Raw genomic sequence first — 55,551 nt, forward strand, 5'->3', positions numbered from 1 at the left:
CGGCACGCAGGGCTTCCGCAACGAGGCCGACCCGCGACTGGGGCAGGGCGTCTTCTACAACACCAGCGCCTCGCCGACGGTGCGCGGCACGCGCGAGCGGCTGGCGCTGGGCGGTGAGTTGAACGCGCCGATCACCCGGCAGCTGACGGCCACCGTCGCCGCGCGCCATGACCGTTATGAATTCGCCGGTCGCAGCGACGGCAGCACGACCTACAACGCCGGCCTCGAGTTCCGGCCGCTGTCCACGCTGCTGCTGCGCGCGCAGCACGCCACCAGCTTCCGCGCGCCGGACATGAATTACATCTTCGCGCAGCAGACCAAGGGCTATTACTCGTCGTCGACCGACTACTACCGCTGCGCGCAGGCCGGCCAGCCGCTGTCGCAATGCGATTTCGCCGGCGTGTCACCAGGCTTCAACTACGTGCGCACCGGCTCGTCGGACCTGAAGTCCGAGCGCGGCCGCTCCTGGGGACTGGGCGCGGTGTGGCAGCCGGCCGCGTCCTTCGATCTCTCGGTGGACCTGTGGAAGATCGCCATCCGCGACCTGGTCACCGACCTCAGCGCCGACGGCGTGCTGCGCACCGAGGCGGACTGCCGCACCGGCGTGAAAGACGCGCAGTCGCCGACCTGCCAGGACGCGGTGGCGCGCGTGCGCCGCAATCCGCTGGATGCGCTCGTGCGGCCGGGCGAAGTGGCGGAGATCCGCGTCAACCCGATCAACGCGGCCAACGAATCGACCTGGGGCGTGGACATCGGCGCGCGCTACAGCTGGACGACGGCGACCTGGGGCCGCTGGACGGCCGATGCGAAGTACACGCGGGTCAAGAGCTTCAAGTACCAGCAGTTCGCCGGCGACGACAACCGCAACCTGGTGGGCACGCCGGACTTCGGCGACTGGCCGAGCAAGCTCAACGCCAGCCTGTCCTGGCAGGTCGGCGACTGGACGCACACGCTGGCCGCGCAGCGCAACGGCCGCATCGCCCGCGAGGCGCAGGACGGCTGGCTGGGCCCGTACTGGAACGTCAACGCGAGCACCGCCTGGCAACTGGACAAGCGCACCCGCGTCAGCGTCATCGTCAACAACCTGTTCGACAGCATCCGCCGCGATCCCAGCGCGACCTGGCCGTACTACCCGGTCGGCTACTACCTGCCGCAGGGGCGGCAGGGCTGGATCGAGCTGGACTACCGCTTCGGCGGCTGAGCGCGGCGGTCCCTCGCGTCGATCCGACGGCTGGCGCGACCCCGCGCCGGCATGGCGGGCCGCTCCTCACGAGGGAGCGGCCCTTTTTCCAGGCAAGGCTGCAAAGCAAAGCAGATCTTCTTCGTTCCCTTGGCCGGTGCGCTTGCCTACATTGGGCGCTCCCCTCAACCCCCCGTGAAGAGAAGACTCCCGTGAACGCACTCCGACGCACCGTCTCGCTGCTTGCCACCGCCGCTCTGCTGGGGGGCGCCGCGCTGATGCCCCAGGCCCATGCGCAGGGCGCGGTCACGCTGCTCAATGTCTCCTACGACCCGACGCGCGAGCTGTACCAGGACTTCAACGCCGCGTTCGCCAAGTACTGGAAGGCCAAGACCGGCGAGACCGTGACGGTGAAGAACTCGCACGGCGGCTCGGGCAAGCAGGCGCGCTCGGTCATCGACGGCCTGGACGCCGACGTGGTGACGCTGGCGCTGGCCTACGACATCGACGCGCTGCACGACCACGGCAAGCTGCTGCCCGCCGACTGGCAGAAGCGCCTGCCGAGCAACGCGTCGCCGTACACCTCGACGATCGTCTTCCTGGTGCGCAAGGGCAATCCGAAGCACATCAACGACTGGCCGGACCTGGCGCGTGGCGGCATCGACGTGATCACGCCCAATCCGAAGACCTCGGGTGGCGCGCGCTGGAACTACCTGGCGGCCTGGGCCTATGCGCTGAAGCAGCCGGGCGGCAACGCCGAATCGGCCAAGGCCTTCGTCAAGCGGATCTATGCCAACACCAAGGTGCTGGATTCCGGCGCGCGCGGCTCGACGACGACCTTCGTCGAGCGCGGCATCGGCGACGTGCTGATCGCCTGGGAGAACGAGGCCTACCTGGCGGTGAAGGAGCTGGGGCCGGACAAGTTCCAGATCGTCACGCCCAGCCTGTCCATCCTGGCGGAGCCGCCGGTGTCGGTGGTGGACAAGACGGTGGACAAGAAGGGCACGCGCAAGGTGGCGCAGGCCTACCTGGAGTACCTGTACTCGCCGGAGGGCCAGGAGATCGCCGCGAAGAACTACTACCGTCCGCGTGACCCGAAGGTCGCCGCCAAGTACGCCAAGCAGTTCGCGCCGGTGAAGCTGGTGACGATCGACGAGGTCTTCGGCGGCTGGCGCAATGCCCAGAAGACCCACTTCGACGACGGCGGCGTCTTCGACCAGATCAACGAGAAGCGCTGATCCGGCGCCTCGAGCAAGAACACCTGTTTGTCTCCTCGGTCGGTCTCGGGCGCCGCGCAAGCGGCGTCACAGGCAATCAGACCGTTCGCTCTGTGCGAGCAGCCCCGCTGGCGATGGCCGGTGGGGCTTTTTTTGTCCTGACGTTCTCGTAGCTACCCCATGAACATTCGTGAATGGGGAACGGCCCTTGCTAGCGGGAGACTCCGGAGCGCCGCGTCATCGCTGCGGCGCCCGCGCCTTCGCATCGTTGAAGGAGTTTTCGCGCCGGCAAGGTTCGATGCCGAGACCGCACATAAGGTCTGTGGAACGTCTTCGACACCGGCGCCGACCGCCGGCACACCTGGCAGTACAGATGACCATCAACAATCTTCGCAATCTCTTCCGGACGAATCGCACGCCCTCTGCGGAATCCAGTAGCTCGCCAGCGCAACGCCAAGAGACGGCTCCCGAGGCACGAGCCTCGCAGAACGCGCCAGCATCGCCTTACGGTATTCCGACCGGGCGGCGCCATCAGGCTGCGGCCACGGCTGAAGATGGACGCAGGCATCGAGTGCAGATCGGCAATCCCACGCCACGCAGCGATGCAGCACGCCACGCTGGGGCGGCAGCTGGCGCGACCGTGGCTGGCCCTGGGCGCATGCCAAACCGTGAAGTGATGGAAGGCGCGTTGCGCCTATTGGGTGGGACAGACCGCTCCAACATCACAGGCATGAGCCATCGAGAGGTGCTCCACGTGACCAATCACGTCCACCAGATCGCCATGCTGCCCGCATCTCGCCTCGACCCACGGGTCGTCGAAGCTGCGCAGCGAGGCAGCGGCAGCGCGGAACAACTGGTGCGCAACCTGTTGGCGTTGGTGACGTCAGACTCGCCGGTATTGCCGCGAAGCCAGAGATCCGAAACACGTCCTGGCGATCAGTTGTTGGCCTCGGCCCCCGCAAATCAGCCTGATCGGGCGACCAACCGCCCCAGCCATACAAACATGCCCAGCCCGAACGTCCAGGCCAATGCCGACCGTCGCACAGCGATGTTGCATGACGCCATGGACATGCTCACCGGCATGCACGACATCGACTTGACGGCCGTGGCGGGCCGCAACACGCAAAACCTGGTCGATCATCTGCAGGACATCCACTCGCCTCCCCCCCCGCCCGTCGGTCTGAATGCGCAAGTGGCAAAGGCCGCGGCCCGAGCGAACGGCGACCCCGAGCAGTTGGTGCTCAACCTGCTGCGTCTTGTGACCAGGAAGGAACCGGTGTTGTCCTTGCGAGCGACCTCATCGGCTCAGCCGCCGACGTTGCCGAGCGCAGAAGTCATTGGTGATGCCGTCGTGCTGGTCGCGCGCGGCACAGGCATGCCGCAGGCCACCGAGCAAAACCGGCGCGATGTGGCCGGCCATCTGCGGGACATCGTGACGCAGCCTTTCTCGTCATTGCATGCAGGCGTGCGGCAGGCGGCACAACGGTGGCACGACAACCCGGAACAGCTGGCCAGCAGTCTGCTGACCCTTGTGACCGCGAACCCGCCGGTACTGTCGAACAACCCGAGCCCTTCAACACAGACCGCAGACCGGCGCTCCCCGGCAGCCGACCAAGGCGAGCGCAGGAACGGAGCGCAGACCGTACAGGGCTCAAACCACGCCCGTTCGCGTGCCCGTCATCTGGACAATGGCTCGGCGACTCCGGCACACCGTGGCCCATTCGACGTGGGGCACTATCCGACCGAGCTGATGGGCGATCCGCAAAACCCGAACAACGACCACGCCCGAATCTTTTCGCGTCCGAACAACCCACGCGGGCCACGAACCTGAGTTCAGGAAGCATTGCGCCCAGACGCCCAGACCTGGACCTTGCCTCGTTGATTGGCCGGAGGGCCGGCCTGACGCTCCGCGCTCGAAGACACGCCGGGAGTGACCAACTACCGCTCCGCGGCTCCGGCGTGGGGGATGGCGGACGAGCGCCGCGGGTGATCCCCGTATGCTGCCCGCCGTGAACCCCCTTGCCTCGAACTGCGGCCGTCTCGTCGCGTCGCTTCCGTTGGCCGCCTCGCTCTTGGGCGGGGCGTCCGCGCACGCGCAGGGGGATGCCGTGGCGGTGGCGGCGGTCGCGCCGCCAGTGGTCGCCAAGATCACCTGGCTCGCCTCCGACCACGCGCCGCAGATGACCGGGGCGAGCGCGAGTGGCGTCACCGGCCACGTGATCACCTACCTCGACAGGCGCTGGCCCGGCGTCCGGCACGAGATCGTCTTCGCCAACGCCAAGCGCAGCTGGCAGATGATCGAGAACGGCGACGAGGTGTGCCGCGCCAACGTGGTCCGCACGCCGGAGCGTGAGCGGGCCGCCTACTTCATCAACACGCAGCTCACGCCGCCACCGCAACTGATCGTGCGACGCGAGCTGCTCAAGCGACTGCCGCGCAACGGCGCCGGCGAGGTGGTGCTGCCGCGCCTGCTCGCCGACACCTCGATGCGGGGCGCGCTGATCGACGGCCGCAGCTATGGGCCGGTGCTCGACGACGCACTCGCCGCACGGCCGGCCGACAGCGCCGTCTCGCTGTACTCGCCCAAGGACTTCGGCGCGCGCCTGCTGCAGATGATCAGCCTCGGGCGCGCGGACTATTCAGTCGAACTCGACATGGCGCTGGTCATGGCCGGACATCCGGCGGACCTCGTCAGCGTCCCCATCCAGGGCGCCAGCGAGCTGGTGATGGCGGGCATCGCCTGTCCCCGCACCCCTTGGGGCCTGGCCGCGATCCGGGGCATCGACAAGGCCTATGGACGTCCCGAAGGCGCCGCCAGCCTGCGCAAGGGCCTGATGCATTGGCTCACGCCGGAAACCAAGGCCCACTACGCGGCCCGCTTCGACGCGTTCTATCGCGAACGCGCCAAGCCCTCTCGCATCGATCCCTGACGCCGCCCATCAGGCCTGGTGCTCGACGCGGTTGCGTCCGCCGTCCTTCGCGCGATACAGCGCTTGATCGGCGCGGCCAAGCAGCTCATCCACCCGCAGGTCCTCGGGGCGAAGGGCCGTCACGCCGAAGCTCGCCGTCAGCGACGCCGGCGGCAGGCCCGGCTGCAGGGCCATGCCGCTGGTCTCGATGTGATGGCGCAGCCGCTCGACCAACTGCATCGCATGCTCCAGCGAGGTCTGCGGCAGCAGCAGCGCGAACTCCTCCCCGCCGAGCCGTCCCAGCAGGTCCTGCTTGCGCACGACCTGCGCGCACAGCTGCACCAGGCGGCACAGCGCCGCGTCGCCGCGCGCGTGGCCCAGCGTGTCGTTGATGCGCTTGAAGTGGTCGACGTCCATCATCACCAGCGCCATCTCCAGCCCGTAGCGCCGGCTGCGCGCCACCTCCGCCTCCGCGTGGTCCAGGAAGCAGCGCCGGTTGGCCGCGCCGGTCAGCGCATCGGTCGTCGCCAGCCGCTGCAGCTCGAGCTCCAGCCGCTTGCGGTCGGTGAAGTCGACCAGCGTGCTGAGCACCGAGGGCTCGCCGTCGTACACGACCGGCACCATCGACAGCAGCATCCACAGCTCGCCGCCGTCGGCCGCGAGCAGGCAGACCTCCTCGCCCTGCAGACGGCCTTCCTCCTTGAACTTGAGCTGCATGCGCTCGCGATCGCCCGGGTCGCGGTAGAAGCTGATCGCCGGCTTGCCGACGAGCTCATCCAGCGTCCGTCCCGCGATCACAGCCGACGGGCCATTCGCATACACGATCAGCGCATCGCGCTCGCGCGTCACCACCATCGGGATCGGCGCGTGGTCCAGCACGGCGCGCAGGCGCTCCTCGCTGTCGGCGAGCTCGCGGGTGCGCTGCGTCACGCGGCGCTCCAGGCTGGCGTTGAGCTCCTGCAGCTCCGCCACCAGTCGCGCGTTGTCCACCGCGTTCACCACGTTGGCGCAGAGCAGCTCCAGGAAACTCACCCGCGCCTCGGTGAACACGCCGGCCGCGGCCGCGTTCTCCAGGTAGAGCGCGCCCACCGTCTGCCCCTGCTTGAGCAGCGGCAGCGCCAGCACCGAACGCGGCGGCGCGGCATGGCGCTGGAAGTAGTCCTCCATCGTCGCCAGGCCCCGCGCGTCGACGATCAGCTCGCGTCGCCCGTCGCCGAGCACCCGACCCATGAGCGCCAGCGGCAGCTGCGCGCCGGCGCGTTCCAGCGGCAACTGTTCCAACAGGTGCAGCCGCGGCTGCTCGCCCAGGGTCGCCTCGGCCTGCAGCACCCAGCGCGACGCGCCCGCCGTGCCGCTGGCCAGCACGATCGCCGCGCGCTGGGCGCCGGCGTTCTCGGCGACGACCTCCAGCAGGCGGCGCAGCAGGCGCGGCAGGTCCGGCTGGCTGCTGATAGCCTGCACCGCCTTGGTCAGCGTGCTGAGGTCGGCGGCATCGGCGCGGATCTCCGTGCCCTCGGTGGCGGCACCGGCCGACCGGCCCGGCGCATCGGACAGGGGCGCGAGCGCCAGTGCCTCGCCAGCGAGCGCGATCACGCCCCAGTCCTTCCACGCCAGCTGCAGGCGCTGACGCGCCCGGTCGGCCTGCGCTGGATCGCGCTCGCGCCACCAGTCGACCTGCGCGCGCAGCACGGCCGCGACATCGAGCGGCGTGCCTTGCGGCCCCTCCGCCGCTGCCAGCGCCCGGTCCAGGGCCGCGGCGATCTGCTCGTCCGGTTCGCCCGCCAGCATCGCCTGCTGCGCCCGCAGCAGCGCCACGCGATCGGCCAGGTGTCCCGGTCCCGCGTCCTGCCAGCGCTGCAGGCGCCGCAGCGCGTCGTCCTCGAGCGCCTGGTCGCGCGTCCCGCCGGCCAGCGCGACGCGCTGCGCCGCCCAGGCCGCGATGAACAGCAGCAGCGACTGCGCGTGCATGCCGCGGCCGGCCGCGAACAGGCCGCGGGCCTCGAGCGCCAGCCGCAGCGCGGGCTCCGGCCGGTCCGCCACGAAGTGCAGCACCGCCTGCCAGCCGTGCAGGAACATCAGCCCGGTCTGGTCCTGACGCTCGCCATAGGTACGCGCGAACGCCTCCAGGCCGTCGAAGCCGTCCTCGGGCAGCCGCGGCTGCTGCAGCGTCCGCACCAGCGCGAGCAGCGCGTCCTCGTAGTCCGCCGCGACCGGCTGGCGCATCGCGCGCAGGCGCCGGCCGTGCGTCACCAGCTGCTCCTCCAGCGCCGGCAGCGGCATGCCGGCCAGGAAGGCATGCGCGTCGTGCACGTACAGGCCCAGGCCCGCATGGCGCAGGTTGCCGAATTCCAGCCCGTTGCGATGCGTCTGCATCAGGCCGTCCATGCTCACGCGCAGGCCCTGCACCCAGTGGCTGAGGAAGGCATGGAAGGAGAAGCCCGCATGCGCGTAGACCTGCATCCAGCCGTGCCGGCTCACCAGCTCGGTCGACATGCGGCCCAGGTCATGCGCGAAGCGGTAGTCGCCAAGGAACTCCGCGCACATCAGCCCGAGCACCGAATACGCCGACAGCGCCTGCGGCACATGGCCGTGGTCCACCATCAGGCGGACCTGGAACAGCGTCAGCAAGGGCAGCAGCGCGGGCCGCACGATGTAGGCGGCGGCGGTCATCTTGGCGGCGATCGAGATCAGCAGCAGGCGCTGCTCGTCGCGCATCGGCGCGCGCGCGGCCAGCGTGTCCAGCCCGATCGCAGCGATCTCGCGCTGCAATCCGGCCAGCAATTCCATGACCTGCGCCATCGGGTCGGGCCCGGCGGCGCGCGGCAGCTCCGCGCCCAGCAGCAGGAACAGCTCCAGTCCCAGGTCGACGGTCTCGGCCAGCCGCCCCTGCGCGTAGAAGGCCTCCATGCGGACTTCCAGCAGCCGCGCTCGCTGCGCGTTGTCGACGGCATCGGCGAGCGCCGATTCGAGCAGCGCATCCATCCGCGACGGCCGGCCCGCGAGGTAGGCCATGCGCGCCGCGTGATGCAGCCAGGCGGCGCGCTGCGGCGCCAGGGGCGCCAGTTCGAGTGCGAGCTCCGCGTAGTCGGCGGCGGGCTCGAAGGCCGCGGCGTCCATCGCCTGGAACGAGGCCTGCGCGTTGAACGCGGCCAGCGCCTGGCGCTCCGCTTCGTGCGCCGGCTCGCACAGCAGCAGGCGCGACGCATTCAGGTGATGCAGGACCGTGTAGGGCAGCGGCAGCTCGGCATGGGCGGCGAGGTGGCTGTCGCGCAGCAGCCGGCCGATGCGCAGTTGCAGCGCCGGCCGCTGGTCGGCCGCGATGCGCTGCAGCGCCGCCTCCTGCACGCGGTCATGGGCGAAGGCGTAGCGCACGCCCTCGCTGGCCTGTCCCTGCAGCTGCGGGGCGTAGCGGTACAGCGCGCTGGCGGGCACCAGCAGCTGCGCCTGCAGCGCCGGCAGCAGGTCGGTGGCCAGGGCGTCGGCGGGCACGTCCAGCGCGGTGGCCAGGCCGTCCAGGCCGAAGTTCGCGCCCAGCAGCGCCGCCACGCTCAGCGCCTGGCGCGTCGCATCGGGCAGGCGCTCGAGCTGCTGCAGCATCAGCGCGACGACGTTGTCCGCCGTGCGCGTCGCCGCGATGCGTTCGAGCGCATGGTCCCAGCGCTGCGTCGCGGCGTCGTAGTGGATCAGGCCGCGCCGCACCAGGTCCTCGAGCAGGCGGCGCAGGAAGAACGGATTGCCGGCGGTGCGGGTCTGGCACAGGCGCGCGAGTTCATCCAGGCCGGCATCCTCGACCTCGGGATCGCGACGCAGGCTGTCCGCGAGCAGGCGCCGCGTGTCGTCCAGGCCCAGCGGTCCGACGCGCAAGGGCGTGAAGCGCTCGCCGAGCTGCTGGCGGAGTTCCGTCAGCTCCTGCGCGATCGGATGGCCGGGCGGAGTCTCGTTGTCCCGGTAGGCGATGACGAACAGCGTGTGGCGCAGCGTCGCGTCGTTCAGGCATTCGCGCAGCAGCCGGCGCGACGCGCGATCGGCCCATTGCCAGTCATCGAGGAACAGCGTCTGCGGCTCGCCCTCGCGCGCGAGCGCCGCGAAACCCTGGCTGATGCTGCGCAGGAAGCGGTTCTCCGCCTCCGCCGGGCCCACCGGCACCAGCGGCGCGTCCGGCGTCAGCAGCGGCGCCATCTCCGGCAGCGCCTGCGCGAGCAGCGCGGCATTCGCGCCCAGGCGCTCCCGCAGGCGGTCGCGCCAGCTCGATTGATGTTCAGCGGGCAGCGACAGCACCTGCGCCGCGCGCTGCTGCAGCAGGTGCAGCAGCGGACCGTAGGGCCGGTCCTGGCCGTACTGGTTGAACTTGGCGGCGGCGAAGTGGCCGCGCTGAGCCAGCAGGCTGCGCTGCGCGGCCAGCACCAGCGCGGTCTTGCCGATGCCGGAGAAGCCTGCCACGGCCACCAGCCCCGGCCCGCCGGCCAGGCCCGACGCGGCCTCGTCGAAGGCCTGCCCGAGCTGCGCCTGCGCCGACTCGCGACCGTAGAGCCGGCCACTGGGCTGGAAGCGCACGGCGGCATCGCCATGGCCGGGTTCGAAGCCGGGCAGGTCGCGGCCCTGAGCCAGCGCCGCCTGGCAGAGCTGCAGGTCCTGGCGCAGGGCCTGATGGCTCTGGTAGCGGCTTTCCGGCTCCTTGTGCAGGCAGTGGGCGACGACCTGCGCCAGCGGCGCGAAGACCTGGTGATTGCGGCTGGTCGCCATCGGCGCGGCGAGCGCCAGGTGCGCATGCACCGCCCGCGCCGGATCGTCGACGCTGAAGGGCGGCGCGCCGGTCAGCGCCTCCAGCAGCGTGGCGCCGAGGCTGTAGAAGTCCGCGCGGTAGTCGACATCGCGGCTCATCCGGCCGGTCAACTCGGGCGCCAGCGTCGCCAGCGAAGCCTCGATCAGCTCGGCGCGCTGGACCAGCGGCCGTTCGCGCTCGATCTCGGCGGCCAAGCCGAGGTCCGCGATCAGCGTCCGGCCGGCCTCGCGGCCCGCGCCGGGCAGCAGCAGCACCTGGCCCGGACCGAGGTTGCGATGGATCAGCCCCTGGCCATGCAGGTGCTGCAGCGCCTCCACCAGATCCAGCGCGATCCGGATCAGCGCGTCGTTGTCCAGCGTGCCGCGCCGCAGGCGCTGCCGCAGCGTCTCGCCTTCCAGTTCGGGCAGCAGCAGCGCGGGACGCTGGTCATGCTCGACCAGTGCGCGCGGTCGCAGCACGAAGGCGGGATCCAGGCGCTGGGCCAGCTCGTATTCGCGGCGCAGCCGGGCGATGGCGGCCGCGTCCGGCCGGGCGTCGCGCAGGCGCTTGAGCAGCGCTCGCCCGCCCCGGCCGTCGCCGACCTGGAGGACCTCGCTCCGCCGACCCTGATGGATCGTCCGCTCCGCCTGCCAGGCCTCTGGATCGGCCGCCTCCCACGCTCGTCTGTCCGTCATCCCGTCCGCTCTCGGTTGTCGACGGACTGTAACGGGAGACCAGCCCGGCACCGCGTCGCGGCGACGCCAGTACCGCGACGAATGCGGCCGGAAGCGGAAGAAAGCGACAGATCGGCGCGCGGCGCGGCGTCAGCTGCCGTACTTGATCGAGCAGCCGTAGGGCTTGGTGCTGGCGTGCGTGATCTTCTTGCCGGCGGCCAGCTCGCCCAGCGCGGTCTTCACGTAGGGATCCGCCTTGGGGATGTCGTCGACCTTGGCGGTGGCGATGCTGTCGATGCCGCCCTTGTAGACCAGCACGCCCTGCGGGTTGACGATGAACAGGTGGGGCGAGGTCTGCGCGCCGTAGCTCTTGCCGATCTGGCCGCTCGGGTCCAGCAGCACCTGCGTCGGCGCGGCGCCGCGGTCCTTGTTCAGCTTGAGCGCGGTCGGCCCGTCCACATGGCCCTGCTGGCCCGGCGCCGACGAGATCACCTGCAGCCACACGACGCCTTGCGCCGTCGCCTCCTTCTGCAGCGCCGGAATGTTGCCGCTGCCGTAGTGCTTCTTCACGAAGGGGCAATCGTGGTTGGTCCACTCCAGCACGACGGTCTTGCCCTTGTAGCTGTCGAGCGAGACGGTCTTGCCTTCGGCCGTCGTCGCGGTGAACGCGGGCGCGGGCTGGTCCAGCTGGGCCTGGGCGCGGGCCAGGCCGCCGGTGGCCAGCAGCACCGTCGTCACGGCGCCGGCCAGCACGGTGCGGCGCGACAGCAGGCCACGCAGGAAGGAGGTCTTGGAGGTCATCGAGCGGGTCATGTTGCAGTCTCCAGGGATGAAATCGAAACCGGGGGCGATGGGGACGGTCCGGGGGATCGTTCGGGGAAGCGCGCTCAGGCGGCACCGCCGCGCAGCGCGGTGGTGACGATGCCCGGCGTGAGCAGTTGCGGCAGCACCTGGGCGTCGCTGCCCGTGCCGGCCGGATAGAACAGGTAGAGCGGCACGCCGCTGCGATCGTGCTGCTTCAGCAGCTCGGTGATGCGTGGATCCTGGCGCGTCCAGTCGCCCTTCAGGTAGGTCACGCCTTCACGCACGAAGGCCTCGCGCACCTCGTCGGTGGACAGGGCCACGCGCTCGTTGACCAGGCAGGTGATGCACCACGACGCGGTCAGGTTCACGAACACCGGCTTGCCCTGCGCGCGCAACTGGGCCAGGCGTTCCGGCGAATACGGCTCGTGATCGGCGCTCGCCGACGGACCGCTCGTGCTGCCCGAGCCGCCGGCGCGTGCGACGTCCTCGCCGGCCACCGTGCCGAGCGTCGGCACCAGCGCCGCCGCGGCGACGACGGCAGCCAAGGCGGCGCCCGCGCCCGTCCACTGCCAGCGCGGCGTCGCGTGACGGCTCACCGTGCGGATCCACGCGGCCAGCGCCAGCAGACCCATGCCGGCCAGCGCCACCAGCACGCCCATCGGTCCGGCCTGCTGCGCGATCACCCACACCAACCAGATCGCGGCGGCAAACATCGGGAAGGCGAGCGCCTGCTTGAGCAGGTCCATCCACGGCCCAGGCCGAGGCATGCGGCGCTGCAGCGCCGGCCACCAGGCCAGCGCGAGGTAGGGCAGCGCGAGCCCCAGGCCGAGCGCGAGGAACACCGCCATCAGCTCCACGGCCGGCTGCGCCAGCGCATAGGCCATGGCCGCGCCCATGAAGGGCGCGGTGCACGGCGTCGCGACGACGGTTGCCAGCACGCCGGTGAAGAAGCTGCCGGTGAAACCCGGCTTCTCCGCGAGGCCTTGTCCGACGCCGGCGAAACCAGCGCCGATCGACAGCAGCCCCGCCAGCGACAGGCCGAGCACGAACATCAGCCACGCGAGCAGCAGCACGAACAGCGGTGACTGGAACTGGAAGCCCCAGCCCACGCCCGTGCCGGCGCCGCGTAGTGCCAGCAGCATCGCGCCGAGCGCGGCGAACGCGACCAGCACGCCGGCGGTATACGCCAGCCCCTGGCGGCGATGCGTCGAAGCACTGCCGTGCAGAAAGCCCAACGCCTTGATGGCCAGCACCGGAAACACGCACGGCATCAGGTTGAGGATCAGGCCGCCGATCAGCGCCAGACCCATCGCGGCCCACAGGCCGAGACCATCGGCCTCAACGGCACCAGTCGCACCAGTGGCGGCGCCTGGGGTCGTCGTCGTTGTCGCGGCGGGCGACTTCGCGGTACTGGCCGTATTGGCCGGCGCGGTCCCGCCGCCCGCGTCCAGGCTGCCAGAGACAGGCAGGCTGACCGCCCAGGCCTGGCCGTCGATCAGCAGCAAGCCGTCCAGCGGCTTGCCGGCTGAGGCCGGCTCGTCGCCGACCGGCATGCGCAGCCGCCACTGCTGGCCGTCGCGATCCAGTTGGGGCTTCGCCGCATGCTGGATGCGTCCCCAGGCCTCCGGCAGGAACAGCGCCTGACGGACCTCTCTGGCTGAGGCGCCGCCCGCACCCGCGGCCGGCCAGCTCACGATCAGGTCCCGGCCTTCGAGCCGCGCGGCGGCGGCAAAGGGCGCCGGGCCAGGAAGCGCGGCACGTGCAGCGACGAGCGAGCCTTTCTCGGGCGAGGGCTTGGGGCCGGTCCCCACCGGCAGGGAGAGCGACAGCGTCGCCTGTTGCGGAATGCATTCCTCGCGGCAGACCAGCCAGGTGGCGTCGGCGCCGATCGTCGCGGTGGAGCCGGGGGGCAGGCCTTGCGGCAAGCGGATCTCGGTCAGGAGGACCACCCGGTCTTCGTAGCCGTAGTTGGTGATGGGCCCGACGTCGAAGCGCTTGGGGGCGGGCCAGAGGATGTCGCTGGCGGTGGCGCCCTGGGGCAGCTTCCATTCGATGCTGGTGGGCTGGCCGGAGTCGCCGGGGTTTTTCCAGTAGGTGTGCCAGTGGGGTGCGATCTTCTGCTCGAGCGCCAGCAGCAGGGTCTGGCCGGGCGCGACCTGGGTGCTGTCGCTGATCAACCGGACCTGGACTTCATCGGTGGCGGCGCGATCCGAGGGTGGCGCAGCGAGCGACGCGCTCGTGAAAGTCGCGAGGGTGATCGCTGCGAATGCTGGCGCGATGGCGAGTCGGAAAAGACGCATGGGCGCGATGCTAGGGAATGGGGCCGACCCTCACAAGGCGTCGGCTTCCTTGTTTCCTTACTCCCTGGATTCGAAGAATCCGGTGTCCCCGTGATCCTGGATTCGCTCGATCCGTGACGCCCCGAGTCATCCTCTCGACCACGACCGCGGACCACGAGCGTGGCTGGGGCCGGAACAGGGCTTGGGGGTCCAGGAGGGATCCCCCATGCCCTGTGGAGAGCCCGCGCTTGGCGAAACGCAGGAGAGGCCCCTGGGCGACGGCGCAAAAAAACGAGGAGAGCCTGACAAGCCCTGACAGCCGCAACCTGACGCCGGGCTGCGCAGACGCTCCAAAAATCAGAGGGTTAGAAAAAACAGGCAAGACGGGCAAAACAGGGCGGCCCCTATCGGCGCCGCCCGATCGAGCCACCGATCAGCCGTTCGGAATCAACCGTTCGGAATGTCCGGCTCGACCAACTGGGTGAGCAGTGCCAGCGACTCCTGCCATCCCAGATGGCAGGCCTGCGACGGGATCACGTCCGGAATGCCTTCCTGGGTGATCTGCATCTCGGTCCCGCAGAAGACCTGCGACAGCTCCACCGTGGTGGTCATTTCCCCCGGCAGATTGGTGTCGTCGAACTTGCTGGTGTAGCGGAGCCGCTTGCCGGGCTGCAGCTCCAGGTAGTTCCCGCCAAAGGTGTGGGTCGCTCCGGCCGAGAGGTTGGTGAAGGACATGCGCCAGCTGCCGCCGACCTTCGGCTCCATGTGGTGCATGGTGCCGGTAAAGCCATGCGGCGGCAGCCATTTGCACATCGCCGCCGGGTCGGTGAACGCGCGATAGACGCGTTCCGGCGGCGCCTTCAGGACGCGGTGCAGGCGGAGGGTGAAGGGCATGGGTGTCTCCTGGATTCGTGCACGAATGGGAGACGGACCATAGCCCTGGATCGTGTCCGGCGCGAGACTCCTCGCCCCTGACAGGGATTCCTCGGGACCTCAGCGCGGGGTGTCGGTGCGGGGTCTTGGCGCGCGGATCAGCGCGTCGCGTCGCCCGACCACACCCGCATGATCCGGTAGGGCGGCTTGCCTTCGTCCCGCCCGCCGGTGAAGGCCGGCGTCTTGTACAGCTGGTTCACCGAGATGTAGAGCCAGGACGAGTCGCCCACATGGACGCTGTCGGGCCAGTCCAGCCGTGCGTCGCGCACCAGCGGGACGAGCTTGCCGTCGGTACCGAGGCGGTCGATGCCGCCCTCGTTGACGTTGGTGAAGAAGTGGCGTCCGCTCGCGTCGGTCGCGGCACCGTCGGAGACCGGTTTCGGGCCGACGCGGCGGATCGCGGCGGCGGTCTCGGCGTCCGGGACGCCGGTGCGCAGCAGCCGCGCCGGCACCGAGTACCAGCTGCGACCGTTCATCGCGCCGAAGAACAGCGTCTCGCGATCGGCCGAGAGCGTGATCGGATTGACCGCGACATTCGCCGGCTTGCCCTGGAACTGAATCGGCCGTCCGCCGATGATCATCCGCGCCTGCGGCTCGGCCTGCAGCGCGGCGTGACCGCCGAAACGACGGGCTCGACCGGTCGTGATCTCGACGGCGATCAGGCCCGGGTTGGCGATGTCGGCCAGATAGACCCAGCCCGCGCGGTCGTCGACGACCAGGTCCTGCACGAAGCTGCCTTTGGGCGCGATCTCCGGCGGCAGCTCGATGCGCTGGACCTGTCGGCCCGATTCGGCCTCGAAGGCCCAGAGCCGGGTCTTTCCGAGGTTCAGGCCCATGTCGACGATCCAGATGCGGCCGAGGCCGTCGCCGATGATGCCCAGCGGCGTGTCGATGCGATCGTCGCTGGCGGTCGACGTGCCACGCTGGAGCTCGGTGGACGGCCAGGGCTTGAAGCTGTCCCGGCCGGTGATCTCGATCAACTGCGCCGCGGCGGGCGCGCCCAGCGGATGCACGGTGGCGAACAGCCGGCCGGCGGGCCCGGGCGCCACGTTGCCGGGACGGATCGGGAGTTCGGCGACGACTTCGAGCTCGCCGGGGGTCGCCGCGTGGGCAGACAGGGCGGGGACGGCAGCGAGCGCAAAAGTCAGCGCGCCGGCCAGCGCGAGCGCGGCGCGATGGATCGAATGGGAGCGGGCGGATGGCTTCGAAGGATGGCGGTTCATGGAGTCCTCGTTCAGACGATCGGTGGAGACGGGACGCAGTGTTCCGCCGGGCCGACTTTCAATGAACGGGTCAACCGTTGAACCTATTTCAAGCCTCGTTTGAAGCTGGCCTCCCGATCAGACCGAGAACGACCACTCCAGGATGCTGGCCCGCGCCGGTCGGCGCTCGCGTGCGGCGCGGGCCCGGGCGGCCTCGACCCAGCGCTTGGCCAGCGGGAAGGGGCCGAAGCCCGATTCGCTGTTGATGTGGCCCACCAGACCGATGTTGCTGTAGCTGCTGCCCCAGCGCGTCGCCCAGCGCAGCGCGCTGGAAGCGCTCATCCAGGGGTCGTTCTGGCTCGCGATCAGCGCCGTCGGCCGGCCCAGCCGCTGGTGCGGCAGGCTCTCCGCCAGGCCGAACTTGTCGGGCTCGGCGGGGGCGACCAGCAGCGCCTCGCGCACCGGCGAATCGGGATGGCGCTGCAGGTGATGCGCCAGCGCCAGGCAGCCGAAGCTGTGCGCCACGGCGATCCATTCGCCGGGGCCGGCGCTGTCGATCCGCGCGTGGATGCGGTCCGACCAGCGCTCCAGGTCGGGCTGGCTGAAGTCCCGCTGCCGCACCCGGTGGGCATCGCGGTACTGCTGCTCGAGCCAGCTCTGCCAGTGCGCCGGCCCGCTGTCGTGCAGGCCGGGGATGATCAGCAGCCGCGGCTCGGCGCTGCCGTTGTGCTGCGCGGAGCGGTGAGGGTAGAGCGCCATGGCGGTCTCCTGCGGGGTCGGCGCGTCAGAGGGTCGCGATCGACACCTCGGTGGACTTCACCAGCGCGACGACTTCCTTGCCGACCGTCAGCTGGAGTTCCTTGACCGAGCGCGTCGTGATCACCGAGGTGACGATCAGTCCACCGGCGGTCTGCACGTCGACCTCGGACACGACCGGTCCTTCGACGATCTCCTTGATGGTGCCGCGGAACTGGTTGCGGACATTGATGGCGGTGATGGTCATGCGAGGGGCTCCTGAGAAGGTGACGATCAGCTTAGGCAGCGCCCTTCATTTGCCGAACGAAGCGCTTTGCCCATGGACATGCGGCCGGCGCATAAGCCGGCCCCCCGGGGATCCCCGCCGCTGCCTGTCACGAGGCGCCATGCACAATCCGCGATCCCTTGCCGGCGCACCGCCGGCGCATCGTCCGACACGGGTTCCTGTCATGACCACTTCCTTCGCACGCGGCATCGCCGCGCTGTCGCTGCTCGCCGCCTGCTGCGGCCCCGCCTTCGGCTTCGGCGCCGTCGGTCACAACGCGGTCGGCGACATCGCCGCCCAGCTGATCAAGGGCCATCGCGCCGAAGCCGAGGTCCAGCGCATCCTCGGACCGGTCTCGCTGCGCGACATCGCCGTCTGGGACGACTGCGTGAAGGGCATCGACACGGGCAACGACTTCAAGTACGCCGTGACCGGCCGCTTTCCCGAGTGCGCGGTCTTCGAGAACAACGCCGAGGAAGAGGCCCGGATGCGTGACTACGTGAAGCGCAATTTCGAACAATGCGGACCCAAGCCGGGCGAGGAGTCCTGCAACAAGCAGTACCACTACGCCAACGTCGCGATCCAGCGAGGCCGTTATGTGCCGGGCGCGATCGGGACCAGCTACCACGACATCGTGCCGGCGCTGAAGGCCGCGATCCTCGTGCTCAGGACCGGCCGGCAGACGCCGCCGATGGACTTCAACGAGCGCGAGGCGCTGGCGCTGGTGGTTCACGCGCTGGGCGACATGCATCAGCCGCTGCACATGGGCTCGCTCTACCTGGACGCCGACGGCAAGCCCTATGACCCGGACCGGCAGGGCGCGGATGCGCTGACGCACACGGTCGGCGGCAATGCGATCACGATGCCGCGTCCGGACGGCACGCCGGGCGGCAACCTGCACAGCTACTGGGACGGCCTGCCGGGGCGCCTGAGCGCCGAGCAACTGGCCGCGATGCCGGCGCTCGCCAAGGCCGTGCCGCCGACCACCGGGAATCCGGACGACTGGCCGGTGCTGTGGGCGAGTGAATCGCTGCTCGGCGCGAGGGAGGCTTTCGAGGGCATGAGTTTCGGCGCCCGTCAGCAGAGCTTGCGCGGCCCCCGCTGGATGGGCACACCGCCGGCCGGTTATGAAGCCCGCAGCCTGGAACAGACCCGAGAGAACGTCATCAAGGGCGGCGCGCGCCTGGCGCAGCTGCTGCGGTCGATCTGGCCGGACAAGCCTTGAGCCGTTGAACCCGGCATCGTCGCCAGCGCCCCGCTGTCGCGGGGCTTTTTTTCGTCCTGACGGACGATCCGGTCTTGAGGACGGGCCTGTGCACAAGCCTGGGGATGGCGCTTGAACAACTCGGCGCTTGTCCACAGCGGCGTAGCCGCTCCGGAAGTTGTTGTCTCGCCATCCCGCCGTTGCCCCGGGTCCGGCCCACACCGTTGCGCTGGTCGCAAGTCCTTGTCGGACCAGGAGAAACGGTGGTTGTCCACAGAAACCCGCCAACACCTACCAATACGACCAAAGAGATATTCAACACAAGAAGATAAGAAAACCGGGCGTGTCACACTGTCGGGATGTCTGCTTTTCCTGCTTCCCTTTTCACCGCTTCGGCCGGCTTCGAGTCCGCCTGCCAGATCGACGCGCTGCCCCCCGGCCACCGCTCGCGCGGCCTGCACGGCCACAGCTACCTGGCCACCATCCGCGCCGAGCTTCCCGCCGGCTGGGCCCCGTTTCCCGGCGCCGAAGTCAGCGCACTGCGCGACTGCCTCGAACGCTGCATCGCCCCGCTGGACCATGGGCTGCTGAACACGCACATCCCGCAGCCGACCGACGAGAACATCGCCCGCTGGATCCGCCAGCGCCTCGAATCCGAATTCCAGGTCCCCGGCATCACCCAAGTCGGCATCCAGAGCACCTCGAACTCGGGCGTGGACCTCGACGCCAACGGCCATGCCCATGTCTGGCGCCGCTATCGCTTCCAGGCCGCCCACCAACTGCCCAATGTCCCGATTGGCCACAAGTGCGGCCGCATGCATGGTCATGGCTTCGAGCTGATCCTGCACGCCAACCAGGACCTCGGCGAGCGCGACCTGAGCATCGACTACGACCACCTCGACGAGCTCTGGGCGCCGTTCCATGCGCAGCTGAACTACCGGTGCCTCAACGAGATCGAGGGCCTGTCCAACCCGACCAGCGAGCTGATCTCGTCCTGGCTCTGGGCGCGGCTCAAGCCGCAGTTGCCGGAACTGAGCTGGGTGACGGTGTACGAGACCGGCTCCAGCGGCGCCAACTTCGACGGCGAGCGCTACCGGATCTGGAAGGAATTCACCCTCGACAGCGCGGTGCAGCTCAACCGGGCGCCGGCGGACCATCCGCTGGCCGGCATCCACGGCCACACCTTCACGCTGCGACTGCACCTGAGCGCCGCGCTGGACCAGGTCTTCGGCTGGGCGATGGACTTCAGCGACGTGAAGCTGCTGTTCGATCCCATCTTCAAGGCCATGGACCACCATCCGCTGCATGAGCTGGCCGGATTGCCAGACGCCGATACCGCCAGCCTGGCCGCGTGGGTGCTGCGCCAGGCCAAGGCCCAGTTGCCGCCGCTGGAGCGCGTCGACCTCTACGAGACCCGCGGCAGCGGCGTCATCGTCAGCCACGGTCCGTTCGAGGAGCTGATCCCGGTATGACCTACGCCGTCAAGGAAATGTTCTACACGCTGCAAGGCGAGGGCGCCCAGGCCGGCCGCGCGGCCGTGTTCTGCCGCTTCGCCGGCTGCAACCTGTGGTCCGGCCGCGAGCAGGACCGGGAGAAAGCCGTCTGCAGCTTCTGCGACACCGACTTCGTCGGCACCGATGGGCAGGGTGGCGGGAAGTTCGCTTCCGCCGATGCGCTCGCGGAGGCGATCGACGCCCAGTGGCCCAAGGACGCCGACGGTCGCAAGACCGGCACGCCTTACGTCGTCTGCACCGGCGGCGAACCGCTGCTGCAGCTCGACGCGCCGCTCATCACCGCGCTGAAGGCCTTCGGATTCGAAATCGCCGTCGAGACCAACGGCACCCAGCCCGCGCCCGAGGGACTGGACTGGATCTGCGTCAGTCCCAAAGCGGACGCCGACCTCGTGCTGACCCGGGGCAACGAGCTGAAGCTGGTTTATCCACAGCCTCTGGCCTTGCCCGAGCGCTTCGCCGACCTGGACTTCGACCACTTCTTCCTGCAGCCGATGGACTCGATCCTGCAGAAGCAGAACACCCGCGACGCCGTCGCGTATTGCATGGCGCATCCGCAGTGGAAGCTGTCGATCCAGATGCACAAGGTGGTCGGGATCGATTGACGCGATGCCAGGAACGGGCGGCAGTTGTCCCCAGTTCGGCGCTCGCTAGCGCATCCGGGAGCGGGCTGTAAAGCCAACAATGCTGTGGAAAACTTTCTGGCAACCGGGGGCTTCTCCACAGCCGGAGGGGGTCCGCCCGGTCTTGTTGTTGGTTCATGCAACGCCAAACCGGCCCTCCACGCACAGGGTTTGGATGCAGACAAGTCGTTGGTTCAAAAGAGAAATCTCGACTTGTCCACAGAAATTCCGGCCCTCTACTAAGACGACCAGAGAGATATATAAAACCTTGATGTTGAAAAGAGAGGCAGGAAATTTCGTCCCGGCGTTGCTGTGGGGCGCTTCCTGCGCACAGGCCGCTTGAGCGGGCGACGCCGGACTTGCACACTGCCGACCCATGGACATTGCCGACCTGCAACGACGGCTGCGCGAATTCGCCGCGGCCCGCGACTGGGACCCCTACCTCACGCCGAAGAACCTGGCCATGGCGCTGGTGGTGGAGTCGGCTGAGCTCGTCGAGATCTTCCAGTGGAAGACGGCCGAGGAATCGCAGCAGCTGTCGCCCGACGAGCATCGCCACCTCGGCGAGGAAGTGGCCGATGTGCTGATGTACCTGCTGCAGATCGCGGACCGCGCCGGCATCGACGTGCAGGCGGCGGTCGACCGCAAGATCGCGATGAACGCGAAGAAGTACCCCGCACCGACCGCATGAAACGCACGATCGCCGTCATCGACTTCGAGACCACCGGCCATTCGCCGCAGGGTGGGGGACGCGCCACCGAGATCGGCGTGGTGCTGCTGCGCGACGGCGAGATCGTCGGCCAGTACCAGAGCCTGATGAACACCGGCGCCTGGATCCCGCCGATGATCGAGCGCCTCACCGGCATCAGCAACGAGATGCTCGAGGATGCCCCTGACGCGGCCCGCGTCATGCGCGAAGTCGCCGAGTTCACCGCCGGTTGTGGCTTCGTCGCGCACAACGCGGGTTTCGATCGCGGCTTCTGGCTGCACGAACTGGACCGCGCGGAAGCCGCGCCCCGCATCGCGCCGGAATTCGCGTGTACCGTGAAGCTGGCTCGGCGGCTTTATCCGGAGTCGCCGAACTGCAAGCTCGGCACGCTGGCCAAATTCCACAGCTTGCCCGATAACGGCCGCGCGCACCGCGCGCTCGCCGATGCGATGACCACCGCCCAGCTGGTGCAGCGCATGCAGCGCGACATCGGCACCGAACTTGCCGAGTTCCTCGGCGAGTTGTCCGTCGAGCACGAACTGCTGCTGCGCTTGCAGGCGGTCGCGCGGCCGCAATGGCACAAGGCGGCCACCGGTTTCGCGCGCGATTTCCGTCGGCATCTGCAGGCGTCGCTGGTCTGAAGTTCGGATGTGGTGACGTTCGGGCGCGTCCTCCTGGCGATGCCGTGTGCGGCGATCAAAGGTCAGCAAAACATTTGCTGTCAAGGTGCCCGTTTCGCCGCATTGGCTGGGACAATCCCGCCCTTTCCTGAATTGCGTTTGTTCTCAAGGTATGTCGAGTATTCAGATTCGCCCGGCCACGCTGCGTGATGCCAAGGCCATCGCCCAGATCCAGGTGAGTTCCGCTCAGGACGCGTACAAGGCGTTCTGGCCCGACACCGCCCTCAACGGGTTGTCCGTCGCCCAGCGCCAGGCCTACTGGCGCGAGGCCATCAACATGTGCGAGCCGCAGGTGCTGGTCGCGCACCTGGACAACGAGGTCATGGGCTTCGTCGGCTTCGACCGTTCGCGCGACAAGGGCACGCCGTCGACGACGGGCGAGATCTGGGCCATGTACGCGGCGCCGTCCCACTGGGACAAGGGCGTCGGCCAGGCGCTGGTCGAGGCGGCGCAGGAAGGTCTCCAGGAAGAGGGCTGCACCCGCGTCACGCTCTGGACCTACAAGAACAACGAGCGCGCGATGCGCTTCTTCGAGATCGCCGGCTTCCGCGCCGAGTCGGACAGCGTCAAGGCGGTGGACGTCGAGGGCAAGCCGCTGGAACAGCTGCGCCTGCAGCGCTCGCTGGTCTGAGCCGTGCTGGCGAAGCTGACGTCCAAGAACCAGCTCACCCTGCCGAAAAGCGTCACCGAGAAGCTCGGTCCGGTGCAGTACTTCGAGGTCCAGCTGCAGGCCGGCCAGGTGCTGTTGACGCCGGTGCGCATCCAGCGCGGCGATGCGGTGCGGGCCAAGCTGGCGGAACTCGAGCTCGGTGACGAGGTGGTCGCTCAGGCGATCGCCTTCGCGACCAAGGCCGCCAGGCCCGCTGCGAAAGCGGCGGCAAAAGTGGCGACGAAAAAGCCGGCGAGAACTGCGAAGTCCCCGGCCGCGAAACAGGCCGCTGGCAAGAAGACCCGCAAGTCCGCATGAGCCGTCGATCGAAGCCGGCGGCGCCGGTGCTCGTCGTCATCGATCCCGCCCTGATCCTGCACGCCTTGCTGAGGTCCGGCGGCGAATCGCTGGGTCTGCGTCGCGCCTGGCAGCAGGGCGTGCTGCGCCCGCTGGTCAGTCCCGGGCTCGCATCGACACTGATGCGCGCGCTGGCCTATCCCAAGCTGCGCCTGTCCGCGGCGCAGCAGCAGGAACTGCTGGCCGATTTCCTGCCGTATGCGCAGGTCGTGAAGCCGCAGCGGCAAGCGCGTCTGGCTGGTATGCCGGAGGACGCCCAGGCCCTCGTCGAACTGGCGCTGCAAGGCGAAGCGTCACTGCTGCTCAGCGACGATGCGGTGCTCGCGGAATGGTCTGCGAACAGTCGAAGCCAGGCCGCGCGGCAACTCTGCACGGTCCAGCCGATGTCCGCATGGTTCCAGGTGTTGCCCCCCTCCCAACGCGACCGGCTGCTTTGCTAGATTCCGCGGTCGCATATGGCCAGCTTCCAAGACCGCATCCCTGCCAACATGTGGCGCGTGGTGTTCTATGAACGCCGCGGCAATCGCGTCCACCTCGACCGCACCGGCCCCTGGCTGCCGGAAAAGACCCTCGCCCGCAACTGGGCCCACTGGTTCATCGAGCGCGGTTATCACGTCGCGCTGCAGGACCAGAACGGCGGCCTGGAGAAGCTGCACGTCGGACTGCCCGGCTGAGGCCCGCCGCCCTCGGGCCGCCTCTCACGCCGCCGCGCGGAATCCCTGACGCTCGAGCGCCCAGCCGTCGGTCGGCGCGGCGTGGCTCTGCACGCGAATGTTGCTCAGCTGCTTCTTCGCGGCACGCTGCACCAGTTGTTCGGCTTGCTCAGGGGTCAGTTGTTGCGCGAAGTGCGTCCAGCGCTTCTGCAGCAGCGGATCGCGCCACGCGTCTTCCAGGGCCCAGCGGATCTCCATCGGATCGGTGAGCGACTGGCAGCGCAGCACGCGCGGCACCAGCGCCAGCACGAACTTCGAGAAATCCGCGCGCTGCTGCGTGGCCATCAGCGCCTCCAGGCGCGTCAGCCTCTGGCTCCAGCCGGGCGTCGCCAATTGGCGCGTCACCAGCGCTTGCAGCGCCTGGACGGGGTTGAAGAGGCGCAGCCGATTCGGCGGCAGCACCAGCATCGGCAGTTGCGCGGCCAGCTCGTGCGCCATTGGCGTGACGAAGCTCGCGAGGATCGCCATCCGTTCCCAGGCCTCGGCGTTCAGGCCGCCGGCCATCGTCATCGGGCCTTGGCGCAGGCTCTGGCCCATGGCCCAGCATTGCTGCCAGCCGCGGTCCAGTTTCGCGACGTTGGCGGCGTGGCTCATCAGCGCCAGGTTGCCAGCCGCATAACCGGCGTCGTCACGGACCCGGTCGATCGAGCGGCGCTGCGGGTGATCCGCTTCGTCGCTGAAGGGCAGGCGGCTGACCGGGCAGTGGCTGGTGTCCAGCTGCTGCAGGTAGTTGGGTGTGACCAGCAGGGTTTCGAAGCTGCGGCCGCGCTGCCAGGCATGCAGGCGCAGCGACAGCCACAGCTGCGTGTGCCGATGAGACTTCAGCGTGCGGGCGCCGAAGGTCGAGCGTCCCAGTTGCCATCCCTGCTGCAGCGGCGACTGGCGGAACAGCTGCTCGACCGGTGGCGTCAAGCCGTGATGGGCATAGTCCCAGCCCAGTTCGAAGCCGACGCGCTCATGGCTCGACGCGCCGGCTTCGTCCTTCCGGTCCTCCAGCGTGTCGGCGGCCGTCATCGGCAGGGCCAGTTGCTGGATGGTGATGTCGTCGGCATTGCGGTGGATCGTGGCGACCATGGGCTGCTCCTTGAAGACTGGGATACCGGGTGGCCTGCGGCTACTGCTTCAGGCTTGGGATCCAGTATTCAAGTTGGGTAGCTCATAGAATGAGCCACCAAGAAATCGGTCAGCAGAAAGTCGTGGCTGACCCACCTAAATCTGTCAGGAGGCCACCGCATGGATCGCACCGAGCGCTTCTACAAGATCGAGATGCTGATCCGCAGCCGCGGCTGCGTGAGCTTCGCGGAGATGCGCGAGCTGCTGGAGGTCTCGCCGGCGACGCTCAAGCGCGACTTGCAGTACCTGCGCGAGCGGATGGACGCGCCGATCGAATACGACGCCACGGAGAACGGCTATCGCTTCGGGCAGCAATGGCGGGGTCAGCGGCATGAACTGCCGGGCGTCTGGTTCAGCGAGAAGGAGCTGCACGCGCTGCTCACCATGCATCAGATGATGGCCGGCCTCGACGAGAACGGCCTGCTGAGCCGGCACCTGCAGCCGATGCTGGACAAGCTCACCGGCATGCTGGGTGGCGATGCCGCCGAGGCGCAGGAAATGACGCGGCGGATCAAGCTGATCTCGACGGCGCGGCGCCGGGTGCCGTCGGAGCATTTCGAGACCGTGGGCAGCGCGGTCGTGAAGCGCCAGCGGCTGCGGATGCGTTATCGCAAGCGGGGAGCGGGGGGCGGCTCGGTCAGCGAGCGCGTGGTGTCACCGCAGCGCCTGGTGCATTACCGCAATACCTGGTACCTGGACGCGTGGTGCCACGCCAGCGATGGGCTGAGACGGTTCGCGCTCGACGCGATGGAGGATGCGGAAGTCCTCGAAGGGCAGGCCGCGCGCAGCCTGCCGTTGAAAGAGCTCGAAGGGGAACTGGACCAGGGCTACGGGATCTTCGCGGGTGGCGATCCGCAATGGGCGACGGTGGTGTTCAGCGCGCAGATCGCCGCGTGGGTGTCGAGCGAGGAATGGCATCCGTCCCAGCGCAGCGAATGGTTGTCCGATGGACGCTGGCAGTTGGAACTGCCCTTCGTGGACGCGACGGAACTGCTGATGGACCTGCTGCGCCATGCCGGCCAGGTCGAGGTGCTGGCCCCGCCCTCGTTGCGCGAGGCCTACGCGAAGCGCCTCACCGCCGCTGCGGCTGCCCTTGCCTGAGCCCTTGCCCTCACCCCTCCCTCTCCCGCAAGCGGGAGAGGGTGCAAGAGGGTGCAAGAGGGTGCAAGAGGGTGCATGAGGGTGCATGAGGGTGCATGAGGGTGCAAGAAGCGCCGTCGGTATTACTCCCTCTCCCGCTTGCGGGAGAGGGCGGGGGTGAGGGCCAGCAGCCTCACCCCTGTCCGCGGTCTTCCTGCGCCTCTTGAGCCTCCTGCGCCTCATAGCGCGCCAGCCGCTCGCTCTTCCAATAGACGTCATCGCCTCCCTTGCCATCGAGGTTGGCGCGATTGAGAACGCGCGCCAGCACGAACAGCAGATCCGACAACCGGTTCAGGTAGTGCCGCGGCGTGGCGTTGACGGCCTCGTTCGCGGCCAGCGTGACCACCGCCCGTTCGGCGCGGCGGGCGATGGTGCGGCAGACATGCGCGATCGCGGCGCTGCGCGTGCCAGCCGGCAGGATGAATTCCGCCAGGCGGGGCAGGGCGGCGTTGTGGTCGGCCAGCGCCTGGTCGAGGTGGAGCACCGCCGCTTCCTTGAGCAGGCTGTAGCCCGGCATGCAGAGCTCGCCGCCGAGGTTGAACAGCTCATGCTGGATGGTGACCAGCAGTTCGCGCACATCGTCGGGCAGCGGCTCGGCCAGCAGCACGCCGATCTGGGAATTCAGTTCGTCCACATCGCCCATCGCCTGGATGCGCAGGTGGTCCTTGGGGACGCGGGTGCCGTCGCCGAGGCCGGTGGTGCCGTCGTCGCCGGTGCGGGTCGCGATCTGGGAAAGTCGATTGGCCATGGCGGATGCCGCGCGGGCTGCGGAAGTGCAAACCCGGCATCTTGCCGCAACTCGACCGGCAAGGCGGTCAGTTGCGGCTGCCGCTGCGATGGAAGACGGGGCGATGGTGCGACATGGCGGCGGCATGGCCATGCACGTCGTGCACGGTGTGTCTCGGGATGCCGACCGGCCGAGGCACATGCGGTGCCGGCTGACGGCCGCCGGGTTCGAGGTGGCCGCGGGCGGGCTGTCCGGGATCGATGTCCTCGTCGGCAGCGTCGCCGGGCAGGTGGCGCAGCTGATCCATCCACCAGACCCTCAGCCAATCCATGCGCAGGGTGGCCAGCACCACCAGCGCCAGCAGCAGGGCCCAGATCGTCCATAACCACAGGTGGGACATGGCGGACTCCTCATGGCGCGCGACCAGGCGCGCGATCCGTTCATGCTGTCACTGTGCGGGTCGCGGCGCAAGCGGGACGATGCAAGTGAATGCAGCGACGCGTCTTCCTAGAATCCATCGCATCGACGAGCGATGACCCGCCGGCCGATCGGTGCTGCCGATCCGGGAACGGCGGCACCAGGAGACCACGATGAACGCGCCTCGAGAACTCGGTGACGACGGCCAGGGAGACCCCGGCGCGCCGCACCAGCCGGTCTACGCCCCGCGCGCGATGCCGGCGGCGATGCTGGAGGCGCTGAAGGCGCGCTTCGGCGACCGCTGCAGCACCGCGATGGCCCTGCGCGAACAGCATGGTCGCGACGAATCGCCTTTCGACGTGCCGCCGCCGGAGGCGGTCGTCTTCGCCGAAAGCAACGACGAGGTCGCCGCGGTGCTGGCCCTGGCCAACGCGCATCGCGTGCCGGTGATCCCCTACGGCGCCGGAACCTCGCTCGAAGGCCACCTCCTGGCGGTGCAGGGCGGCGTGAGCTTGGACCTGTCGCGGATGAAGCGCATCCTCAGCGTCAACGCCGAGGACCTGACGGTGACCGTGCAGGCCGGCGTCACGCGCAATCAGCTCAATGCCGAGATCCGGCACCAGGGGTTGTTCTTCCCGATCGACCCCGGCGCGGATGCATCGATCGGCGGCATGTCGGCCACGCGGGCCAGCGGCACGAATGCAGTGCGCTACGGCACGATGAAGGAGAACGTGCTCGGGCTGACGGTCGCGACGCCGGACGGGCGACTGATCCGCACCGGCTCCCGCGCGCGCAAGAGCAGCGCCGGTTACGACCTCACGCGCCTGTACGTCGGCAGCGAGGGCACGCTGGGCGCGATCTGCGAGATCACGCTGCGGCTGTACCCGCTGCCGGAGGCGGTGTCGGCGGCGGTCTGCTCGTTCGAGTCGATCGATGCCGCGGTCCGGACCACGATCGCGGTCATCCAGATGGGCGTACCGATCGCGCGTTGCGAGCTGCTTGATGCTCATGCGGTGCGGGCGGTCAACCGCCATGACAAGCTCACGCTGCGCGAGGCGCCGATGCTGCTGATGGAGTTCCACGGCTCCGACGCTGGCGTGGCGGAGCAGGCGGCCACTGTGCAGGAGATCGCCGCCGAGCACGGCGGCACCGGCTTCGAGTGGGCGACCACGCCGGAGGAGCGCACGCGCTTGTGGACGGCCCGGCATCACGCCTACCTGTCCGCGCTGCAGATGAAACCCGGCTGCCGCGCGGTGACGACCGACACCTGCGTGCCGATCTCGCGCCTGGCGGAGTCGATCAATGCGTCGGTGGAGGAAGTCGAAGCGAGCGGGCTGCCCTACTTCATCGTCGGCCACGTCGGCGACGGCAATTTCCATATGGGCTACCTGATCGATCCCGCCATTCCGGCCGAACGCGCAAGCGCCGAGGCGCTGAGCGCGCGGATGGTGGCGCGCGCGATCGCGCTCGAAGGCACCTGCACCGGCGAGCACGGCATCGGCCTGCACAAGCAGGGCTTCCTGCTCCAGGAGGCCGGGGAGGGCGCGGTCGATCAGATGCGAGCGCTCAAGCGGGCGCTCGATCCGAACGACATCATGAATCCGGGGAAGGTCTTCGCTTGATCAATGCTGCGGTGCCGGCACGCTCCAGCGGCGCGTGACATCGCCGCGTGCGTTGACGCTCTCCAGGTGGACGCCGAAGCCCCACAGGCGCGCCACATGCTTGAGCACCTCCTGGGCGTCGTCGTGCAGCGGGCGGTCCAGGTGCTGCTGATGGCGCAGGGTCAATGAGCGGTCGCCTCTGAGGTTCACGTTCCAGACCTGGATGTTGGGCTCCCGCGTGGACAGGTCGTATTGCCGGGACAGGGTCTGGCGCACGTGCTGGTAACCCTGCTCGTCGTGGATCGCGGAGATCTCGTACTCCGCCTGGTGCTCGTCGTCCAGGATCGAGAACAACCGGAAGTCGCGCATCATCTTCGGGCTCAGGTACTGCGCGATGAAGCTCTCGTCCTTGAAGTTGCGCATCGCGTGATCCAGCGTCGGCAGCCAGTCGCTGCCGGCGATCGCCGGAAACCACTCGCGGTCTTCATCGGTGGGGTGCTCGCAGATGCGCTTGATGTCGGTGTACATCGCGAAGCCCAGCGCATACGGATTGAGCTGCGCCATCGGCGGCTGGGCCACCACGTTGGTGTGGGACTTGAGCCACTCGATCATCATCCCGTCCGACAGATAACCGTCGTCGTACATCGTGTTCAGCAGCTTGTGATGCCAGAAGGTGGCCCAGCCCTCGTTCATCACCTGCGTCTGTCGCTGCGGGTAGAAGTACTGCGCGATCTTGCGGACGATGCGGACGATCTCCCGCTGCCAGGGCTCCAGCAGCGGCGCATTCTTCTCGATGAAGTACAGCAGGTTCTCCTGCGGCTCGTCGGGGAAGCGCCGCTTCTCTTCCGCCTTGGCCTCGTCCTCGGGCCGGCGCGGCAGGGTGCGCCACATGTCGTTGACCTGCTGCTGGGCATAGGACTCGCGGTCCTTGCGCATCGCCTGCTCCTGCGCCAGCGACAGCTTGGCCGGGCGGCGGTAGCGGTCCACGCCGTGGTTCATCAGCGCATGGCAGGAATCCAGCGTCGACTCCACCGCATCGAGCCCGTGGCGTTGCTCGCAGTCGGCGACATAGTTCTTCGCGTAGACCAGGTAGTCGATGATCGACGACGCATCGGTCCACATCCGGAACAGGTAGTTGTTCTTGAAGAAGCTGTTGTGGCCGTAGCAGGCATGCGCGATCACGAGCGCCTGCATCGCCATCGTGTTCTCCTCCATCAGGTAGGCGATGCACGGGTCGGAGTTGATGACGATCTCGTAGGCCAGGCCCATCTGGCCGCGCTTGTAGTGGCGCTCGGTCGAGATGAACTCCTTGCCGTAGCTCCAGTGCCGGTAGTTCACCGGCATGCCGACCGACGCGTAGGCGTCCATCATCTGCTCGGCGGTGATGACCTCCAGCTGGTTCGGGTAGGTGTCCAGGCCGTAGCGCTCCGCGGTCTGGCGGATCACCTCGTGGTACTGCTCGATTAGGTCGAAGGTCCAGTCGCTGGGCGACTCGAGCGGCCGGTCGGGCCGCTTCTCCAGGGGCCGCATCTTCGTCAGCGGCGCGCGCACGCGGCGGCCGCCGTATTCGTTGGCGCCCACGCCCACGCCCACTTGGCGACGGTTCTCGAGACTGCTCATGGTGCTGTCCTCCGGCGCCGCGCTCACGCGGCTGCCCCTTCCTTCTTGAACAGGTCGCGGAAGACCGGGTAGATCTGCGCGACCTCGACCGCCTTGCGCATCGCGAAGTGAGGCACGTCCTCCTCGAGCTTCGCGTACTCCTCCCACAGGTTCTGCTCGGCTTCCGCCACCTGCACGTAGGCGTAGTAGCGGCAAAGCGGCAGGATCTTGTCGGCCAGCAGTTCGCGGCAGCGGCCGCTGTCGTGATGCCAGTTGTCGCCGTCGCTGGCCTGCGCGCCGTAGATGTTCCAGTCGCCGGAGGGGTATCGCGCCCGGATGATCTCTTCCATCAGGACCAGCGCCGAGGACACCACCGTGCCGCCCGTCTCCGTGGCGTGGAAGAAGTTCTGCTCGTCGACTTCCTGCGCCTGCGTGTGGTGGCGGATGAAGACGACCTCGATCTTCTCGTAATGCCGCGTCAGGAACAGGTAGAGCAGGATGAAGAAGCGCTTGGCCAGGTCCTTACGGCTCTCGTCCATCGAGCCCGACACGTCCATCAGGCAGAACATCACCGCGCGCGTGGTCGGCTGCGGCACCTTGATGCGGTTGCGGAAGCGCAGGTCGATCGGATCCAGGAAGGGGATGTTGGACAGGCGCTGGCGCAGCAGCACGATGCGGGCCTCGGTCTCCGCGATCAGCGCCTGGACCTCGGGCTTGCGCGCGTCCTCTTCCTGGGTGAGCGTCTGCAGCCGGGCTTCGAGCTCATGCAGCTCGCGCCGCTTCTCCATGCCCAGCGCGATGCGGCGCCCCAGCGCCCCGCGCATCGAGCGCACCACATGCAGGTTGGTCGGCGTGCCGTCGGTGACGTAGCCGGCACGCACGGTCTTGTACTCGGGCGTCTCGGCGAGCGTGGTGCGCGCCAGGTTGGGCAGCGCCAGGTCCTCGAAGAAGACCTGCATGAACTCTTCCTTGCTGAGGTGGAAGACGAAGTCGTCCTCGCCCTCGCCGGAGTCGCTCGCCTGCGACCCGCCGCCACCGCCCTGGCCGCCCTGCGGCTTGCCGATGCGGTCGCCCTTGATGTGCTCGGTGTTGCCGGGCCGCACCACCTCGCGGATGCCGCCCTCGCCGTGGCTGAAGACCGGCTCGCTCAGGTCGCGCTTGGGGATGTGCACGTCCTCGCCGCGCTCCATGTCCCGGATGCCGCGCTTGTCGACCGCCCGCCGCACCGCCTCGCGGATCTGGTCCTTGTAGCGGCGCAGGAAGCGCTCCCGATTCCCGATCGACTTGTTCTTGCCCGACAGCCGCCGATCGATGATCTGTTGAAGGCCTGTCATGTAGGGACCTTTCCGGTGGCGTCCGTTCGGCTCAGCTCGACTTCCGCACGCGCAGGTACCACTCGCACAGCAGCCGGACCTGCTTGGGCGTGTAGCCCTTGTCGACCATGCGCTGCACGAAGTTCTCATGCTTCTTGGCCTCGTCCGCGCTGGCCTTGGCATTGAAGCTGATCACCGGCAGCAGCTCTTCGGTGTTGGAGAACATCTTCTTCTCGATCACCGTGCGCAGCTTCTCGTAGCTGGTCCACGTCGGGTTCTTGCCGGCGTTGTTGGCCCGGGCCCGCAGCACGAAGTTCACGATCTCGTTGCGGAAGTCCTTGGGATTGCTGATGCCCGCGGGCTTCTCGATCTTCTCGAGTTCCGCGTTCAGCGCGGAGCGGTCGAACACCTCGCCGGTGTCGGTGTCGCGGTACTCCTGGTCCTGGATCCAGTAGTCGGCGTAGGTGACGTAGCGGTCGAAGATGTTCTGGCCGTACTCGCTGTAGCTCTCGAGGTAGGCGGTCTGGATCTCCTTGCCGATGAACTCGGCATACCTCGGCGCAAGCACCTCCTTGATGAAGCCGACGAATTTCTGTTCGGCTTCCTGAGGGAACTGCTCGCGCTCGATCTGCTGCTCCAGCACGTACATCAGGTGGACCGGATTGGCCGCCACCTCGGTCGAGTCGAAGTTGAAGACCTTCGACAGGATCTTGTACGCGAAGCGCGTGGAGATGCCGGCCATGCCTTCGTCGACGCCGGCGTAGTCGCGGTACTCCTGGATGGACTTGGCCTTGGGGTCGGTGTCCTTCAGGTTCTCGCCGTCATAGATCTGCATCTTGCTGAAGGCGCTGGAGTTCTCCGGATCCTTCAGCCGCGTGAGCACCGCGAACTGCGCCATCATCTTCAGCGTGCCGGGGGCGCACTTGGCCTCGGCCAGCGAGGAGTTGCGGATCAGCTTCTCGTAGATCTTCACTTCCTCGCTGACGCGCAGGCAGTAGGGCACCTTGACGATGTAGATGCGGTCGAGGAAGGCCTCGTTGTTCTTGTTGTTGCGGAAGCTCTTCCATTCGCTCTCGTTGCTGTGGGCGAGCACGATGCCGTCGAAGGGAATGGCGCCGAAGCCCTCGGTGCCCTTGAAGTTGCCTTCCTGGGTCGCCGTCAGCAGCGGGTGCAGCACCTTGATCGGCGCCTTGAACATCTCGACGAACTCCAGCAGCCCCTGGTTGGCCAGGCACAGGCCGCCGGAATAGCTGTAGGCATCGGGGTCGTCCTGCGCGTAGGTCTCGAGCTTGCGGATGTCGACCTTGCCGACCAGCGAGCTGATGTCCTGGTTGTTCTCGTCACCGGGCTCGGTCTTGGCCACGCCGACCTGCTTGAGCACGCTGGGCAGCCGCTTGATGACCTTGAACTTGCGGATGTCGCCGCCGTATTCGTCCAGGCGCTTGACCGCCCAGGGGCTCAGGATGCGATTGAGGTAGCGACGCGGGATGCCGTATTCGCGCTCGAGCAGCGGGCCGTCCTCGACCGGGTCGAACAGCCCGAGCGGGCTTTCGTTCACCGGGCTGTCCTTCAGCGCGTAGAAGGGCACGTGCTCCATGAGCTGCTTCAGGCGCTCGGCGATCGAGCTCTTGCCACCGCCCACCGGGCCGAGCAGATACAGGATCTGCTTCTTTTCCTCCAGCCCCTGCGCGGCATGGCGGAAGTAGCTGACGACCTGCTCGATCGCGTCCTCCATGCCGAAGAACTCGGCGAAGGCGGGATAGATCTTGATGACCTTGTTCTGGAAGATGCGGGACAGCCGCGGGTCGTTGCGCGTGTCCAGCATCTGGGGCTCGCCGATCGCCTTGAGCATGCGCTCGGCCGCGGTGGCGTAGGCAAGGGGGTTGCGCTTGCACTCGTCCAGGTACTCCTCCAGCGTGAGTTCCTCGACCTTGCTGCGTTCATAACGAGCCGCGAAATGGCTGATCACATCCATGCTGACCTCCGGAGTAGTTCGTAGGGAGGCGACGCGCGTCCAGGTGTGACCACGGACCTCGCATCGTCCAGGAAGTTCTGGCGACGTCCATGACTCAAGGCGTCATCAGAGCTTTCCGAGCTCAGCAAGCATTCAGCAAACGGCCAGCCCATGCTGGCCCAAAGTCCTTCGCCCTGTCGCGGATCGCGATCGACAACCTCAAGGGCGGCGCGGCTTTGGAGGCCATGCTACGCCCATCGAGAGCGATGCGCGATAGCAAGACGTGACCCCGTTGTACTCCCTCGTGCAACGTCTGTGAAGCACTGCCGTTGACGGCCCCCCGTGTGTGGGGCACCTGTGGGAAGTACGAAGAAGACAGCACGCATCCCGCGTGCCATCCTCATGGATTAGTCGGCGGGCCGGCGCGCAGCGCGGCCCGTCCGCGCTCACTCCTCCGCGCCTGGCGGACGCAGCTTTTGCAGCAAGCCGTTCAATTCGTCGAGCGAGCCGAAGCTGATCGCCACCTCGCCCTGTTCGCCGCGTTTGGTCTTCTTGCGGACGCGGATCTCGACCTGCGCCGTCAGCAGGTCCGACAGCTCTTCCTCGAGCCGCAGCACGTCGCGGCTCTTGTCCGACTTCACGCGCAGCAACGGAGCCTGGCGGCCCGCGCCCTGCTGGCGCTGGACCAGCTTCTCGGCCTCGCGCACGCTGAGCTTCTTGGCGGCGATCTCGGTCGCGCTGGTGATCTGGTGGGCCCCGTCGAGCGCCAGCAGCGCGCGGGCATGGCCCATGTCGATGTCGCCGGCCATCAGCATGTTCTGGACCGGCTCGGCCAGGTTGAGCAGGCGCAGCAGGTTGGACGCCGCGCTGCGCGAGCGGCCCACCGCCTGCGCGGCCTGGTCATGGGTCAGGCCGAACTCGTCGACCAGCCGCTTCAGGCCCTGCGCCTCTTCCAGCGCGTTGAGGTCCTCGCGCTGGATGTTCTCGATCAGCGCCATCGCTGCGGCGGCCTCGTCCGGCACCGGCTTGACCAGCACCGGCACCTCGGCCAGCCCGGCCAGCCTGGCGGCGCGGAAGCGCCGTTCGCCAGCGATGATCTCGTAGCGGACCGCGCCCTGGGGCGCGATCGGGCGCACCAGGATCGGTTGCATGATCCCTTGCGCCTTGATGCTCTCGGCCAGCTCGTACAGCGAGCCCTCGTCCATGCGCGTGCGCGGCTGGTACTTGCCGGCCTGCATCTGCGCCAGCGGCAGCACGCCGGGTTCGCCTTCGCGCACCGCCGGTGCGTCGCTCACTTTGGGGCCCAGCAGGGCCTCCAGACCCATGCCCAGGCCCTTGGGTTTCTTTGTCGCCATGGGGCGCGATTCTCCGTGATTCCTTCGCTCTTCCGACGGCCCCCGCCGACCGCCTTGCGGGGGAGACTCGCGGCCGACCGGGTGCTTCAGCGGGCGAGGCGCTGCAGCATCGCCCGCCCTTCGGGCCAGGCGCCGAGTCCGGACGCCGCGTTCACGTGGCCGAGCGGGCCGGCCAGGACGAATTCGGCACCCCAGTCCGCGGCCATGCCGGCGGCGCGCTCGGGGCGGCAGAAGGGGTCGTCGGTGGAGGCGACCACGATCGCCGGGAACGGCAGGCGAGGGCGGCGGATGGGTCGCCAGTTGTGCAACTGGGGCGGGGTGTCCTCGCGCTCGGTGTCGGGCGGCGCGACCAGCAGCGCGCCGGCCACCAGGTGCGTGTGGCTGGAGTGGTCGGCCCAGGCCGCCACCAGCTGGCAGCCCAGGCTGTGGGCGACCAGCAGCGCGGGCCGTTCGACCAGGCGCGCATCCTGCTGGAGCACCTCGTCCAGGCGCGCCATCCAGTCGCCGCGGCGAGGCCATTCCCAGTCGTCCTGTTCGACACGCGTGTCGCCATGGCGGCGTTGCCACTCGCTCTGCCAATGATCGGGATCGGAATTCAACCAACCCGGAAGCAGGTAGACCGGACCCGCCAAAAGGGGATCGTCGAGGTCATTCGAGGGAATGGCGTGCTGTGACATCTGTTGGCCTTATGCTTCGCGCTTTCTTTGGCGCCATCGGGGAAGGGCCCCGGCGGCAGCGGATTTTGCAGGAGCGGCGATGAAGTACGCGGTGTATGTCGACGGGCAGGAAGGCACGACCGGCCTGCGCATCAATGAATATCTGGCGCAGCGCGCCGACATCGAGGTGCTTCGCATCGACGCCGACAAGCGCAAGGATCCCGCCGAGCGCGCCCGGCTGCTGAACGCCGCCGACGTCGCCTTCCTTTGCCTGCCGGACGCGGCCTCGCGCGAGGCGGCGGCGATGGTGACCAATCCCAAGACCTGCCTGATCGACGCCAGCACCGCGCACCGCACCGCGCCGGGCTGGGCCTTTGGCCTGCCGGAACTGGCCAAGGGCCAGCGCGCCGCGATCCGCGAATCCAAGCGCATCGCCAACCCCGGCTGCCACGCGAGCGCCTTCATCCTGGCGGTGCGCCCGCTGGTCGATGCCGGCCTGCTGTCGCCCGACGCGCTGGTGACCGCGACCTCCATCACCGGTTACTCCGGCGGCGGCAAGTCGATGATCGCGGAGTACGAGGCCGGCGGTCAGCCGAAGCTGACGGCGCCGCGTCCTTACGCGCTGGGCCTGGCCCACAAGCACCTGCCGGAGATGATGGCCCACACCGGCCTGAAGCAGGCGCCGGTGTTCATGCCGATCGTCTCCAACTTCTACAAGGGCCTGGCCGTCACCGTGCCGCTGCACCTGAGCCAGCTGCGCGCCGGTGCGACGCCGCAGCAGGTCCGCGACGCGCTGGCTGCGCATTACGAGGGCGAACGCTTCGTCCACGTGAAACCGTTGCGCGACCCGGACACGCTGGCGGGTGGCTTCTTCGACGTGCAGGCCTGCAACGACACCAACAACGTCGACCTTTTCGTCTTCGGTAGCGAGCAGCAGATCCTCGTCATGGCGCGCCTGGACAACCTGGGCAAGGGCGCCAGCGGCGCCGCGGTGCAGAGCATGAACGTGCACCTGGGCGTCGACGAATCGCTGGGCCTGACCGGTCCGGATCTCAACAGCATCTGATGGCGGATCCGACGCGGATCGCCAGCCGCGAATGGCGCCGGGATGGCGCCGTTCCGCAGGCTGACCTGGACGCCATCCGCGACGGCGTCATCACCCACGGACGCCAGCAGACCCAGGGCAGCGACGCCCGCGACATCGCGGTGGCGCTCTACGACGGCGACGTGCTGATCGCCGGCGGCTTCGGCCGCACGGAGTTCCAGCGGCTCTACATCAGCTACCTGTGGGTCGAGGCCGATCACCGCGGCCAAGGCTTGGGCGGCGACTGCCTGCGCCAGCTCGAGGCGCTGGGCCTGCAGCGCGGCTGCGTCGATGCGCTGATCGAAACCTTGCTGGACGAGGTCGCCGAGCTCTACGAGCACCTCGGCTACGCCTGCATTAGCCACGTCCACGACTTCGTGCCGGGCTTCACCCGGCACACCTTGCTGAAGGTCTGGCAAGCGCGCGACTGAGCCTCGCCGCCGCGAGACGAGGGCGCTCAGGCCCAAGCGCGGGGATCGTCGCTGCGGTAGTGGTAGCGGTAGGCCTGCAGGAAGCCAAGGCGGGCATAGAGGCGTTGCGCGGCGTCGTTCTCGGCGCCGACCTGGAGATAGGCCGTCGTGGCGCCCTGCAGGCGCGCCTGGGCCAGGAGCGCGGCACAGAGCCGATGGCCGTGCCCGCGACCGCGCTGGTCCTCGGGCGTGAAGATGTCGAAGAGTCCCGCCATGCCGCCCACCGAGGTGCCAGCCGGCCCGGGATCGATGGCCACCTGGCCGCAGGCGAGCAGCCCGCCATCGCGTTCCAGCTTGAAGGCCTGGTGACGCACGCTGGCTTCTTCGAGGCGCCGCGCATGGCCGGTGATCTCCTCGACGCTGGAGCGGCGCAGCGCACCGATCAGCGCGGCGTAGTCGGCGGCGGAAAGCGGCGTCAGCGAGTCCGACGGACCGGGCTCGTCGAAGCCGTCCAGGGACGGCAGCACCATCACATCGGCCGGGTCAAAGCGATGCCAATGCATCGCGGCGAGGCGGCCGTCGAGGTCGTCCGGCTGGCTGAACGGGGTGAGGCGCAGGATCAGCGGCAACCCGGCCTGCTCGAAGCTGACCCGGCAACGGCGCAACAGCTCTTCCAGGGGAAGCGATCCTCCCGCAAGCGGGTTTACGCAGCGAGACCGCTTGGCCTTGCCTGGCGACAACCGCAGCAGCCACCCCTCCACCTGGGCTTCACGTGGCGCCGACGCCGCGTTGAGGCCGGCCAGTTCGGCGCGGCGGGCGAGGGCGTCCAGTTCCGGCGACATCGATGGGACGCGCTCAGCGCATGCCGCCGACGCGCTTCACCATTTCCTTGGCGAAGTCGATGAAGGCGTGGGCACCCTTGGATCCGCCATCGAAGACCACGCCGGGCAGACCGTAGCTGGGCGCTTCGGCAAGACGGACGTTGCGGGGGATGACGGTGTCGAAGACCTTCTCGCCGAAGTGCGCCTTCAGCTGCTCGCTCACCTGTTGCTGCAGGGTGATGCGCGGATCAAACATCACGCGCAGCAGGCCGATGATCTGCAGATCCGGGTTCAGGTTGGCGTGGATCTGCTTGATCGTATTGACCAGGTCGGTCAGGCCTTCCAGCGCGAAGTACTCGCACTGCATCGGCACGACCACACCGTGGGCCGAGCACAGGCCATTGAGCGTCAGCATGGACAACGAGGGCGGGCAGTCGATCAGGACGAAGTCGTAATCCTGCGCGGCGGCGGCCAGCGCGGTCTTCAGGCGCTGCTCGCGGCGTTCCAATTCGACCAGCTCCACCTCAGCGCCCGCCAGTTCCCGGTTGGCGCCCAGCACGTCATAGCCAGCCTTCTCACTGCGCTGCCGGGCTTCGGCGATGGTGGCCGATTCGAGCAGCACGTCGTAGACGGTGAGGGCCAGGGCGCGCTTGTCGATGCCCGACCCCATCGTCGCGTTGCCCTGCGGATCCAGGTCGACCACCAGCACGCGCTGGCCGACCTTGGCCAGGCCGGCGGCCAGATTCACGGTGGTGGTCGTCTTGCCGACGCCACCTTTTTGGTTCGCAACGCAAAAGATCTTGGCCATGAATGCTGGGAGAACGAACTCGGGAGAGGGCGCAGCTTAACCGCTGGCGCGAGGGTCGGCGACGCAGAGTCGCCGGGAGAGGGCGACCTCAGGCGGCGGATGTCGCTTCCGCCCCAATCGGGCGAATCCAGAGCAGGCAGCGCTGGGCGTCAAGCCCGGGCACGGTCAGCTGTTCCACGTGAAACACGTTCAGGTCCGGAGCGCGCTCGCGGAGTTCGGCGAGCTCCTCGGTCGGCTGCTGACCCTTCATGGCCGCCCACACGGCGCCAGGCTTCAGGTGCATGCGGGTCCACTCGGTGAAATCCGCCAACGAGGCGAAAGCCCGCGAGGTGATGACGTCGAACGGTGCCGTCTTCAGCTGCTCCACGCGGGAGTGCTCCGCATGCAGGTTGGGCAGGCCGATTTCCGCCGCGACCTGCGCGATGAAAAATGCCTTCTTGCCGACGGTGTCGACGCAGGTCACATCAATGCTCGGATCGCAGATCGCGATCACCACGCCAGGCAAGCCGCCACCGCTGCCGACGTCCATCAGGCGAAGCGGCTGGCCGGCAGCATGGCGACGCAGGGGAGGGATCAGGCTGAGGCTGTCGACCAGATGCTGGGTGAGCATGGCCTCGGGATCCCGGACGGCCGTCAGGTTGTAGACCTTGTTCCACTTCGACAGCAGCTGCAGATAGGCGATCAGCTGATCCAGTTGCTGGTCGTTCAGACCGAGCGCCAAAGTCTGGGCGGCGGCGGCAAGTCGGGAGCGCAGGTCGAGGTCAGTCATCAACGGCGTGGTCGGTCGATTCGGGATTGGGGCGTGGAAGGGGGTGACTCAGGCGGCGGCCGATTCGGCGGCTGCATCCTGGTCGGTGAATCCCTTGAAGCGGCCTTTGCGCAGGTGAATCAGCAGCAGCGAAATCGCCGCCGGTGTGATGCCCGAGATGCGCGAAGCTTGGCCCAGGGTTTCGGGACGATGCTTGTTCAGCTTTTGTCTGGCCTCGAAGGAGAGGGCGGTGACCAAGCCGTAGTCCAGGTCTTCGGGCAGCTTCAGGTGCTCGTAGTTGGACGCGCGGGCGACGTCTTCCTGCTGCTTGCTGATGTAGCCGGCGTACTTGACGCTGATCTCGATCTGCTCGACCACCGCATCGCTCAGGTCTGTGCCCAGTGACGCGGCAAGTGCCGCGCGCGACACCCCGGCTTCCGGACGTGCAATCGCAGCCACTTCAGCGATGGTGTTGAAGGTGACGCCAGGACGGCGAAGCAGGTCGATCAGGTTGTATTCGTGCTCGAGCGGCTTGCCGACCAGACGTTCCGCATCGGCGGCCGGAAGGATGTTCGGATGGACCCAGGTCGACTTCAGCTTCTCTGTTTCACGTGAAACAGCATCCCGCTTGCGGTTGAAGGCATCCCAACGGGCGTCGTCCACCAGGCCCAGCTGGCGCCCCGCTTCTGTCAGACGCATGTCGGCGTTGTCCTCGCGGAGCTGGAGCCGGAACTCGGCGCGACTCGTGAACATCCGGTAGGGCTCGGTGACGCCCTTGGTGATCAGGTCATCGACCAGCACGCCGAGATAGGCCTGGTCGCGGCTGGGCAGCCAGGCGTCCCTGCCTTGAACCTGCAGCGCCGCGTTCAGGCCGGCGAACAACCCCTGAGCGGCCGCTTCCTCGTAGCCGGTGGTGCCGTTGATCTGGCCGGCGAAGAACAGGCCACCGATGGCCCGCGTCTCGAAACTGGACTTCAACTCGCGCGGGTCGAAGTAGTCGTACTCGATCGCATAGCCCGGTCGCAGGATGTGCGCGTTTTCGAGTCCGGGGATGGATTGGACGGCCGCCAGCTGGATGTCGAAGGGCAGGGAGGTCGAGATCCCGTTCGGATAGAACTCGTGCGTCGTCAGGCCTTCGGGCTCCAGGAAAATCTGGTGCGAGTCCTTGTCGGCGAAGCGATTGATCTTGTCCTCGATGGACGGGCAGTAGCGCGGACCAACGCCCTCGATCACGCCGGTGAACATCGGACTGCGGTCGAAGCCGGAGCGGATGATCTCGTGGGTGCGGGCATTGGTGTGGGTGATCCAGCAGGGCAACTGCTGCGGATGCTGCGCGGCGCTGCCCATGAAGCTGAACACCGGCACCGGGTCCAGGTCGCCGGGCTGTTCGGCGCACTTGGAGAAATCGATGGTGCGGCCGTCCAGGCGCGGCGGGGTGCCGGTTTTCAAACGACCTTGCGGCAGCTTCAGTTCCTTGAGCCGGCCGGACAGCGACACGGCCGGCGGGTCGCCGGCGCGACCGGCGGCGTAGTTGTCCAGGCCGATGTGGATCCGGCCGTCGAGGAAGGTGCCGGCGGTCAGCACGACCGCCCGGGCGCGGAAGCGCAGGCCCGACTGGGTGACGGCACCGACGACGCGGTCCCCCTCGACCATCAGGTCGTCGACGGCCTGCTGGAACAGCATCAAATTGGGCTGGTTCTCCAGCCGGCGCCGGATGGCGGCCTTGTAGAGGATGCGGTCCGCCTGCGCGCGGGTGGCGCGGACCGCCGGGCCCTTGGAGCCGTTGAGGATGCGGAACTGGATGCCACCCTCGTCGGTGGCCTCGGCCATCGCGCCGCCCAGCGCGTCGACTTCCTTGACCAGATGGCCCTTGCCGATGCCGCCGATCGACGGGTTGCAACTCATCTGGCCCAGCGTCTCGATGTTGTGGGTCAGCAGCAGCGTGCTGACGCCCATGCGGGCCGCCGCCAGTGCGGCTTCGGTGCCGGCATGGCCGCCACCGACCACGATCACGTCGAACTCTTTCGGATAAAGCATGGCAAGGCGTCCAGCGGAATCGGCGATCGGTCGATCGAGGCCATCGCGGCGCGCGGAAGGCGCGAATCCAGGCGATGGACAGCCGGCTGGCGTTCAGATGAGGGAAGGGCGCGATTTTACGCGGGGCTGTGGATAAGTCACTGCCTCAGGGAGATGGCGGGCGGACCTTGTTGGCGTCCGCGAAGGGCGTGCGGCGACAATCCCGCCGTCATGAACTGCCGTCCCCACTGCGCCGCCTGCTGCATCGCTCCGTCGATCAGCAGCCCGATCCCCGGCATGCCCGACGGCAAGCCGGCTGGCGTGCGCTGCATCCAGCTCGACGACGAGTTGCGCTGCCGGATCTTCGGCCGTCCGGAACGGCCCGCGGTCTGCGGATCGCTGCCGCCGTCGGAGGACATGTGCGGCGACTCCCGGGAGCAGGCGATGCGGTGGCTCGGCTGGATGGAGGAGCAGACCGCGCCGCCCGCGGCCTGAGTCTTGAGCGTCGACGCCCCGCCCTCCAGGGACGCCGACGGATCGACAGCGCCTTGAAAGTGCACCTTCGTAGAGTCACCCTCTCCAGAAGAACCGACCGGAGACATCCCATGACCCCCACCAACGAGGACCGCCGCCGCTTCCTCTTGCAATCCGCCGCGCTCGGCGCCACGGGCGCGACCCTCGGCGCAAGCGCTCCCGCCTTCGCGCAATCCACCTGGCCGTCGCGCAACGTGCGGCTGGTCGTGCCGTTCGCGCCCGGCGGCAGCAGCGAGATCGTGGCCCGCGCCACCGCCGCCGAACTGAGCAAGACGCTGGGCCAGGCGGTCTACGTCGACAACAAACCCGGCGGCGGCGGCAACATCGCGATGGTGGAGGTGGCGCGCGCGGAGGACCAGCACACGCTGATCCTCGGCCACATCGGGACGCTGGCGGTGAACCCGTACATCTACGACAAACTGCCCTACGACCCCAACCGCGACTTCAAGCCGATCACGCTGCTGGCCAAGGTGCCCAGCCTCTATGTCGTCCATCCCGACGTGCCGGCGAAAAATCTCAAGGAATGGGTCGCGCTGGTGCGCAAGAACCCTGGCAAATTCAGCTACGGCTCGGCCGGCAACGGGAGCGCGGGGCACCTGGCGATGGAGTACCTCAAAATGGTCGCCGACCTGTTCATCCTCCACGTCCCGTACCGCGGCACCGGCCCGCAATTGACCGACCTGCTGGCGGGACGGCTCGAGGCCGCGTCGGTCGGCGCGCCGGCCATTCTTCAATTCATCAAGGCCGGCAAACTGCGCTGCCTGGCCACCGGGTCGAAGGAACGCCTGCCCCAATTGCCCGACGTGCCAACCGTCGCCGAGCAAGGCTACCCAGGCTTCGAGATGACCCAGTGGTACGGGCTGTGCGCGCCGGCCAATCTCGCGGCGGCAAACACGGACAAACTCGCCGTGGAATCGGCGAAGGCCATCCGATCGGTTTCTGCGAAGGAGCGCCTCAGCCACGATGCGGCGGAACCGATCGGCAATACGCCGGCGCAGTTCGCGGCATTCATCGCGCAGGAACAGCAGCGGTGGAAGCAGGTGGTGGCGAGGGCGAAGATCAAGCCCGATTGAGGAGGCCCCGGTGGGCCCCAAGAGGGGTGCCCTCCGGAGAGTGACTCCGGTTGGCCAAGCGCGGGCTCTCCACGACGCGGGGGGCGTCCCGTCCGGGAACCCCCCGCATCATTCCGGCCCCACAGTCGCTCGCTGACGCCGCGTGCGCGTGGCATTGGCTGACGGCGTGAGGGCGTCGGGGCGGTGGCGGGGAGGGGTGTCGGTTGGGTCAGCGGTGCTGGACCGAGCGCAGGTCCTGCACGACGCGGCCACCCTGCAGGCTGACGACGCGTTGGGCGGCGGCGATGGTCTCGGGGCGGTGCGCGATGACGATGCGCGTCAGCGAGAGCTGGCGCAGGCTGGCGTTGACGAGGCGCTCGCGCTCGACGTCGAGCGCGCTCGTCGCTTNCCCGGGCCAGCAGGATGCGCTGGCGCTGGCCGCCGGACAGGCTCGAGCCCATGTCGCCGATCAGCGTCTGGAAACGCATCGGCATGGCCTCGATGTCCTCCAGGACGCAGGCCAGTCGCGCGCATTCGCGGACCCAGTCAGGATCGACGTTGAGGTCGAAGAAGCTGATGTTGTCCGCGATGCTGCCGGCGAAGAGCTGGTCGTCCTGCATGACGGTGCCGATGCGCTCGCGCCAGGCATTGGTGCCCAGCTGGGCGAGGGCGACGCCACCGATGCGGATCTCGCCGTGCTGCGGCGCGTGGATGCCCAGCATGAGCTTCATCAGCGTGGTCTTGCCGCAGCCCGACGGGCCGACGATGGCGACCGATTCGCCAGGCTCGATGCGCAGTGAGCAGCCGGCAATGACCTCCGGCTCGCCGTCGGCGTAACGGAAGCGCAGGCCGTCGAGCTCCAGCGGCGCCTCGCGCGGCACCGCGCGGCCGGGCGCGTCCAGGTCCGCCTCGGGCGCGGTGAGGACGATGTCGGCCAGGCGCTCGCCCTGCAGGCGCAGCATCTTGAGCGCGACGACCTTGTCGATGAGGCCGGCGATGCGTTGGCTGAACTGGTCCTTGTAGGCCAGGAAGGCGAACAACATGCCGACCGAGAGTTCCTTGTCCAGCACGAGCATCGCGCCCAGCCCGACGATGGCGACACGCTCGAGCCCGAACAGCAGCTTGTTGCCCTGCGTCATGCCGAGCTCGAGCTTGCGGCCGGTGAGCGAGGCATTCATCTGCTCGACGACCAGGTTGGCGAAACGCGCGCCGCGATCGGCCTGCGCGTTGAAGAGCTTGATCGCCTGCGCGCCGCGCAGCGATTCGAGGAAGTGGCTGTTCTGGCGCGCCTCGTGGGTCAGCGCTTCTTCCTGGGCGTCGCGCAGCGGCCGGAAGCAGGCCCAGCGCAGCAGCGCGTAGCCGGCCACCGCGGTGAGCGCGACCGCCGTGAGGCGGCCGCTGTAGAGCACCATCATCGCCAGCGTGAGCAGGACCATGAGGCCGTCCAGCACGGCCTCGATGAAGCTGCCAGTCAGCGTCTTCTGGATCTCCTGGACGCTGGAGAAGCGCGACCAGATGTCGCCGAGATGGCGTTTCTCGAACCAGGCCAGCGGCAGCCGCAGGAGGTGCGAGAAGACGTTGGAGAGCCATTGCAGGTTGAGCGAGGCCGACAGGATCATCACCGCCCACGAGCGCAGCAGGCCCATGCCGACCTGCAGCAGCACGAGCAGCGCGAAGCCGATGCCCAGCGTGACGAGCAGGTCGCGGTCGGCGCTGACGATGACGCCGTCGACGGTCCATTGCAGCAGGAAAGGCGCGAGCAGGCCCAGCAGCTCGAGTCCGAGCGCGAGCGCCAGCACCTGCGCGATGGAGCGCTTGAGCCCGCTGACGTGGCCGAGCAGCTGCCGCCATTGGGGCGCCGGTGCGGGGGCCTTGCGGGCGAAGTCCATGCCGGGCCGCAATTCGAGCGCGACGCCGGTGAAGTGCTTGGAGACCTCGGCCAGCGGCAGCCGGCGCTCGCCGTGCGCGGGATCGAGCACGACCGCGCGGTCGCCGTCGACGCGGTCCAGCACGACGAAGTGGTTGAAGTCCCAGTGCAGGATGCAGGGGGTCTGGAGCTTGTGCAGCGTCTGCGGCTCGGCGCGCAGCGCGCGGGCGGTGAGGCCGAGCTGCGCGCCCATGCGGACCAGGTCCGCCATCGTCAGGCCCTTGAGCGAGACGGCGAAGCGGTCCCGCAGCTCGCCCAGCGCCCAGCGCTGGCCGTGCGCCGCGGCGACCATGGCCAGGCAGGCGAGGCCGCACTCGGCGGCCTCGGTCTGCAGGATGACGGGACGGCGGCGGCGCCAGCCGAGGTTCAGCTTCGCCAGGAAGCCGGTGGGCGCGGCGCCCGGCGGCGGAGCGCCTGGCGGGGCGCCGGAAGCGGGGACGTCAGACACGGCGGGCGAGGCTCAGCAGCGGTTCGAAGATCCATTCAATCAGGCGGCGCCGCTCGAGCAGCACGTCGGCCTCGAGCAGCATACCGGGGCTGAGCGTCTGGTCCTGCCCGTAGGCCTCGACCGACTGGCGCTGCAGCTGCACGGTGATGCGGTACATCGGCTCGCCTTGCGCCATCGCGGCAGGCAGGCCGAGCTGGGCGAGCTCCGCGGCCTGCAGCGGGGTGCGCGCGACCTGCAGGACCTCGCCGGCCTGCTGGCCGAATTTCTGGTACGGGAAGGCCTGGTAGCGCAGCAGCACCGCCTGGTGCGGGCGCAGGAAGCCGACGGCGCTGGACGGGGCGTAGAGATGCGCCTGCAGCGGCGTGCGGGCGGGGAGCAGGGCGGCGAGTTGCGTGCCGGCCTGCACGACCTGGCCCGGCTCGGCCAGCACGGTGCTCATCTGGCCGTCGCTGGGGGCGCGCAGCACGAGCCGGCGGCGCGCCTCGTTCTCGACGCCCTGCGCCTGCAGCGCGGCGATGTCGCGCGCGAGTTCCCCTTGCTGGACCTGTGCCTTCAAGGGAATCGCCTGAAGCTCAGCTTGCAAGCCCAACGCCTCCCGCTGCAGGTTTTCGCGCTCACGCGAAAGTGCCTGCCGTTGGGCCTGCAAGCCAAGCAACTCCTCCCGCTTGGTCTGGACCTGGGCGCTCGATACGAACTGGTCCTTCGCCAGCGATTCCAGCCGTCCCAGACTCTGCTGCGCCAGCGCCTCGCGCTGGGCATGCAGCTGCAGCTCGGCATCGGCCTGCCGCAGCGTGGATTCGAGCGTGGCGATCCGCGCCTTCAGCGAGGCCGCCTGGCTCTGCGCGAGTTCCCGCTGCTGCGCCTGCGCGGCACCCAGCGATTGCTCGCGGTCCTTCAAGGTCCGCGACAGGCTGTCGCCCGTCGGATTCGCGCTGTCGAGGGACAACACGAACAGCACGTCGCCCTCACGCACCTGCTGCCCATCCTGGACGGGCCGTGCCACGACGGTGGCGCTCTGCGGCACGCTCAGCCGCATCACGCCGCGCTCGGGCACCAGCAGGCCGTTGACGCGGGCCTTGCGGGTGTATTCGGTACTGAACAGGAAGGCGCCGACCGCGACGACACCCCCCAGCGCCAGAAGGCTCAACCAGCGCAAGGTGGCGGGCCGATGCAGCTGCACCGATCCCAGCCAGGCCTGCTGCTGCGAGGCCTGGGCTTCGGCGCGGAAGAGCGCCACCACGATTTGCTACGCCTGGTTGCGAACCTGACGGATCGCGCGTGAGCCGCGAGGGCTCACCAGGTGCCCTTGGGCGCGGGTTCCACGTCCGCCGACGCGGTCGTGGCCACCGTGGCATCGCTGCCGACCAGCCAGGTGCCCTTCGGGGCGCCGCCGCCGACGTGAACCAGGGCCTGCAGGTCCAACTCGACCAGACCTTCTTCGACTTGCGTGGTGACAGCGACGTTTTGCGGTTGGGCTTGCATAAGAGGCTCCAGATTCGGTGACGTGCCCGGAAAAGTGGTGAGCACGGGACGCATTGAAGCAGCGCGCCGCCTGACGCATAACTGTCAGCTCTTACAGTGTTTACAAGGTGCCGCCGCGGGCAGCATCAGCGAATCAGGCCCAGCCGGAGCGCCTTCAGCACCGCCTGATGCTTGTTGGAGCAGCCCAACTTGTGCATCGCATTGTTGATGTGCAGCACCGCCGTGCGTTCGGTGATGCTGAGGATGGCGCCGACTTCCCAGGCGGTCTTGCCTTCCATCGTCCAATGCAGGCACTCGAGCTCGCGCGGCGTGAGCCGCGGCGATTCGGTGACCTTCTCCTCCGGCAGCAGCACGCGCAGCGCGGTGTCGACCGCGTGCACCGCGAACAGCTGCAGGTCCGCGACCATGCGCGTGAGCTGGCCCGAATCGCTGGGCAGCGGCTGGTCGCGATCGACGCCGAGCACGAAGTGCCGCCCTTCGGGCAGGTGCAGCGCCAGGCAGATGCCGGTGCTGTAGCCGAATTGCGCCTGCGATTCCCAGATGTCGCTCGCGCCATGGCGGGCGTAGGTCTGGCGGTCCCACACGATGGGCATGCTGTTGCGCTTGCAGTGCTGCATGACCGGATCGCGGCGGCCGAATTCGGGCGCGTGCATCACCTCCGCGTAACCGGCGGGGCAGTTGTCGATGGTGATGAACTCGGTGTCGGCCAGCGTGTGGTCCACCACCGTGATCGCCGAAACCGTCTGGAAATCCAGTTTTTGCGCGAAGCGGATCACCTCACTGCGGAACTCTTCGCGTGAGCGCGCTTCCAGGACTGATTGATAACCGCCTTGCAGCATTGATCGCTCCGGCCCATCGGCCGGCCTTGTGGGCCTCTTCGGGTGGCTGTCGCGGGGGGGCGCCGGGCTCGTCGGGGTTCCGCCACGCGCCCACCGCGACCGCATAGGCCACGTGACGCATTCACGCCCCTGACAGGGTTTACAGCTGGCGGGTCGTGCTCATCATGACCACACTGCTGGTCAAGGGGAGAAGCAGCAACCGCCGATCCGCAATAGCCAAACCAAACAATTCTGACAATGACACCAGCTTGGATTGTGTACGCGTGGCCACGAATATTGTGTGATGTGCAGCGTCTACCCCGCTTACAGTTCGCGCATTTGAGCACGCGCGTGTTGGTGGCGGGAGACGAGGATCACCCGGCCATGGGGCAAACCCTGTGGAGTGGCGAGTCGGAATTCGGCGCCGCCGGCGTGGCCTGGGACTGGGTGCGCATGCCCTACGGCATCGTGTCGATGGTCGATCCGATGGCACTGGTGACCAATCTCCAGTTCCTGAATGGCGAGGGCGAGGTGCTCGCTCCCATCGAATCGGCCATCCAGCTCAACGGCATCGTGCACACGCTGCCGTGGCAGGAGCAGGTGCAGCTGGCGCTCGCGACGCGGCACTGAGCTCATCGCGCCACGGCCGCGCGCATCGAGCGCGCCACCAGCGCCAGCCCGGCCACGGTGAGCGCGGCGCCGACGATCACCGTCGGCATCACCTTCGCGAAGGTCAGCGGCTCGCCCTTGAGCACCTGCATCATGAGCAGGTTCTGGCCCAGCCCCGGCACCCACAGGTGCCAGGAGGCCTCGCCGCCGGGATGGATGATGGCCACCACCGGCGCCAGCGAGATCGCGGTCACCACCAGCGTGGTGCTGGCCTGCGCTTCCTTGAAGGTCTTGGTGCGGATGGCCAGCGCCATCAGCACCGCCGCCAGGCCCGCGGCCAGCGGGATCTGCAGCAGCAGGAAGCGCAGCGCCTCGCTCCAGCCGAACTGGAACATCGCCGCCAGCGCGTCGCTGCGCATCAGCCACTGGCCGGGCAGGAAGCTGAGGTTGGACAGCACGGCCACCGCCAGGCCCGCCATCATCACCGCGGCCCACTTGCCGGCGACGATGGCGGCATGCGGCGCCGGATTGACCAGCAGCGGCTCGAGCGAGCCGCGCTCGCGCTCGCCGGCGGTGCTGTCCAGCGCGGCGGTCAGCGCGCCGTAGAGCACCGCCATCATGATGAACATCGGCAGGATCTGGGTCAGCCGCGTCGAACGCGCCTGCAGGCTGGCGAGGTCGCGTTCCTGGACCTCGACCGGCTGCAGCTGCCGCGCGCCGATGCCGCGCATCGCCAGCGCGAGCGTCGCGCGCTCGCTGCCGAAGCCCTGCAGCAGGCGGCTGATCGTGCCCACGCCGGCCTCGGCGCGCTGGTTGGCGCTGTCGGTGACGATCTCGATGCGCGGCGCTTCGCCGCCGGCCAGCAGCGTCTCGAAGTCGGCCGGCACCACCATCACCGGATCGCTCAGCGTGGACGAGCGCAGCTGGGCCTCGTAGTCGGCCGGCGCGGCCTTGATCGTGTAGTTCTGGCGCTCGAGGTAGTTGCGCAGCGTGGGCGCATGCTCGATGCCCACGGCGAGCAGCTCGCGCTGCTCGGCGCGCTCCTGCAGCGAGGCCGTCAGGCCCGACATCAGCATCAGCAGCAGCGGCCCCATCAGCACCGCCGGCACCAGCAGGCGCAGCAGCGTGCGGCGGTCGCGCAGCGCGTCGACGATCTCCTTGGCGAAGACGGTGCGGAAAGCCTTGAGGAAGGGACCGTTCATGCGGACTCCAGGTGGCGCGCGTGCGCGGCCTCGGGGAAGGCGAGGTCGACGAAGGCGTCCTCGAAGCGTTGCCGGCCGGTCTGCGCGAGCAGGCCGTCGACGGTGCCGGTCGCGACCGAGCGCCCGTGCGACATGACCACGACCTGGTCGCAGAGCTGTTCCACCTCTTGCATGATGTGGCTCGAGAAGACGATGCACTTGGCGCCGCCGGCCGGCGAGCGCAGGTGGCGCAGCACCTCGCGCAGCGCGCGCGTGGCGACCACGTCCAGCCCGTTGGTCGGCTCGTCCAGCACGATGTTGGCCGGGTCGTGCACCAGCGCGCGGGCCAGCGCGGTCTTCATCCGTTCGCCCTGGCTGAAGCCCTCGGCGCGGCGGTCCAGGATGGCGCGCATGTCCAGCAGCTCCGCGAGCGACTCCGCCCGCGCCTGGGCCTGCTCCATCGGCAGGTCCTGCAGCCGCGCGAAGTAGACGATGTTCTCCCGCGCGGTCAGGCGCGGGTACAGGCCATGGGCGTCGCCCAGGATGCCCATGCGCGACAGCGCCTCGCGCGGCGAGCGCAGCACGTCCACGCCGTCGACCTCGATCGCGCCCCGGTCCGGTGGGAACAGGCCCGCCAGCATCCGCAGCGAGGTCGTCTTGCCGGCGCCGTTGGGACCGAGCAGCCCGGTGATGCGGCCGTTGGGCGCGTCCAGGTCCAGGTGATCGACCGCGACGACGGTGCGCGTCGGGCCCTTGCGGCCGAAGCGGGCCGCCAGCGAGCCTCCGCCGCCGCGGGTCTGGAAGGCCTTGTGGAGGGCATGCAGGCGGATCATCGGTCGGACTCCCGGACGGCGGAGGCGGCGGCCGCGAGGGTCGCCGGGGTGGGGGGCAGGAAGGCGGGCGGGCGCGGCAGCTTGAGGGCGCAACTCGCGTCGACGGCCAAGGCATCGGCATCCCGCGGCGCGTCGATGAAGCGGAACAGCACGTCGCGCATGCAGGGCAGCGCCAGCACGACGCCATGGCCCGCGTTGGGCACGACCACATGCCGCGCCTGCGCGCCCAGCGCGGCCTGCACGCGCTGGCCGTGGCGCTCGGGCGTGGCGGGATCGCTGCCGCCGCTGGCGATCAGCACCGCATGGCGGGCTGGGGGGAGGACGTAGAACGCGGGGTCGACCGCGCCGCGCGGCCAGCTGGCGCAGACGCGCGCGTAGAGGTCGCGGTCCAGGGTGCCGAAGTCGGGCGAGGGCGCCTCGGTCGAGGCGGCGATGCGGGGTGCGTCCTCGGCGCAGATCACCGAGAAGTGCATGCCCTCGAAGATCCGCATCGCGCGCGAGCCGCCGCCGAGCTGGCCGGCCAGCCCCGCCAGCGCGTCGAAGCGGCCCAGCGAGGCTTCATGGATGGCCGCCGGCAGCGCCGCGGCGACCTGGGGCGCGTACAGCGGCGGGCGCACCAGGCCCAGCAGGCCTTCGCGCGTCAGGGTGACCTCCTCCGGCCGCCCGGTCAGCGGATGGGTGAAGGCGACCTTGCGCGGCATGCCCTTGAGCAGCGCCTGCCATTCCGCCTTCAGCGCCGGATAGCGGGCCTGGCAGTCGGCGGCCTGGGCGCAGGCGGCGAAGCTGAGGTCCAGCGCGCGCTGCGCGTCCTGGGAGAAGCTGACCGGCAGCACCATGTCCGGCGGCGCGACGCCGTCGATGACGGCGCGGCGCACCCGGTCGGGGAACTGGCGCTGGTACTCGAGCGCCGCGCGGGTGCCGTAGGACGCGCCGATCAGGTTCCAGCGCTCGACGCCGAGCGCCGCGCGCACGGCGTCCATGTCCTGCATCGCGATCGTCGTGGTGTAGAAGCGCAGGTCGCCGTGGGGCAGCCGTTGCAGCGCGTCGCGGCATTGCTCGAGCAGCCGGACCTTGGCGCCGGGCTTGAGCAGCTCGTCCAGGCTGCGGTCGCTGTTGTCGGGGCAGGAGAGTGGCGCCGAGCGGCCGGTGCCGCGCTGGTCGATGAACACCAGGTCGCGGCGATAGTTCAACCGCGACAGCCGCGGCATCACCGAGGCCGTCAGCGCGATGGCGCTCTGGCCGGGACCACCGGCCAGCAGCAGCACCGGGTCGGGCAGCTTGTTGCGGGCCAGCGCGGGCACCACGACGTAGCGGATGTCGATGCGCACGCCGTCGGGCCGGGCCGGATCGAGCGGCCGGCTGACTTGGCCGCACAGCACCTCGGTGGAGACACCGTCGACCCGGCAGGCCTTCAGCGGCGAGGCCGCCTCGGGCGATGCGGCGCGGGCGCCGCCGGCGGCCAGCGCGAGCGCGGCCGCGATCGCCGCTGCGAACGCTGCTGCTGAAGCCGCCGCCTTCGGTCGCAGGGCCGGGACCGGCCGGGCTCGGGGGGCAGGCCTTGCCCCGGGACGCGTCAACATGGACTCTCTCCTCCGTCGTGCCCGGCGATTATGGCCAGCGGGAGAGACGCGGCCGGGTGCCTTCGGTCAGGTCCCGCGGCGACCGAACATGCCCCAGCCGTCCATGGTCATGACCAGCTCGTCCTTCTGGTTGAAGACCTCCCAGCTCGAGCGCACCAGCCCGATCGCCGGGCGGCTGCGGCTGTCCTTAGTCTCCAGCACGGTCATGCGCACCCGCAGCGTGTCGCCGGGGCGCACCGGCTTGAGCCAGCGCAGCTGGTCGATGCCGGGGGAGCCCTGGCTGGTCGAGTCCAGCAGGTAGGCGTCGCACATCATCCGCATCACCAGCGCGCAGGTGTGCCAGCCGCTGATCGAGAGGCCGCCCAGCACCGAGGCGTTGGCGGCGTCCTCGTCCAGGTGCAGCGGTTGCGGGTCGTAGGCCGCGGCGAAGGCCAGGCCCTCTTCGCGGTCGACAAGGCGCGAGCCGAACTCGCGGACCTGGCCGACGCTGAAGTCCTCGAAGGCATGGGTCGGGGTGGAAGCCGGGGCGGGCGTCAGGGAGCTCATCGATCAGGTCCTCGGACAAGTCGCGACCGGGCGACTGTAGGCGCGCGGCCGCCGGGCGATTGGCGCGACGGCGACATCCCCGCGCGCCGCCCTCGGCATTGCGCTGGTCCGGCTGGGCGCGTATGGTCCCCGGGTTCCGCTTCCCCAATCCGTTCCCCCATCGCCCGCTCGCTGCCGAGCGGGCCACGTCGAAGGAGACCCCATGAAGCTCTACTACAGCCCTGGCGCCTGCTCGCTGTCGCCGCACATCGTCCTGCGCGAGGCCGGCCTGGCCTTCGAGCCGGTGCTGGCCAGCACCAAGACCCACAAGCTGCAGGACGGGACCGATTACTACGGCATCAATCCCAAGGGGTATGTGCCGCTGCTGGAGCTCGACGACGGCCAGCGGCTGACCGAAGGGCCGGCGATCGTCCAGTACATCGCCGACCAGGCGCCCGACAAGCAGCTCGCGCCGGCCAACGGCACGATGGCGCGCTACCGGCTGCAGGAGTGGCTCAACTTCATCACGTCCGAGCTGCACAAGACCTTCAGCCCGCTGTTCAACCCGGCGGTCTCGGAGGACGCCAAGGGCGTGTTCCGCAGCAAGCTGCATGAGCGCTTCAAGTGGATCGACGGCCAGCTCGACGGCAAGCAGTTCCTGATGGGCGAGCAGTTCTCGGTCGCGGATGCCTACCTGTTCACCGTCTCGAACTGGGCTCAGCACGTGGGCGTGGATCTCGCCGGCTACCCCAATCTGGTGGCCTACCGCGGACGCGTCGCGGCCCGGCCGGCCGTGCAGGAAGCGATGAAGGCAGAGGGCCTGCTGAAGTAGTCGGGGCCCTCGGCAGGGTGATAGCCCTCACCCCTGCCCTCTCCCGCAAGCGGGAGAGGGAGTCATACCGGCCACACTCGCTCTTCTTTTCCCCCTCTCCCGCACTTCCGCAAGCGGGAGAGGGAGTAACACCGGCTGCACTCGCTCTTCTTCTTTCTCCCTCTCCCGCTTGCGGGAGAGGGTGGGGGTGAGGGCCAGCGGCCTCAGCCCTTCTTCAGCAGCGACTCGCAGGCGCCCTTGTCATCGGCGTCCTGCTTGGCGCACACGCCGTCGAGCTGCGTCCGCAGCCGCGCGAGGGTGGCCTCATGCTGCCCCTTCGCGTTCCACGCCACCAGCTGGCTGCCGACCTTCTGCAGCGCCCGCGCGCTGCGCTCATAGAACGCGCCCTTGTCCTTCCCCGCCTCGGCCAGCAGCTGCGAGGCGGCCTTCTCGATGCGTGCCGCGTCCTGCGGCGCCAGCTCGACCAGCGCGCTCAGGTAATTCGATCCCCACTGCAACCGCGTCGCCGGCCCTTCGCTCTTGTTGAAGGCCTCCTCGTACCAGCGCAGCGCCTCTTCCTTGCGACCCTGCTTGCGGGCGTTGCCGCCCAGCGAGCTCATCAGGTAATACGGGCTGTGGCTCTTGGCCAAACTGGCCTTGAGCAGCGCGTCGCTGTCGCTCCACAAGCCGGCGCGCCCGAGCAGGAAGGCCGCCGACGTGATCACCGCCTGACGCTCATAGCCGTCGGTGACCTCCTTGTCGACCTTGGCGGCATGCGCCTTCACCTCCGCCAGCAGCGGCGCGGGCAGCTTGGGCGTCAGCTCGGTCTTGGACTGGTCCAGCCGCGCCAGTTCGACCCGTGCGATCAGCGATTGCAGGCGGTCGGCCCGCGACAGGGAGGCGTCGGCCTCGAAGCGCTTGAGCGCCGCATCGAACTTCGCGACCAGCGCCTGCCGGTCCGGACCCGCGGCGGGCGCCAGCGCGCGGACGATGTCGTCGCCGTTGTTGCTCAGCACATCCATCTGCGCGCGGGCAGCGGCCGGATCCGCCAGCACCTGCTCCACGCGGGACCGCAGCGCGGCATCCGCCTTGAGCGCGCCGCCGCCCTCGGTGGCGGCCAGCGCCTTGAGCCACAGCCGGGTGGTCGTCTCCTCATCGACGCCCTGGCTCGCCGCGGCGAGCCGCGCCAGCAGCGCGGGCCGCTGCGCGGCGGGCACCAGCTGCTGCTCGTCGGTCTCCCAGGAATAGAAACCCAGCAGCTTCCACTCGTTGGCGGACAGCTTCCGGCCCGCCTGGGCATCGGCCAGCACCGTCTTGACGGGCCGGCCGCCGGCCAGGCCCAGCTGCAGCACGCGCAGCACCTGCGGTGCGTCGACCTCGCCCGGCAGGCGCGTGAGCTCCTGGCCGTCGTTGCCGAACAGGATCATGGTCGGATAACCGCGCACCTTGAAGCGCGCGCCCAGGCGCTGGGCGCCGGGGTTGTCGCCGTCGATGTGGACCGCGACGAAGGCGCGCGACTGCTCGATGAAGTCGGCGCGGTTGAACAGCGTGGCCTTGAGCTGGTTGCAGGGCGGGCACCACTTGGCGCCCCAGTACAGCAGCACCGGCTTCTTCTCGCCGCGGGCCTGGGCGAAGGCGCGCTCGATGTCGGCGTCGCCGGAGGCCTCCTGCCACGAGACCGAGGACGCCGCGCTCGCGGCGGTCGCCGCGGGCATCAGCGCCGGGATCGCGCCGATCGTGGACAGCGCGGCGGCAAGGACGGTCAGTCGGGCGGCCGAGCGCAGGCGCCGGGCGGTCGAGGTGCGGAAAGTCATGGCGGAACGCGCGGCCTCGTGAGCCGTCGGTGTCGAGGGAAGGCGGCATTGTGGCGCCGCGCCGGCCCGCCCGATATGCGGGACGCTTCTAACCTTGCTTGCCCCGCAGGATCGCGCCGCGCCGCAGACTCTCGGCGGGCCAGCGTTCGCGGGCGTCGTAGTACTCGGGCACGGCGACGGCGCCCGGCGGCAGCTGCACCCAGGGCTGTTTGGAGGCGGTGAAGATGTGGATGTCCGGCGGCAGCCGGTCCGGCTCGTCGAGCGTGCCCACGCGCACGAAGCGCATCGCGTCGCCGGCGCCGGCGTAGTTGCTCCACACCGCGATCCAGCAAGTCGGGCAGCGCCAGATCTTCTGGCCCTTGCCGCTCGCCGACGGATTCATCACCGGCACCGGCTCGCCTGCGAGCAGCTCCACGCGGTCCGCCTCGATCAGCGCGTTGAGCGCGAAGGCCGCGCCGCTGGCGCGCTGGCACCAGCGGCAATGGCAGCAGTGGACGAACAGCGGCCGGCTGGTCATGCGGTAGCGGACCTGGCGGCAGTCGCAGCCGCCTTCGAAGCTCTCCGGGGTATCGCTCATGGCGTGTCTCCTCCTGATGCGGAGGGCGCAGGATAGCCGGCCGAAAACGGCGAGTGCCCGTGGCGCGCCACGCCGCCGCGCGAAACGGGGACGGCGCGGGGCGCGGCCGTCGCCGGCGGAGCAGGGCTCAGTCGTCCGCGAGCGCCCGGCGCGTCGCGGCGTCCACGGGGA

At 68.9% G+C, this 55,551-nt stretch carries 50 protein-coding genes and 1 pseudogene (2 of these 51 only partly in view); 21 read left to right on the plus strand and 30 right to left on the minus strand.

The window, feature by feature from the left end; genetic code table 11:
• From ACTJKJ_RS09715 to ACTJKJ_RS09730, 4 genes are all read left to right on the plus strand, one after another.
• A protein-coding gene (locus tag ACTJKJ_RS09715; RefSeq protein ID WP_440820294.1) for a TonB-dependent receptor plug domain-containing protein crosses the window boundary here: on the plus strand, positions 1-1,201 show its 3' end. 1,613 nt of this gene lie to the left of the window's left edge; the window shows 1,201 of its 2,814 coding nt (coding positions 1,614-2,814); its start codon lies beyond the left edge, outside the window; its stop codon occupies positions 1,199-1,201.
• 257 nt (positions 1,202-1,458) lie between these two features.
• Positions 1,459-2,418: a sulfate ABC transporter substrate-binding protein gene (locus ACTJKJ_RS09720; protein ID WP_183484197.1), complete on the plus strand. Its 960-nt coding sequence runs from the start codon at positions 1,459-1,461 to the stop codon at positions 2,416-2,418.
• Positions 2,419-2,770: 352 nt separating this feature from the next.
• A complete protein-coding gene (locus ACTJKJ_RS09725; RefSeq protein WP_440820295.1) occupies positions 2,771-4,228 on the plus strand; it encodes a hypothetical protein in 1,458 nt (485 codons plus the stop codon).
• 226 nt (positions 4,229-4,454) lie between these two features.
• Positions 4,455-5,327 carry a TIGR02285 family protein gene (locus ACTJKJ_RS09730; RefSeq protein ID WP_440820296.1) on the plus strand — a complete coding sequence of 291 codons (873 nt, stop codon included), beginning with the start codon at positions 4,455-4,457 and terminating at the stop codon, positions 5,325-5,327.
• A gap of 9 nt (positions 5,328-5,336) precedes the next feature.
• Here ACTJKJ_RS09730 and ACTJKJ_RS09735 read toward each other — a convergent pair whose 3' ends face one another.
• The 7 genes from ACTJKJ_RS09735 to ACTJKJ_RS09765 all read right to left on the minus strand — a co-directional run bounded on the left by ACTJKJ_RS09735 (position 5,337) and on the right by ACTJKJ_RS09765 (position 16,963).
• A complete protein-coding gene (locus ACTJKJ_RS09735; RefSeq protein WP_440820297.1) occupies positions 5,337-10,763 on the minus strand; it encodes a diguanylate cyclase in 5,427 nt (1,808 codons plus the stop codon).
• A gap of 129 nt (positions 10,764-10,892) precedes the next feature.
• Positions 10,893-11,555 carry a redoxin domain-containing protein gene (locus ACTJKJ_RS09740; RefSeq protein ID WP_440820298.1) on the minus strand — a complete coding sequence of 221 codons (663 nt, stop codon included), beginning with the start codon at positions 11,553-11,555 and terminating at the stop codon, positions 10,893-10,895.
• Between the two features lie 74 nt (positions 11,556-11,629).
• Entirely contained in the window at positions 11,630-13,846 is a 2,217-nt protein-coding gene (locus ACTJKJ_RS09745) for a protein-disulfide reductase DsbD family protein (RefSeq protein WP_440820299.1), read from the minus strand.
• A 426-nt stretch (positions 13,847-14,272) separates the two neighbouring features.
• Positions 14,273-14,719, minus strand: coding sequence for an SRPBCC family protein (locus ACTJKJ_RS09750; RefSeq protein ID WP_297380661.1), 447 nt, complete (start codon positions 14,717-14,719; stop codon positions 14,273-14,275).
• Between the two features lie 137 nt (positions 14,720-14,856).
• Positions 14,857-15,981 carry an L-dopachrome tautomerase-related protein gene (locus tag ACTJKJ_RS09755; RefSeq protein ID WP_440820300.1) on the minus strand — a complete coding sequence of 375 codons (1,125 nt, stop codon included), beginning with the start codon at positions 15,979-15,981 and terminating at the stop codon, positions 14,857-14,859.
• 117 nt (positions 15,982-16,098) lie between these two features.
• On the minus strand, positions 16,099-16,719 hold the full coding sequence (locus ACTJKJ_RS09760) for an RBBP9/YdeN family alpha/beta hydrolase (protein WP_091729704.1): 621 nt from the start codon (positions 16,717-16,719) through the stop codon (positions 16,099-16,101).
• Between the two features lie 25 nt (positions 16,720-16,744).
• Positions 16,745-16,963 carry a TOBE domain-containing protein gene (locus ACTJKJ_RS09765; RefSeq protein WP_091729700.1) on the minus strand — a complete coding sequence of 73 codons (219 nt, stop codon included), beginning with the start codon at positions 16,961-16,963 and terminating at the stop codon, positions 16,745-16,747.
• Positions 16,964-17,165: 202 nt separating this feature from the next.
• Between ACTJKJ_RS09765 and ACTJKJ_RS09770 the strand changes: the two genes are divergently transcribed.
• The 9 genes from ACTJKJ_RS09770 (at position 17,166) to ACTJKJ_RS09810 (ending at position 23,388) form a co-directional block, all read left to right on the plus strand.
• A complete protein-coding gene (locus ACTJKJ_RS09770; protein WP_440820301.1) occupies positions 17,166-18,206 on the plus strand; it encodes a S1/P1 nuclease in 1,041 nt (346 codons plus the stop codon).
• Positions 18,207-18,544: 338 nt separating this feature from the next.
• Positions 18,545-19,657, plus strand: a complete 1,113-nt coding sequence (locus tag ACTJKJ_RS09775; protein WP_440820302.1) for a 6-carboxytetrahydropterin synthase — start codon at positions 18,545-18,547, stop codon at positions 19,655-19,657.
• Positions 19,654-20,301, plus strand: coding sequence for a 7-carboxy-7-deazaguanine synthase (gene queE / locus ACTJKJ_RS09780; protein ID WP_440820303.1), 648 nt, complete (start codon positions 19,654-19,656; stop codon positions 20,299-20,301). Before ACTJKJ_RS09775 ends, queE begins: the two co-directional genes overlap by 4 nt.
• Positions 20,302-20,695: 394 nt before the next feature.
• Positions 20,696-21,010 carry a nucleotide pyrophosphohydrolase gene (locus ACTJKJ_RS09785; protein WP_440820304.1) on the plus strand — a complete coding sequence of 105 codons (315 nt, stop codon included), beginning with the start codon at positions 20,696-20,698 and terminating at the stop codon, positions 21,008-21,010.
• Entirely contained in the window at positions 21,007-21,669 is a 663-nt protein-coding gene (locus tag ACTJKJ_RS09790; protein WP_091729682.1) for a 3'-5' exonuclease, read from the plus strand. Before ACTJKJ_RS09785 ends, ACTJKJ_RS09790 begins: the two co-directional genes overlap by 4 nt.
• Before the next feature lie 151 nt (positions 21,670-21,820).
• Positions 21,821-22,339, plus strand: a complete 519-nt coding sequence (locus ACTJKJ_RS09795) for a GNAT family N-acetyltransferase (RefSeq protein WP_147239891.1) — start codon at positions 21,821-21,823, stop codon at positions 22,337-22,339.
• A 3-nt stretch (positions 22,340-22,342) separates the two neighbouring features.
• Positions 22,343-22,675: an AbrB/MazE/SpoVT family DNA-binding domain-containing protein gene (locus tag ACTJKJ_RS09800; RefSeq protein WP_440820305.1), complete on the plus strand. Its 333-nt coding sequence runs from the start codon at positions 22,343-22,345 to the stop codon at positions 22,673-22,675.
• On the plus strand, positions 22,672-23,154 hold the full coding sequence (locus ACTJKJ_RS09805; protein WP_440820306.1) for a PIN domain-containing protein: 483 nt from the start codon (positions 22,672-22,674) through the stop codon (positions 23,152-23,154). Before ACTJKJ_RS09800 ends, ACTJKJ_RS09805 begins: the two co-directional genes overlap by 4 nt.
• Before the next feature lie 15 nt (positions 23,155-23,169).
• Positions 23,170-23,388: a hypothetical protein gene (locus ACTJKJ_RS09810; RefSeq protein ID WP_091729668.1), complete on the plus strand. Its 219-nt coding sequence runs from the start codon at positions 23,170-23,172 to the stop codon at positions 23,386-23,388.
• A gap of 24 nt (positions 23,389-23,412) precedes the next feature.
• On the opposite strand, the gene ACTJKJ_RS09815 is transcribed toward ACTJKJ_RS09810, so the two are convergent.
• Positions 23,413-24,501 (minus strand): hypothetical protein, encoded by a 1,089-nt coding sequence (locus ACTJKJ_RS09815; RefSeq protein WP_440820307.1) that lies wholly within the window; start codon positions 24,499-24,501, stop codon positions 23,413-23,415.
• Between the two features lie 159 nt (positions 24,502-24,660).
• On the opposite strand from ACTJKJ_RS09815, the gene ACTJKJ_RS09820 reads away from it, so the two are divergent.
• Positions 24,661-25,641, plus strand: coding sequence for a helix-turn-helix transcriptional regulator (locus tag ACTJKJ_RS09820; RefSeq protein ID WP_440820308.1), 981 nt, complete (start codon positions 24,661-24,663; stop codon positions 25,639-25,641).
• A 172-nt stretch (positions 25,642-25,813) separates the two neighbouring features.
• Here the strand turns inward: ACTJKJ_RS09820 and ACTJKJ_RS09825 are convergent, their stop codons facing one another.
• Positions 25,814-26,428 (minus strand): cob(I)yrinic acid a,c-diamide adenosyltransferase, encoded by a 615-nt coding sequence (locus ACTJKJ_RS09825; protein WP_440820309.1) that lies wholly within the window; start codon positions 26,426-26,428, stop codon positions 25,814-25,816.
• Positions 26,429-26,495: 67 nt separating this feature from the next.
• Entirely contained in the window at positions 26,496-26,807 is a 312-nt protein-coding gene (locus ACTJKJ_RS09830) for a hypothetical protein (protein WP_091729652.1), read from the minus strand.
• A gap of 271 nt (positions 26,808-27,078) precedes the next feature.
• Between ACTJKJ_RS09830 and ACTJKJ_RS09835 the strand changes: the two genes are divergently transcribed.
• Positions 27,079-28,446, plus strand: a complete 1,368-nt coding sequence (locus ACTJKJ_RS09835) for an FAD-binding oxidoreductase (RefSeq protein WP_440820345.1) — start codon at positions 27,079-27,081, stop codon at positions 28,444-28,446.
• Here the strand turns inward: ACTJKJ_RS09835 and ACTJKJ_RS09840 are convergent, their stop codons facing one another.
• The 5 genes from ACTJKJ_RS09840 to ACTJKJ_RS09860 form a co-directional block, all read right to left on the minus strand.
• Complete coding sequence (locus tag ACTJKJ_RS09840; RefSeq protein ID WP_254783525.1) at positions 28,447-29,955, minus strand: SpoVR family protein; 1,509 nt, start codon at positions 29,953-29,955, stop codon at positions 28,447-28,449.
• Positions 29,956-30,068: 113 nt separating this feature from the next.
• Positions 30,069-31,358: a YeaH/YhbH family protein gene (locus ACTJKJ_RS09845; protein WP_091729645.1), complete on the minus strand. Its 1,290-nt coding sequence runs from the start codon at positions 31,356-31,358 to the stop codon at positions 30,069-30,071.
• Positions 31,359-31,389: 31 nt separating this feature from the next.
• Positions 31,390-33,312 carry a PrkA family serine protein kinase gene (locus tag ACTJKJ_RS09850; RefSeq protein ID WP_091729643.1) on the minus strand — a complete coding sequence of 641 codons (1,923 nt, stop codon included), beginning with the start codon at positions 33,310-33,312 and terminating at the stop codon, positions 31,390-31,392.
• A gap of 425 nt (positions 33,313-33,737) precedes the next feature.
• Complete coding sequence (locus ACTJKJ_RS09855) at positions 33,738-34,646, minus strand: ParB/RepB/Spo0J family partition protein (RefSeq protein ID WP_091729640.1); 909 nt, start codon at positions 34,644-34,646, stop codon at positions 33,738-33,740.
• Between the two features lie 86 nt (positions 34,647-34,732).
• Positions 34,733-35,323: an RBBP9/YdeN family alpha/beta hydrolase gene (locus ACTJKJ_RS09860; RefSeq protein WP_440820310.1), complete on the minus strand. Its 591-nt coding sequence runs from the start codon at positions 35,321-35,323 to the stop codon at positions 34,733-34,735.
• A gap of 79 nt (positions 35,324-35,402) precedes the next feature.
• Between ACTJKJ_RS09860 and argC the strand changes: the two genes are divergently transcribed.
• Both argC and ACTJKJ_RS09870 read left to right on the plus strand, forming a co-directional pair.
• Complete coding sequence (gene argC, locus ACTJKJ_RS09865) at positions 35,403-36,368, plus strand: N-acetyl-gamma-glutamyl-phosphate reductase (protein ID WP_440820311.1); 966 nt, start codon at positions 35,403-35,405, stop codon at positions 36,366-36,368.
• Positions 36,368-36,817, plus strand: a complete 450-nt coding sequence (locus tag ACTJKJ_RS09870) for a GNAT family N-acetyltransferase (RefSeq protein ID WP_440820312.1) — start codon at positions 36,368-36,370, stop codon at positions 36,815-36,817. The genes argC and ACTJKJ_RS09870 overlap by 1 nt, the downstream gene beginning before the upstream one ends.
• 26 nt (positions 36,818-36,843) lie before the next feature.
• Here the strand turns inward: ACTJKJ_RS09870 and ACTJKJ_RS09875 are convergent, their stop codons facing one another.
• The 4 genes from ACTJKJ_RS09875 to mnmG all read right to left on the minus strand — a co-directional run bounded on the left by ACTJKJ_RS09875 (position 36,844) and on the right by mnmG (position 41,210).
• On the minus strand, positions 36,844-37,638 hold the full coding sequence (locus ACTJKJ_RS09875) for a GNAT family N-acetyltransferase (RefSeq protein WP_440820313.1): 795 nt from the start codon (positions 37,636-37,638) through the stop codon (positions 36,844-36,846).
• A gap of 13 nt (positions 37,639-37,651) precedes the next feature.
• The gene (locus ACTJKJ_RS09880; protein ID WP_091729619.1) at positions 37,652-38,425 is read right to left on the minus strand and encodes a ParA family protein; all 774 of its coding nucleotides are present in this window, start codon (positions 38,423-38,425) and stop codon (positions 37,652-37,654) included.
• A gap of 88 nt (positions 38,426-38,513) precedes the next feature.
• Positions 38,514-39,194, minus strand: a complete 681-nt coding sequence (rsmG, locus tag ACTJKJ_RS09885; protein WP_440820314.1) for a 16S rRNA (guanine(527)-N(7))-methyltransferase RsmG — start codon at positions 39,192-39,194, stop codon at positions 38,514-38,516.
• A 48-nt stretch (positions 39,195-39,242) separates the two neighbouring features.
• The gene (gene mnmG / locus ACTJKJ_RS09890; RefSeq protein ID WP_440820315.1) at positions 39,243-41,210 is read right to left on the minus strand and encodes a tRNA uridine-5-carboxymethylaminomethyl(34) synthesis enzyme MnmG; all 1,968 of its coding nucleotides are present in this window, start codon (positions 41,208-41,210) and stop codon (positions 39,243-39,245) included.
• Between the two features lie 210 nt (positions 41,211-41,420).
• Between mnmG and ACTJKJ_RS09895 the strand changes: the two genes are divergently transcribed.
• Positions 41,421-41,684: a YkgJ family cysteine cluster protein gene (locus ACTJKJ_RS09895; protein ID WP_440820316.1), complete on the plus strand. Its 264-nt coding sequence runs from the start codon at positions 41,421-41,423 to the stop codon at positions 41,682-41,684.
• A 110-nt stretch (positions 41,685-41,794) separates the two neighbouring features.
• Complete coding sequence (locus ACTJKJ_RS09900) at positions 41,795-42,796, plus strand: Bug family tripartite tricarboxylate transporter substrate binding protein (protein WP_297389187.1); 1,002 nt, start codon at positions 41,795-41,797, stop codon at positions 42,794-42,796.
• A gap of 440 nt (positions 42,797-43,236) precedes the next feature.
• Here the strand turns inward: ACTJKJ_RS09900 and ACTJKJ_RS09905 are convergent.
• The 4 genes and pseudogenes from ACTJKJ_RS09905 to ACTJKJ_RS09920 all read right to left on the minus strand — a co-directional run.
• Positions 43,237-44,994, minus strand: a pseudogene (locus ACTJKJ_RS09905) (peptidase domain-containing ABC transporter); the annotation flags it as partial.
• Between the two features lie 148 nt (positions 44,995-45,142).
• Positions 45,143-46,387 (minus strand): HlyD family secretion protein, encoded by a 1,245-nt coding sequence (locus ACTJKJ_RS09910; protein ID WP_183493285.1) that lies wholly within the window; start codon positions 46,385-46,387, stop codon positions 45,143-45,145.
• 56 nt (positions 46,388-46,443) lie between these two features.
• Positions 46,444-46,632, minus strand: a complete 189-nt coding sequence (locus ACTJKJ_RS09915; protein WP_297389197.1) for a hypothetical protein — start codon at positions 46,630-46,632, stop codon at positions 46,444-46,446.
• A gap of 125 nt (positions 46,633-46,757) precedes the next feature.
• Positions 46,758-47,471 (minus strand): helix-turn-helix transcriptional regulator, encoded by a 714-nt coding sequence (locus tag ACTJKJ_RS09920; RefSeq protein WP_091729594.1) that lies wholly within the window; start codon positions 47,469-47,471, stop codon positions 46,758-46,760.
• Between the two features lie 363 nt (positions 47,472-47,834).
• Between ACTJKJ_RS09920 and ACTJKJ_RS09925 the strand changes: the two genes are divergently transcribed.
• Positions 47,835-48,080, plus strand: a complete 246-nt coding sequence (locus ACTJKJ_RS09925) for a hypothetical protein (protein ID WP_091729590.1) — start codon at positions 47,835-47,837, stop codon at positions 48,078-48,080.
• Positions 48,081-48,082: 2 nt separating this feature from the next.
• Here the strand turns inward: ACTJKJ_RS09925 and ACTJKJ_RS09930 are convergent, their stop codons facing one another.
• The 4 genes from ACTJKJ_RS09930 to ACTJKJ_RS09945 form a co-directional block, all read right to left on the minus strand.
• Positions 48,083-49,261 carry an ABC transporter permease gene (locus tag ACTJKJ_RS09930; RefSeq protein ID WP_297389201.1) on the minus strand — a complete coding sequence of 393 codons (1,179 nt, stop codon included), beginning with the start codon at positions 49,259-49,261 and terminating at the stop codon, positions 48,083-48,085.
• On the minus strand, positions 49,258-50,073 hold the full coding sequence (locus tag ACTJKJ_RS09935; protein ID WP_440820317.1) for an ABC transporter ATP-binding protein: 816 nt from the start codon (positions 50,071-50,073) through the stop codon (positions 49,258-49,260). Before ACTJKJ_RS09935 ends, ACTJKJ_RS09930 begins: the two co-directional genes overlap by 4 nt.
• Complete coding sequence (locus ACTJKJ_RS09940) at positions 50,070-51,653, minus strand: alpha/beta fold hydrolase (RefSeq protein WP_440820318.1); 1,584 nt, start codon at positions 51,651-51,653, stop codon at positions 50,070-50,072. The genes ACTJKJ_RS09935 and ACTJKJ_RS09940 overlap by 4 nt, the downstream gene beginning before the upstream one ends.
• A gap of 66 nt (positions 51,654-51,719) precedes the next feature.
• Positions 51,720-52,199, minus strand: a complete 480-nt coding sequence (locus ACTJKJ_RS09945) for a MaoC family dehydratase (protein ID WP_440820319.1) — start codon at positions 52,197-52,199, stop codon at positions 51,720-51,722.
• Between the two features lie 202 nt (positions 52,200-52,401).
• Here ACTJKJ_RS09945 and gstA point away from each other — a divergent pair, with 202 nt between their 5' ends.
• Positions 52,402-53,010: a glutathione transferase GstA gene (gene gstA / locus ACTJKJ_RS09950; protein ID WP_297389213.1), complete on the plus strand. Its 609-nt coding sequence runs from the start codon at positions 52,402-52,404 to the stop codon at positions 53,008-53,010.
• A 203-nt stretch (positions 53,011-53,213) separates the two neighbouring features.
• Here gstA and ACTJKJ_RS09955 read toward each other — a convergent pair whose 3' ends face one another.
• From ACTJKJ_RS09955 to ACTJKJ_RS09965, 3 genes are all read right to left on the minus strand, one after another.
• On the minus strand, positions 53,214-54,803 hold the full coding sequence (locus ACTJKJ_RS09955; protein ID WP_440820320.1) for a thioredoxin family protein: 1,590 nt from the start codon (positions 54,801-54,803) through the stop codon (positions 53,214-53,216).
• 88 nt (positions 54,804-54,891) lie between these two features.
• Entirely contained in the window at positions 54,892-55,380 is a 489-nt protein-coding gene (locus tag ACTJKJ_RS09960) for a GFA family protein (RefSeq protein ID WP_091729563.1), read from the minus strand.
• A 127-nt stretch (positions 55,381-55,507) separates the two neighbouring features.
• A protein-coding gene (locus tag ACTJKJ_RS09965) for a helix-turn-helix domain-containing protein (RefSeq protein ID WP_440820321.1) crosses the window boundary here: on the minus strand, positions 55,508-55,551 show its 3' portion. Its footprint extends 748 nt past the window's final position; the window shows 44 of its 792 coding nt (coding positions 749-792); the start codon falls outside the window, past its right edge; its stop codon occupies positions 55,508-55,510.

This window comes from Roseateles sp. 22389, from assembly GCF_052044995.1.
GTDB lineage: Bacteria > Pseudomonadota > Gammaproteobacteria > Burkholderiales > Burkholderiaceae_C > Roseateles.

Excerpts from the sequence above, each read along its gene's own strand:
- ACTJKJ_RS09765 (WP_091729700.1), bottom strand. The coding sequence starts at position 16,963 with ATGACCATCACCGCCATCAATGTCCGCAACCAGTTCCGCGGCACCATC.
- ACTJKJ_RS09790 (WP_091729682.1), top strand. The coding sequence starts at position 21,007 with ATGAAACGCACGATCGCCGTCATCGACTTCGAGACCACCGGCCATTCG.
- ACTJKJ_RS09960 (WP_091729563.1), bottom strand. The coding sequence starts at position 55,380 with ATGAGCGATACCCCGGAGAGCTTCGAAGGCGGCTGCGACTGCCGCCAG.
- ACTJKJ_RS09760 (WP_091729704.1), bottom strand. The coding sequence starts at position 16,719 with ATGGCGCTCTACCCTCACCGCTCCGCGCAGCACAACGGCAGCGCCGAG.
- ACTJKJ_RS09870 (WP_440820312.1), top strand. The coding sequence starts at position 36,368 with ATGGCGGATCCGACGCGGATCGCCAGCCGCGAATGGCGCCGGGATGGC.
- ACTJKJ_RS09810 (WP_091729668.1), top strand. The coding sequence starts at position 23,170 with ATGGCCAGCTTCCAAGACCGCATCCCTGCCAACATGTGGCGCGTGGTG.
- ACTJKJ_RS09775 (WP_440820302.1), top strand. The coding sequence starts at position 18,545 with ATGTCTGCTTTTCCTGCTTCCCTTTTCACCGCTTCGGCCGGCTTCGAG.
- ACTJKJ_RS09855 (WP_091729640.1), bottom strand. The coding sequence starts at position 34,646 with ATGGCGACAAAGAAACCCAAGGGCCTGGGCATGGGTCTGGAGGCCCTG.
- gstA (WP_297389213.1), top strand. The coding sequence starts at position 52,402 with ATGAAGCTCTACTACAGCCCTGGCGCCTGCTCGCTGTCGCCGCACATC.
- ACTJKJ_RS09795 (WP_147239891.1), top strand. The coding sequence starts at position 21,821 with ATGTCGAGTATTCAGATTCGCCCGGCCACGCTGCGTGATGCCAAGGCC.
- ACTJKJ_RS09900 (WP_297389187.1), top strand. The coding sequence starts at position 41,795 with ATGACCCCCACCAACGAGGACCGCCGCCGCTTCCTCTTGCAATCCGCC.
- argC (WP_440820311.1), top strand. The coding sequence starts at position 35,403 with ATGAAGTACGCGGTGTATGTCGACGGGCAGGAAGGCACGACCGGCCTG.
- ACTJKJ_RS09845 (WP_091729645.1), bottom strand. The coding sequence starts at position 31,358 with ATGACAGGCCTTCAACAGATCATCGATCGGCGGCTGTCGGGCAAGAAC.
- ACTJKJ_RS09725 (WP_440820295.1), top strand. The coding sequence starts at position 2,771 with ATGACCATCAACAATCTTCGCAATCTCTTCCGGACGAATCGCACGCCC.
- queE (WP_440820303.1), top strand. The coding sequence starts at position 19,654 with ATGACCTACGCCGTCAAGGAAATGTTCTACACGCTGCAAGGCGAGGGC.
- ACTJKJ_RS09745 (WP_440820299.1), bottom strand. The coding sequence starts at position 13,846 with ATGCGTCTTTTCCGACTCGCCATCGCGCCAGCATTCGCAGCGATCACC.
- ACTJKJ_RS09935 (WP_440820317.1), bottom strand. The coding sequence starts at position 50,073 with ATGATCCGCCTGCATGCCCTCCACAAGGCCTTCCAGACCCGCGGCGGC.
- ACTJKJ_RS09785 (WP_440820304.1), top strand. The coding sequence starts at position 20,696 with ATGGACATTGCCGACCTGCAACGACGGCTGCGCGAATTCGCCGCGGCC.
- ACTJKJ_RS09880 (WP_091729619.1), bottom strand. The coding sequence starts at position 38,425 with ATGGCCAAGATCTTTTGCGTTGCGAACCAAAAAGGTGGCGTCGGCAAG.
- ACTJKJ_RS09740 (WP_440820298.1), bottom strand. The coding sequence starts at position 11,555 with ATGACCCGCTCGATGACCTCCAAGACCTCCTTCCTGCGTGGCCTGCTG.
- ACTJKJ_RS09815 (WP_440820307.1), bottom strand. The coding sequence starts at position 24,501 with ATGGTCGCCACGATCCACCGCAATGCCGACGACATCACCATCCAGCAA.
- ACTJKJ_RS09825 (WP_440820309.1), bottom strand. The coding sequence starts at position 26,428 with ATGGCCAATCGACTTTCCCAGATCGCGACCCGCACCGGCGACGACGGC.
- ACTJKJ_RS09895 (WP_440820316.1), top strand. The coding sequence starts at position 41,421 with ATGAACTGCCGTCCCCACTGCGCCGCCTGCTGCATCGCTCCGTCGATC.
- ACTJKJ_RS09915 (WP_297389197.1), bottom strand. The coding sequence starts at position 46,632 with ATGCAAGCCCAACCGCAAAACGTCGCTGTCACCACGCAAGTCGAAGAA.
- ACTJKJ_RS09945 (WP_440820319.1), bottom strand. The coding sequence starts at position 52,199 with ATGAGCTCCCTGACGCCCGCCCCGGCTTCCACCCCGACCCATGCCTTC.
- ACTJKJ_RS09805 (WP_440820306.1), top strand. The coding sequence starts at position 22,672 with ATGAGCCGTCGATCGAAGCCGGCGGCGCCGGTGCTCGTCGTCATCGAT.
- ACTJKJ_RS09835 (WP_440820345.1), top strand. The coding sequence starts at position 27,079 with ATGCCGGCGGCGATGCTGGAGGCGCTGAAGGCGCGCTTCGGCGACCGC.
- ACTJKJ_RS09770 (WP_440820301.1), top strand. The coding sequence starts at position 17,166 with ATGACCACTTCCTTCGCACGCGGCATCGCCGCGCTGTCGCTGCTCGCC.
- ACTJKJ_RS09720 (WP_183484197.1), top strand. The coding sequence starts at position 1,459 with ATGCCCCAGGCCCATGCGCAGGGCGCGGTCACGCTGCTCAATGTCTCC.
- ACTJKJ_RS09860 (WP_440820310.1), bottom strand. The coding sequence starts at position 35,323 with ATGTCACAGCACGCCATTCCCTCGAATGACCTCGACGATCCCCTTTTG.
- ACTJKJ_RS09940 (WP_440820318.1), bottom strand. The coding sequence starts at position 51,653 with ATGTTGACGCGTCCCGGGGCAAGGCCTGCCCCCCGAGCCCGGCCGGTC.
- mnmG (WP_440820315.1), bottom strand. The coding sequence starts at position 41,210 with ATGCTTTATCCGAAAGAGTTCGACGTGATCGTGGTCGGTGGCGGCCAT.
- ACTJKJ_RS09750 (WP_297380661.1), bottom strand. The coding sequence starts at position 14,719 with ATGCCCTTCACCCTCCGCCTGCACCGCGTCCTGAAGGCGCCGCCGGAA.
- ACTJKJ_RS09840 (WP_254783525.1), bottom strand. The coding sequence starts at position 29,955 with ATGCGGCCCCTGGAGAAGCGGCCCGACCGGCCGCTCGAGTCGCCCAGC.
- ACTJKJ_RS09735 (WP_440820297.1), bottom strand. The coding sequence starts at position 10,763 with ATGACGGACAGACGAGCGTGGGAGGCGGCCGATCCAGAGGCCTGGCAG.
- ACTJKJ_RS09820 (WP_440820308.1), top strand. The coding sequence starts at position 24,661 with ATGGATCGCACCGAGCGCTTCTACAAGATCGAGATGCTGATCCGCAGC.
- ACTJKJ_RS09875 (WP_440820313.1), bottom strand. The coding sequence starts at position 37,638 with ATGTCGCCGGAACTGGACGCCCTCGCCCGCCGCGCCGAACTGGCCGGC.
- ACTJKJ_RS09925 (WP_091729590.1), top strand. The coding sequence starts at position 47,835 with ATGGGGCAAACCCTGTGGAGTGGCGAGTCGGAATTCGGCGCCGCCGGC.
- ACTJKJ_RS09930 (WP_297389201.1), bottom strand. The coding sequence starts at position 49,261 with ATGAACGGTCCCTTCCTCAAGGCTTTCCGCACCGTCTTCGCCAAGGAG.
- ACTJKJ_RS09830 (WP_091729652.1), bottom strand. The coding sequence starts at position 26,807 with ATGTCCCACCTGTGGTTATGGACGATCTGGGCCCTGCTGCTGGCGCTG.
- ACTJKJ_RS09920 (WP_091729594.1), bottom strand. The coding sequence starts at position 47,471 with ATGCTGCAAGGCGGTTATCAATCAGTCCTGGAAGCGCGCTCACGCGAA.
- ACTJKJ_RS09850 (WP_091729643.1), bottom strand. The coding sequence starts at position 33,312 with ATGGATGTGATCAGCCATTTCGCGGCTCGTTATGAACGCAGCAAGGTC.
- ACTJKJ_RS09955 (WP_440820320.1), bottom strand. The coding sequence starts at position 54,803 with ATGACTTTCCGCACCTCGACCGCCCGGCGCCTGCGCTCGGCCGCCCGA.
- ACTJKJ_RS09755 (WP_440820300.1), bottom strand. The coding sequence starts at position 15,981 with ATGAACCGCCATCCTTCGAAGCCATCCGCCCGCTCCCATTCGATCCAT.
- rsmG (WP_440820314.1), bottom strand. The coding sequence starts at position 39,194 with ATGACTGACCTCGACCTGCGCTCCCGACTTGCCGCCGCCGCCCAGACT.